Genomic DNA, 57,671 nt, shown 5'->3' on the forward strand with positions numbered 1-57,671 from the left:
TCCCAACTTACTTCCTTGCAAACGTTGTTGATGATCACCACATGCAAATTAGCCATATTTTCCGTGGTGAAGAATGGATCAACTCAGCGCCTAAGCTATTAAAATTATATGAAGATTTTGGTTGGGAAGCGCCTGTATTAGGTCACTTACCGTTACTTCGTAACCCAGATAAATCAAAGCTATCTAAGCGTAAAAACCCAACTTCAATCAATTACTACAAAGAAATGGGTTACCTACCAGAGGCACTATTAAACTATTTAGGCCGTATGGGTTGGTCAATGCCAGACGAGCGTGAAAAGTTCACGTTAGCAGAGATGATTGAACACTTTGATATGAAACGAGTGTCGCTTGGTGGTCCTATCTTTGATATTGATAAGTTAAGCTGGTTAAACGGTATGTGGATCCGTGAAAACTTATCTGATGCAGAATTAATGCAACGTTTTGTTGATTGGAAATTTAATTCAGAGCTATTCGCGAAAGTATTGCCAGAAGCAAAAACGCGTATTAATACGCTTTCTGACATGGTTGATCTTGCCGGTCACTTTGTGGGGGGGATTCCAAGCTATGATCCTGCGCTATTAACGGCAGGTAAAGCAGATGAAGATGTAATCCGTCAAGCATTGCAGTTCTTCATCTGGCAATTAGAAGGTTTACGCAGTTGGGAAAAGCCAGCGATTTTTGCTATCGCAAAAGAAGTGGCGACTTTCCATGAATTGAAGATCAAAGACTTTCTTGAGCCAATCTTTGTGGCTATCACAGGTAAGACTTCATCAACATCAGTACTTGATGCAATGGAAATTTTAGGCTCAGATCTTTCGCGTGCTCGTTTACGTGTTGCATTAGCACACCTTGGTGTGTCTAAAAAGCAGGCGAAAAAAATTGAGCGTGCATATCGCGATTATCCACAAGCTTAATTGTGATATTAGTTGCAAAAACCGAGCTTATGCTCGGTTTTTTGTTTTAGAAATTAAGCTAATTCACACTTTTAACAACATGCTTAATTAAGAGGTCTATTTTAATGCAAGAACCCCTTGTCAGTAACAAGGAAATAGTTGTTGGTTACTCAACCCTCCTTCGTTTTTTATAAAACTATTCGCGTGCAGCTTTCCTATAACATTCAATAGGAATGGGGATTTTAAAAAGATTTGCCCTTTTCAAAGTAATTTCCATGTTAACAATGCGTACAAAGCGCTACACGAATTTGCAACAGTTTTAAAACACCCTGTGGTTATATTGTAATTGTAAGCCGGAGATGGATATTCATGGTGCTTCAATAATTATTCAAATTAACTATCCAGGGGATACTTTATGCAAGTGAAAACACTCTCGATTGCTGTTGCCGCAGCTCTCTATAGTGCTAGCGCTGCTCACGCAGTAGGTGTTGATAACAATCTAGTCAAACACCAATTAAAAGCACCTAATATTACATTTGAAGAAGTAAAAGCGTTTAGCAAAGAGCTTAGTCAAGGTAACTCTTCAAGCATGTTGCAAAACGATGGTCTTAATGTTCAGCTAAACAGCAAAGCTAATAAATTTAAAGAAGAAGGCATTGATGGCGAACATATTTACATCATTCGTTTACGTGATAATGCTGTTGCCCTAGAAGCAAGCGATTTAACCTCGTCATTATCACAATCACTTCAAGCACAAGGCGTTTCAAAAGTATTCGAAAAAGGTCAAGCGGCAGTCTCTGCCGTAACTGATTATCAAAATAAATTGCTTTCAAAACAACGCACTGTAATGCAAAGCGTCACAGCTGTGACTGGTCGTACAGAGATGCGTCGTCAATTCACTAAAGCATTAAATGGTTTCTCTGTAAAAATGACAGAGCAAGAAGCAATGCGCGTTGCTGAGCTTGGTGCGGTTGTTTCTGTGATGCGCTCTAAGAACTATGACTTGCTTTCAGATGAAGGTCCTAAGCACATTGGCGCAGATCAAGTTTGGGATGGTTCAAGCGTTCCAAGTGGCATCAAGGGCAAAGGTGAAGGTCAAATCGTTGGTATCATCGATACAGGTATTAACTCAGATCACCCATCATTTGCGGCCGTTGGCGGTGATGGTTACGAACATGAAAACCCATTTGGTGCGGGCGTTTATGTAGGTGACTGTGTTGAAGAACCTGAAGAAATTCAATGTAATAATAAATTAATCGGTGTGCGTTCTTATGATGTGATCACTGATTCGTTTGATGCCATGATCCCTGGTTGGCCAGCAATTGGTGAAGATTATCAAGGTCACGGTTCGCATGTTGCATCAACTGCTGCTGGTAACGTGGTTAAGAACGTACCATTTATGCTTCCAAGCTACGGTGAAAATACCGATGGTAATATTTTAAAAGAAGACCTTTTCCCTGAAATCTCAGGTGTGGCACCGCACGCAAATATTATTGCTTATCAAGTATGTTACCCATCAAGTGATGAATACGTTGGCTGTCCCGGCGAGGCACTTGTTGCAGGTATTGAAGATGCAATATCGGATGGTGTTGATGTAATCAACTTCTCAATCGGCGGTGCAGACTCAAATGTTTGGGCAGATCCAGTGCAACTAGCATTCTTAGCAGCACGAGAAGCGGGTATCAACGTTGCAGCTGCGGCTGGTAACAGTGGTCAAGCTTGTGGTTCATCAGAATGTTTTGGTTACCTTGATAACTCATCACCTTGGCTTGCACAAGTTGCTGCAACAACTCATGGTCGTACTGTCGCTGTTGAAACTGCGGTAGAGTTTGCAGGCTTTGCGGACGAAACTTTGGGTTCAGAAGTACCAAGCTGGTCAGAAATGGGGCTTGTTGGGGGGGCAATCAACAGTGAAGAAATTACTGGTGTGGTTGTTTGGGCTAAAGATTACGAAGACGTAAATGGCTATAAAGATTACAACGGTTACTGTACTGCAGATTACCCAGAAAATACTTTTAACTTCTACAAAGATGGTACTGAAATCGCAGGTGCGGCCGATGGTAGCACGAATGTTATTGTTATCTGTCAGCGCCATGATGCCAATGACCCAGAAGCTAACGCGCGAACCGCAAAAGTAGATCATGTTAAAGCAGGCGGTGCAGATGGTTTCATCCTGTTTAACCGTGACCGTGATCAAGGTACTGTTCCTCAAAGCTATTCATTACCAGGTGTTCACTTTACATATGAGCAATGGAATGGAGTATACCCAGAAGATGGTTTAGAAGACTGGGTAGATAGTAATTCAGAGAAAGGCCACATGGTTACTATTAAACCAACCGTAATTGAGCGTCGTGTGGATGCTGAAGATGCGGATTGGCTAGCTACTTTCTCATCACGTGGTCCGTCATACTCAAACGTTGAAGTTTTAGCGCCGACTCTAGCTGCACCAGGTGTAGATATTTACGCAGCTTACTCTGATGAGCATCCGTTCGTGACGCCGCATGGTCAAGATTATGCGGCAATCAGCGGCACGTCGATGGCATCACCACATGTTGCCGGTTCAATGGCATTACTTCGTCAGGTTCACCCTGATTGGACTGCTGCTGAAGTACAATCAGCATTATCAATGACAGCTGAGAATGTTGTTAAATATCACCGTTTAAACGACCAAAATGATGTGGTTGCAGATGCGAAAACTTATCGCTCTGGTGCTGGTCGAATTAATGTAGCATTAGCAGCAAAGGCTGGCTTTGTTATGGATGAAACTGCTGATAACTTTTTAGCAGCAGATCCATACAATGGTGGTACGCCGCATAAATTAAACTTACCAAACCTTGTTAACTTCTCATGTGCGCCAGAGTGTCAGTGGGTTCGTACCATTAAGGCAACTGAAGATGGCACGTGGACTGTAAGTCATGAAGATGTTGAAAACTGGGCGTTTGATGTTAATTCACAATCAGCTCAAAACGGTGTGAACATTGATATCTTCCCGAAAACCTTCACTCTGAAAAAAGGTGAAACACAAACAATCATTGTTAAAGCATCAATCATGGATACCCAAGATTGGTTCAGTAACTCTGAAGTTGAGCTTCATACAAACCTTGTTTTCCAAGCCGAAGAAGCGGATATCCCAGATGCGCATTGGCCTGTGGCGTTCAAATATGACCGTGGTAACTTACCATCATCATTAGAGACGACAGCTCACTCTAATGAGGGAACATATGTTGCTAAGGGCATTGTATTGCCAAATGTAGAAGCGCCAGTAGCACGTGCATATCAGCCAGTAAAAGCAGATATCACAACGGTGACTTTACCAAAAGATGATGAACGTACCTTCCCTTGGACGATGAACCGCACAGGTGATGTGGATACAGCTGATATTTTAGATGAAGCAACATTTACTAAGTTTGTGACAGTACCAGCTAACTCAAAACGTTTTATTGCAGAAACTGTTGCTGTTGAATCTGAACTAGAAGGCACCTTGAACGTATTAAACCCTATTATTTATGTAGGTAAAGACTACAATGGTGATGGGATTGTTCAGCCACAAGATGAAATTTTGTGTGCATCTAACCACAAGATTTATAAAAACTTCTGTAATATTAATAACCCAGAAGAAGGCGAGTATTGGGTTGTTGCTTATAGTCCGAATAAAGCGTCAGTGGGTGCAGTTGAAGAAACCTTTGAACTTGCAACAGCGATTGTCTCAGACCAAGTTGCTTCAGGTATGACTGCGAGCCTTCCAGGAAGTGATGGTCAAAATACTGTTGAAATGACTGTTGACTGGGATATGGACCTTGATGCTGACAGTGTGTACTACTCACTTCTTGATGTAGGCACGTCGGCAGTAAACCATGGCAACCTAGGTTCTATTCCATTTAAACTTAATCGTGGTAATGACGTTGCTCATCTTGATGCGCCATATACAGGTGCAAAAGTAGGCGATATGGTACCTTACACGTTTGAAGTGTTAGCGAATAACTCAGGTGTAGACCGTGAGTTCTCATTGGAACTTGATATCCCTGCAGGTCTTGATATCAAAGCAGAAAACGTAATGGTTTCAACAGCATCTGAAATCAATGTTGAAATTGCTGACGGCAAAGTAATTGTAACTGGCACACAAGCGGATACTCGCGATGTTGAGCCTGACTATATCGTAACCGATAACATCACTGATGAAATGTGCCGTACGCCTGATTTTGGTAACTCAAACCCAGGTGGCTATGTTGACTTGGCAGAGTTCGGTATTATGCCTATGCTATCTGGTTTTGATGAGGATAACCTGTACAACTCTCGCATGGGTTATTCACTCCCAATTGCTAGTTTTTATAATGGCGCATACGACACATTCAGCCTTTATAATAATGCTGAAAATACTAATATCCAAAACTCGATAATTCAAATTCGTGGTATGGGTACAGTAAACACCAATGGCAGCCGTTACTTCTACCCTGTGCATAATCCGTTCCCTTATAACTCATTCCCATATGAGAACATGGGTCCATTATGGCGTGGTTGGGAATTTAGTGACCACGGTTTATTACGCTCTGTAATGTCGGTTGGCTTATCGTCTGACGAAGGTATTTCACTTGCAAGCACAACAACAGGTTGGGGTATCGTTGAGTGGGATAACGCATCAGACTACGACAACCCTGTTTATGATCGCTCTACGGGTAAATACACTTATACAAAACGTGATAACTCATTTGACTTCCAAGTGTTATTCAATGCTAATACTCGTTTTGGTAAAGGTGAACATGAAATTTACTACGCATACGATAATTTAGATTTTGGCAGCACTCGTCCTGCAGGTAGTATCGGCTTACAAGGTTTCCGTGGTGCGCAGTATGAGTATGGTCCACTTGAAAATTACCGTGGTATCCAAATTGCTTATAACAACCTAGATGAAGTAATTAGCGATGATTATGTTGTTTGTATGGATTACATAGGTCCAGAATCATCACAGTTTGAAGTGACTGCATGGGCTGAAGTTATGCCTTCGGCAGCAGGTCAAACACTTGAAGTTGGTGCGAAAGCTGCTATCTCAGGTCTTAATGACATGATTTCAACAGCGACACTGGCAATTCCGGGTAATATCACTGTTGTTGCACTTGATGACATGGTAACTACTGAGGAAACACCAATTAGCTTTGAAGTTCATCACATTGATGAGAAGAACTCGAAGAATGAAATCTCAGTAATTTCTGATGATGTTACCTATGAAGTTGATGGCGATACAGTAACGATTACACCAAACGAGAACTTCTCTGGTGAAACAGAAGTAACTGTAATGGTGTCTGATATCGAATATCCATCAGATGCTGCAAGTACAACCTTCATGTTAACGGTTGAAGCTGTTAATGACGCACCAGTTGTAGTTGTTGAAGCAAGTGCTCAGCAAGTTACTGAGGGCAGCGTTATTACTTTAGATGCATCTGCATCACATGATTTAGACAACGATGAGTTAACTTTCTCATGGGAAGGCCCAGGTGCAATAGCAAGCCCAGCATCAGCAATCACTGAAGTATCAGGTTTAACGGCTGGTGAGCATCAGTTTACTGTAACGGTAAGTGATGGTATTGAAGCGATGGAGCTTGGTGTAACTGTGACGGTAACCGCACAAGAAACAACTGTGGTTCCTGAAGAAAAAGCGAAATCATCAAGTGGCTCACTTGCTTGGTTAACTATGTTATTAGCAGGTTTTGCAGGTGTTCGTCGCCGTGTAAAACGAAACTAATAAATCCCTAAGTATGTTATGTGACAAAGGGCCCTAGGGCCCTTTTTTGCGTCTAGTAAAACCTAATGGGCATTTATTAATAACCAAAAAGAATATCTAAAATTGAAAACCTATGTAGCAAAATGTACAGGCAGTTTTATATTTTTTTCAGTGTGTTAATTTAAAGATAAGGTATAAAAGGGATGCCTTGTGCACTTTGTATGGTAAAAAAATTATACAAAGATGCGTGCAAACGATATGATCGTTCCCGATTGGGTAAAGACTAAAAAGTTTTTAGTAGTATTAAGTTGTCATAATAATTATTTGTTATGACATAAAGGTGAATTGGGTTAATGAAGAAATTGTTTGGCTTAGTGTGTTGTTTATCTGCATCAACTGCATTTGCGCAGGTTGAAGGTATACAGCCGCAATTAATTAAAAAGTCGACAATACATGCCAGCATCACAGTTGGCTATGGGGGTATTGAAAACCCAGTACTTGATGCTGATGACGTCACTTCGCCAATTCTGCCAAGCTTTGCTTATTACAGTGATAATTGGTATTTCGATGACTTTTCTGTTGGCTACAGTTTATATGAAACAGAAAAGTTTTATGTCGATTTACTTGGTCGCTTTAATGACGATGGCTTTTTCTTTGAGCTTGATGGAGTAGATAAACTTTATGCGGTAGGTGTTGTAAGATCGAGTTCAGGAAGACCAACTTTACCAACAGCTTCACCCATTGAGCTAACGCCCATAGAGCGTGACCTTTCTTATATGGCTGGGCTATCGTCTGCTGTAAACGTTTATGATGACATCTGGTTAAGTGCAGCTTATGTGAACGATGTGACCAATGTTCATAATGGTTATGAAATCTTGTTTAACGGCTACCAAATATTTGAGCTGTTTTCTGGTACTGCTGGTATTGAGGCGGGCATTAATTACAAAAATGAAGAGTTGATTGACTATTATTACACAGTTTACCCAACTGAAAGTAAAACCCGCTTACTAAGCTACAATTTAGAAAGTGCCACCAACTACTATTTGAAAGTGAGCTATGAATATCCGATCAGCGATAGTTTCAGTCTTGATTTCAAACTCAAACATACATGGCTAGACAGCAACTTAGCCAATTCAAACATGATCAATAAAAACGGATACTTCTCAGGCTTTACAGGTATTACCTACCACTTTTAGGCCAGTGTATTGTGATTTGTGCTCCGCCCGTTTGTGGGCAATTGGCTAAGCTTATTTTACCGCCATGCCAACTGGCAATACGATGAACTATATAAAGCCCTAATCCATAACCACTAGCCAACTTATCTCCTTCACCTTGTTTAAAAGGCTCAATCAGCGCATCTGCATTAATTGGTAAGCCAGGTCCATCATCTGCAATACTTATAAGGTAATAGCCCGCTTGTTCTTTACTGCTTATATGGATAGTGTTTTTTGCGTATTTAGTGGCATTGATCAGTAAATTTTGCACTGCAATAGCCATAAAGCTTGCTTCACAATAGGCAGTATCTACTTCAAGCGCTGAAATGAATTCGAGTTCTTTGTATAAATCGAATTTAGCTACTTCCGTATTGATAAGTTTAGTTAAGTTAACTTTCTCCTGATTAAACACGCTTTGCTGGTGCTCTAAGCGAGCAAACGATAAGTATTGCTCTAAACGTAATTCAATTTCATCGATATCGCGTTCTATTTGCCTACTTTCTTGTGATTCTAACTCAGCAATCGATAAAGCAAATCGCATACGGGTAAGAGGCGTACGAATTTCATGAGAAATAATGCGTGATAAATCGTTATGTAATTGCACAAATTTATTAATGCGCTCAGACATATGGGTAAACGTGCTAGCCAATGGCGCGATAGATGAATTAGGTTTTATATCTAGCTCTATCCGCTGTGGCTTTTTGCTAAAGTGGTAGGCTGCGCGTTGTAATAAACTCAAATCACGAAATACAGGGCGAATGAACAACAAGATCATGGCACCAAGTAAAAAGTAAAAGGAAAAAAATGCAAACCAGTCAGTCTTTGCTTGTGAAATCAAGGAAATAGGGCCTATTTTTTGAATGCTGCCGAAACTTCCTTTCAGGTATATATACTGCTGATTATTCTCGGTGACGCTGATAATGCCATCTTTATTGAAACTAGCTTGCAATGAATCGGGTAACACAAGTTCGTTTTGGTTAAAGGTACTGATCCTCGATGCTTTTTGCTCTGCGATTTGCGCAAGTTCTGCGACGCTGATTTGCACACTCGGTATCTGCTCAGAGAAAAATTGATTATAAAGCTGACCAAAAGCCAAAACTAAGGCAATTAAGCTGACAGTGATAATTAAATACAGCTTAAAAAATTGCTGTTTCATATTTTTGAAATATCCAGGCTGTATCCTTTACCCCGAACAGACTTAATATCCAACGACTCCTTATGTTTGCTAATGGTTTCTTTAAGCTTTTTACGTAAACGGCTAATTTTTAAATCAATAGCTCGGTCAAGTCCATCATACTCACGACCAATAACATGCTTAAATAATACTTCTCGAGAAACCGGTTGGGGTGTGCTTTTAGCTAGATAGGCAATGATCTCAAACTCACTTTCATTGAGGTTCAATGCAGTATTATGAAAGTAGATATCACGTTTTTTAGTGTCGATACGCAAAATATCACTTTGATGTGAAAAGTTATCTTGGCCAACAGTATGGGCGATAATTGTTTTAACCTTAGCTAATAACAGTTCAGGCTTAATGGGTTTTACAAGGTAGTCATAGGCGCCTAAGTTCAAACCTTTAATTTGTGATTGTACTGAGTCCAGCGCTGTTAAAAAAATGACAGGGCAACTGTATTTTTCTTTCAACTGGGAAATTAACTCAAAGCCATTGCCATCCGGTAGCATAACATCACAAATAATCAGTGAAGGCATGAAGGTGATTTCACTGCTACGGTAAGCCTCCGTAGTATTAAACACATCAATTGTATAGCCATGCTTTAACAAAAATGTTTGAATTAAGCTTGCTAATTTCACATCATCTTCAATTATAAAAATATGCTGCATTATAAACTCCAGCCAAAGCGCCGCTTTATTCGGTAATCTTTAGCTTCATAGCTTGCTATTGAGAGTAGTTGTTGTTTAACAACCTGATTACTCAATGGATTTATTAATTTCACAGTAAGTGGGTGCTCAGTTTTAATCTTAAACTTTTCGCTAATTAAACCTCCTTGTTTATAACACTGCGTATACTGTGGACGCTGAGTTATTTCTAAACAAAGCTCTTTAAAGGGAGCAATTCGAAAATGAATTTGTATATTAAATTCACAGACCTTTTGTTTCGTATCTGTCACACACACGGTGGGAGAGACTTTAAAAAAAGGTTGCTCAGGAATGTCATCACTTAAGCAAAGCGACGAAAAACAAAGACAAAAAAACAGCAATAGCCAACTTAATCGGTATATCATCTAACCAAGTCTCTGTTTTTTTAATAGTCTTTTCTTCAAAGTAACAATAACCATCGAAAATTGATGTAACCTGCTCAACTCACTTTGAGTACTCATTTTTTTGCCGCTTATTATAATTGTTATTTATGCAGCCTATGAGCGGCGATTACACGATAAAAAAGCGGTTCTATCATACCTTACTTATCGTTGTAGCTACAAATAGGTGCTATGCAAAGCCTGTATTTTCAGTTTGTTGGCATATTTCTTAATGTTTAAAAAGTTAGTTTGTTGTTTTAAAAAGAAAACTGAATTTATATTTAGTTTTAGCTAATAGTTTTTCATTATGTTTAGCTGAGTCTAAGTGTTTACTAATCTGCTTTATTTGTTAATCCTTTCGTACAAATTGATACAATTTAGATTTAGCCTATCGAAACCAATATTTTAGCTGATGTCATTAAACATCTCCTAAGTTCGTGATTTATAATTAACAGATTCGACCTCTATTTTCTATTTTTCTGGTAGTATAGTCAGGTTATAAGTAGTTTAAGCAGTGAACAATTATGTTAAGTCCTTATTATCAGCAGCATGCTGATTACGTTTCTATCTCACGTGAGCAAGGCTGTCGTTTCGCCAAATTAGTGGCTGATGATTTCAATCCGTTACACGATAAAGACGCTAAAAAGTTTTGTGTACCGGGCGATTTACTTTTTTCGCTGGTTTTAAACCGTTACGGCATAAGTGAAAAAATGGAGTTTACTTTCGCTGGTATGGTTGATGAAAATTCAAAGCTAACTTTCCCTGAGGGTGCTGATGAGTTTGCGATTACCGATGGCGAAAAAGTAATGCTAAAAGTTAAACGAGAAGGTGCTGTTAGCCAGTGTCCAGAATTAACGAATAGCTTAATTAAAAATTATGTTGAGTTTTCTGGCACTACGTTTCCGCATGTCATTATCCCATTAATGGGTAAGCAAGACGTGATGATCAACCCTTCGCGCCCTATGGTGATTTACGAGTCAATGCTGATTAACCTAGATCGCCTTGATATTAGCGCACCTGAATTACAATTTGCGGAACCTGATTTTGAATTTACTGGCAAGCGCGGAAAAATTACGCTTCGCTTTAACCTTTTAGAAAACGGCAAGAAAGTAGGCTCAGGTGAAAAGCACATGCTTGTATCTGGTATTCGTGATTATTGTCAAGCAACGGTTGATGACTTAATTAGTTTTTATAATCACCGTAAAGAATCACTTAAACCAGAGTAATCTCTACATTTGCTATAAAGGGCGCTCATTGCGCCTTTTTTGTTGCTGATGTTCAGCGTACAATAGCGCTTTTATAGCCAAATGTACTTCAGAATATGTCAGTAGCGACCTTTTCAGAGTTAAATCTTGCACCTGCATTGCTAAGTGCTTTGCAAGAAGAGAATTATCACACCCCCACAGCAATTCAAGCGCAAACCATCCCACTCATTTTAGCGGGAGCTGATGTAATGGGCAGTGCACAAACCGGAACGGGCAAAACAGCCGCCTTTGTTTTACCACTACTGCACAACTTGATGTCTGCTGAAGTACTCCCTGATGCTGTTAAGGTACTTATTTTAACGCCCACCCGAGAGCTCGCTCAGCAAGTATTTGCAAGTGTAGAGCGCTATGCTGCGCACACAGATATAAAAGCGGCGCTTGCTTATGGCGGCGCCAGTATTGGCCCACAAATTAAAGCCATAAAAGCTGCACAGGTTGTCATCGCAACACCTGGGCGCTTACTTGATCATGTGATCAAGGGCAGTATTAAGCTCTCTAGTATTAATGCTTTGGTATTCGATGAAGCTGATCGCATGCTTGATATGGGCTTTATTGACGAGATCAATCGTATCTTGCGTCACGTGCCAAAAGATCGTCAAACCTTATTGTTTTCAGCAACATTTGACGACAGCATCTTTAAGCTAAGTAAGCAGTTATTGAATGATCCTAAATTAGTTGAAGTAAATAAACGCAACTCAGCAGCGGTTGAAGTTGAGCAGCTAGTTTATGCGGTTGATGAAGATCGTAAGCGTGAACTGGTATCACATATGATTGGTATGAAGAATTGGCAGCAAGTACTAATATTCACTCGTACTAAACAAACCGCTGATGTGCTTGCAAAAGAAATGTGTAAAGACGGTTTAAAAACTGAATCTATTCATGGCGATAAAAGCCAAGGAGCACGAGATAAGGCGCTACATAACTTTAAATCCGGTGCAACAAGAGTACTGGTTGCGACAGATGTTGCTGCTCGTGGCCTTGATATTGCTTCGTTAAAGTATGTAATCAATTACGAACTGCCTTATGTGGCCGAAGATTATGTACACCGTATTGGTCGTACAGGTCGTGCTGGCGAGAAAGGGATGGCGATGTCGCTGGTTAGTATTGATGAGCAATGGTTACTGGATGAAATAGATATCTTACTCGACACGAGACTTACTCCACAGTGGTTACCAGGATATGAGCCTGATTTAACCAAAGAGCCAAAACAGGTTCGTAAAAATACAAATAAAGCACGGCGCTCGCGTGATAAAAAACGTATCTTAGGGCAAAAAAGTAGGAGACGTTCCTAAATTTGGCATATATTTATACTATCCTCAGGCTAAAGTTGAGAGTTTAGTATGTTAGAAGAAAATAAGTGGGTTTTTCGCCGCGCTGATAAACAATTTTCCTTAGAAAAGTGGCAGAAAACAATTAATCTCATGACTGAGTTGTTTTCTGCTCCTGCGGGTTTTATCGTCCATAAAACTGACAATGTTTATCGTATTATTGTATCCAGTGAGCAGCAAGAAAACCCCTATGAAGCAGGGGCTGAATTAAATGCTGACGATAATATCTTCTGTAAAAAAGTTGTGCGAGATATGGCACCACTTTATGTTGATCATGCAAGTAAAGACTCTCAGTGGGATGATAGCCCACTAGTGAAAGATGGTTTTGAATCTTACCTTGGCGTACCTATTAGTTGGCCTAATGGTGAACCGTTTGGCACATTTTGTGTAATGGATTTTAAGCAGACTCACTATCAACAGAGCTTTTTAGAATTAATAGAGCAACTTCGCGATATGGTTGAGGACGACCTTGCGTTGTTAGATAATTTTACGCAGATGCGTGAAATTGCCATGCTCGATTCACTTACCAATATTTATAATCGCCGCGCAATAGACCTACTTTGCCAACATAAACTGAATATATCGAAACGTCTTGGCTTTGACATTAGCTGTTTGTTTATTGATATAAACAGTTTTAAACCGCTCAACGATACTTACGGCCATGAAGTTGGCGATCTCGCGCTTATTTGTTTAGCTGACACTATGAAAGAGTGTCTTCGTGAAACCGATATTATTGGCCGCTTAGGGGGCGATGAGTTTATTGCTTTATTGCAAGTTCAGCCAGGTGATTGCATAGAAAGCATAGCCGATAAGCTCAACACCACCTATCAATCTAATTTAGCAAAGCGGGGCATTCCAGTTACGAGTTTAAGTATTGGTTCTGGGGTGATAGCTCAGCCAAAAGAAAACTTTGCTGAGCTATTAAAACGAGCAGATGAAGATATGTATGAGAAAAAGCAAGCCTCGAAGGCAGCACGTTAAGCTATTTGTTTCTCAGCTAGGTTCAGCTCCATGGTCGCTTTAAGTAAACGATAAAGGTTAATTGACGCATCAATTTCTTCTTTACGATTAGTTAAGCTTTCGATATTTAAACCGAGCGGTACATCTAAATGCGCACAGCTTTGTAAAATTAAGTCAAGATTCTCACGGCAAATACGCACCGATTCACTCAATGTATTTGCCGAATCTAACATACGGTACTTAGTCGCCTCTGGTACCGAAATTCCTAACCACTCCATAAATTCTAAGGTTTTTTCACCGCCACATGGAGTAAACGTTAGAATAATACGCTTTGGGGTTGTGCCTTGTGCTTTACAGCTGCGGGCATAGCTGGTGATCAAATCAATAGTCGCTTGGGCATTGTAAACGGCTTGTGAGATGAAAAACTTACAGCCTTGCGCTGTTTTTTCGACTAAACGTTCATGTTCATTACGTTTGCTAGCGTGACGCTCTGCAATAGTAACGCCACCTAAAAATACATCGCTATTCTGTTTTACTAGCGTTTTATAAGCATCAGAAAGGCTTAATTTGATGTCACCATGAGATGATGGACTACCTACTAGCACTAAGTTCTTTAATTCAAAATCATTTCGAGTTTCATTTAACCACTCGGTAAACTCAGCTTCACCACGTTGGGCAACACTTTTATAAGTGATTACATCCAGTTGTGAGAGGCTGCGAAGTAGTTGACTATATTCACGTGGATCAACCGTTTCTTTAAACGGAAAAGGGCGCGGTTTAGCAATTCGGCTGCTTTCATCTTGAATGTCGTAAATGATCACACCATCGTATTCAATTTCGTGCAAGCGACCTAGTAGCTTTTGGGCAATAGTTTCAAGCATGGCTTTATCAGTACCTGATTTTGGTGGTGTGGTACCGATAAGGTAGACGCCTTGATTGGTGTCTTCAATTTTCTCTTGTAATGATAAAGCCATAATCCTCATTCCAGCTTGTGCTAAAGTCTATGTAAATAATATAGCAGCCATTTAGACGTCTAGATAGATTTTTCTGATGAAAGTTTTTCAATGACTATGAATTTTACTCAAGTTGAATGTAAGGTGTTCTACGAAATTGACACACCTGTTTACATAAATTATTGCCCTGACCCTCATATTTTCTGGCGCTTTGATGCATAATCAAGCTGCAATCATTATGAGAAAAATAACTAACAAGGGAACATTATGAAATTTAGATTATTAGCAACCAGTTTTGCTGTAACACTTGCGCTGAGTGGCTGCGCAAGTAACTCACAGTCAAATATGGTTAAAGAAGTCGAAATTGAGCAGCAAGTAAGCCAAGATGATAACCGTGTATTTAGCCAAGATTACCTATTAGAAGAGCTTGAGAACGGCCTTCGCGTAATGGTAGTGAAAACCGACTACCCAGACGTCGTATCACTGCAAATTCCGGTATCGGTTGGTTCACGTAATGAAGTTGAAGCAGGTAAAACTGGTTTTGCACACTTCTTTGAGCATATGATGTTTAAAGGCTCTGAAAAATTCCCGCAAGATGTCTATTCAGATATTTTAAAGAACTCAGGTGTTGATAATCGCGCGTATACGACCAACGATTACACTAACTATCACTTAAATTTCTCAAAAGAGCACTTAGATAAAGTACTCGAAATCGAAGCTGATATTTTCCAAAACCTGACTTACAGCGAAGAGCAGTTCCGTACTGAAGCACTGACTGTAAAAGGTGAATATTTAAAGAATAATGCTAGCCCAATTCGTAAGTTACTTTCTGCCGTTCGTAACGAAGCATTCGAGAAGCACACATATAAACACACCACGATGGGCTTTTTTGAAGACATCGAAGCCATGCCTGATCAAATGGCATATGGTAAAGAGTTTTTCGCTAAGTTTTATAAGCCTGAGTACGTCTCTTTAGTCATTGTTGGTGATGTTGATCCACAAGAAACTATGGCAATGGTGAAAAAGCATTGGGGTAACTGGAAAAAAGGTGATTACCAAGCCGACATTCCAACTGAACCGAAACAACAAGCACCTAAGTACGTTCATGAAAAATATGATGGTTTACCGGGTCATTGGTTACTAGTGTCTTACAAAGGCACAGCATGGGATCCAACTCAAAAAGACCGTGCTGCGCTTGATTTGATTTCGCAGCTTTATTTCTCAAATAACTCGGCACTTTATCAAGAACTTGTTGTTGATAAACAAATTGCCAGTCAAATGTTTACCTATAACCCAGATACTAAAGACCCCGGTTTATTACATGTTTTTGTAAAAGTAGAAAACGAAGCTGATCTTGCTAAAGCCCGTGATGCGATTAACCGTACTTATGCACAAGCACGTACTGAGTTAGTTGATGCGCAAAAGTTAGCTGATTTAAAATCTAACTTAAAATACAGCTTTATCAATGGTCTTGATTCATCGCAATCAATAGCCTCAACGCTTGCAAGCTACATGCACTTTGAGCGCGACCCTGAAGTTATTAACCAACTTTACGCCACTGCTGATAGCATCACTCCAGAAGATATCAAAGCAGTAGCAAACAAGTATTTTGTTGATTCAAGCCGTACCACTGTGACAATGTCGGCGCTTGATAAAGTAACTGGTTTTGAGCAGGAAGTTGATTTAAATGCAGCGGTGGCAAGTATCGAGCAAGCACCAACAGAACGTCATTTTAAAGTACTTGATAAAACAAATAGTTCACCACTGGTTGATGTAAACTGGTTATTCAATACCGGTGCGGCAGCTGATCCACAAGGCAAAAAAGGTTTAGCGGCGCTAACAGCCGCGATGCTAGCGCAAGGTGGTTCAGAATCAATGAGCTATAAAGATATTAAGAAAGCCTTATATCCTTTGGCGGGAAGCTTTGGTTATCAACTTGATAAAGAGATGATTTCACTTCGTGGTCGAGTACACAAAGATAATGCTGCGAAATGGTATGCGCTTGTTAGCGATCAATTGTTAAACCCTGGCTTTAGAGAAGATGATTTCAAGCGTCTGAAAAAAGAGCTGATAGATAGCATTAAAGCGGGCCTTAAAGCGTCAAATGATGAGGAACTAGGTAAAGAAGTGCTTTATCATCAGCTTTATAAAGGTCATCCTTACGAAAGTTATAACTACGGTGACATATCAGATCTTGAAGCATTGACACTTGATGACGTCAAAGCGTTTTATAATAGCCAGTTTACACAATCTAAACTAACAGTGGGTCTAATTGGTGCTATCCCAAGTGATGTTAAATCGACAATGATGAAAGATTTAACCCAACTTCCACAAGGTAAAGAAAGCCGTTTAATGATCCCTGATGCGCCAGTACTTAAAGGTCATCATGCGACTATTGTTGAGAAATCAGCGCAATCTACCGCAGTGTCCTTTGGTTTCCCAATTGATACAATTCGTAGCAGCGATGATTGGACAGCCCTTTGGTTAGTTCGCTCTTATTTTGGTGAACACCGCAGTTCAAACAGCTTCTTATATCAACGCATTCGTCAAACCCGTGGTATGAACTACGGCGACTATGCATACATCGAATACTTCCCACGTGGTATGTTCCAAACAAAACCAGATGCTAACTTAGGTCGCTCAGAGCAAATTTTCCAAGTATGGTTACGCCCGCTGCGTTCTAATAACGATGCTCACTTTGCAACACGTACGGCATTATTTGAGCTTGATAAGCTAATTAAAAATGGCATTAGTAAGGAAGATTTTGAAGCGACTCGTAATTTCTTAATTAACTTTGTGCCGCAAATGGTTGCAAGCCAAGATCGTCAATTAGGCTATGCACTTGATAGTGAGTTCTATAACACAGAGAGCTTTGTAGACTATGTGCGCGGCAAGCTTGAAAAGCTAACCCTTGATGATGTTAACCGCGTTATTCGCGATAACCTGCAAACCGAGAATATTCACTATGTATTTATTACCGGTGACGGCAAAGATATGCAAAAACGTTTAGCATCAGAGCAAACATCACCTATGGTGTATAACGCTGAAAAACCGGCAGAACTTGTTGCTGAAGATAAAGTGATTGCAGACTATAAACTTGCAATACCAGCGAAAAATATTAAAGTACTTGATGTCGAAAAAGTATTTCAATAATTACTAATTAACTAATCAATGCCCCTATTTAGGGGCATTTTTCTATGCTTAATGGCTCGATGTTATCAGCAACTACAAGTTGATTTCGGCCAGCTTCTTTTGCTTGATAAAGCGCGCTATCAGCCATTTCAATGAGTAACATGGCATCATCACAACTACTAGGATATAGCGTGGCTAACCCGACACTTACTGTTAATGGGTAGCCAGCCAGTTCAGCCAACTTTAGCGTAGCAAGTTTTGTCATAAAACGTGTTACGAGTAATTGAGCATTATGGCTTTGCGTATTACCAAGTACTAGAACAAATTCTTCACCGCCGTATCTTGCGCACAAGTCACTGGGCCTGCGAGTAAATTCAGACAATAGTTTTGCCACTTCTTTTAAGCAATTATCACCAACTAGATGACCAAGGTTATCGTTAAGAGACTTAAAGTTATCAAGATCGACCATCGCTATGGATAAGGGATGTTTTAAGCGTGCACAGCGACTCCATTCTTGCGAATAAAAATCATCAAAATGACGTCGGTTAGCAACTTGCGTTAGACCATCGATACGAGCAAGCTCTCGAACTTGCTGCTCGGCAAGTTTACGTTCAGTAATATTTAAGTGGCTGATCACAACATAATCTGTTTTGCCAAGTTTTAAAGGTACTGCGCGCATCATAAACCAGCGGCTTTCAGTATCACTATGACAAGGATATTCCAAGTAAAACTCTGCGAGCTGCTGATTGATAACTTGGTTTATTCCGGTGTAGGCCTTTTCACCAAACTCATCGCCATGGGCCGCAGCTGATCTACAAATAGCTAGATAGTTTTGACTTTCCCACTGAGTGTTACACTCGCATCCATTCTCATCGCCGAATGATAGCCAGCTGCGATTTACAAATGTGATATCCCCCGAGTCATTAATCACCACAATATGCTCAGAGATAGTATCGAGTATTAACTTTAGAAACTCTTTTGATTCAACCACTTTATAACCTAGCCAGTGCTTAGTTATTTAAGGTTAGCAATAAATGGCGAATTTTCCTCTAAGCTACGCTTAAAGCTTTCATAAAAGTGTTTTGCTAGAGTCCTGAAGGGGTAGTGTAAAGCTCCTATTTAGCTCATGTAGTTAACAGCTGTCAGTACTGCATTTTAAGTTCAGTTCTGACAGTTGGCCTAAGTCTCTAAGTAAAGCATCAGGAAATGCTAAAGTATAGAACCAATTTTAACACCTAGCGCAAATAGCATGGTTACTATTACAAAGCCGATAAGTGTGGCATAGCCGCGTTGTTCTTTGGTCATATTTCACTCCTAAAAAATAACAAATACTGTTGCCATACCAAGGGCGAAACTAATAAACGAAGAAGTCGCTACGATTACAGCTAGGTTTTGCTTACTCACTGCGTGTGCTTTGCTGTCATTAGTTGATTCGTCATCGAGCTTGATGAGTTCACCTTGGCGTACTTCAAACACTGCGCATAAGCTCATGGTAGTTTCTTTTGACGCAGCGCCTTCTTTTTCAACTCGTTGAATGGTTCGTAGGCTTACATCACAGGCATCGGCCAGTTGTTGCTGCGTCCACTCGAATTTAAGCCTCAGTGCTTTAATTGTATTAGGGTTCAGTTGCATCACTTACTTCCCAATGAACGGTTCAATTAACGTGATTAGGGCAAAACCAAAAATTGCTCCACCAATAAAACACCCTAAGGTAACCATAGCCACTTGCTTTGGGTTATCTGTAAGTGAAGTCTGTGTGCTCTGTTGAACTAATTTACCTGCTTTGTAAAACGAACATTCAAGCTTACCTGTTAGTATATTTTGCATCTCAAATTCGACTGCATAAGCATTCTCTTGGTAATTAAAGTCGTGGTGACTTTTAAAACCGAAGCTGCGCTTTTCACTAACCAATTCATCGTTTACATATATTTTTTCTTTACCGCTCATGATGTGACCAAAGCATGCGATTTGATTATCACCATCTTGAAAGTAGAACTTATAACCTAATTTGTGTGAGTTTAGTACGTCGTTTTTCATCATCGTTTCCTTGTTAAGTTGATGATGTAAATTTAATGATTATTTTTGTTTTTTACGCCGTCAGTAATACGCCAGTTCCTATTTTGGCATATGACAGACAAGATGTCATATCTGTTTTGTTGTTGAAAAATAAGTACTTTAATTAAACCGCGTGCCTGTCATTAGAGTTTGCAGTTGTCATATGAGATTGATTTAAAAACACCTGCAAATGATCAAAAATAAGGTTTGATACTCTGGTTATTACATATAACCAGAACAAATAAATAACGGGTTAGTACATCTTGCTACAAATCCGTTAAACTAAAGGCTTAGCAGTTAGGTACAACCAGAAAGGCAATATTATGCGTCATGAAATTTGGCAAAAGCTTCGAGATGAAGCAAACGAAGTCGTTTCCCGTGAACCGCTTTTAGCAAGTCACGTTTATTCGTGTGTGTTAAATCATGAATGCTTAGGTTCGGCGCTTAGCTTTATTGTCGCGAATAAACTCTCAGATGCGGTGGTATCAGCATTTACTATCCGTGAATTATTCGATCAAGCCTTTGTTAAATGTGACCTCATGCTGACACATGTGGCTCATGACATAAAAGCAGTTAAAGATCGCGACCCTGCGGCCGATAGTTACTTAACTGTTATTTTGAACCTTAAAGGCTTCCATGCAATACAAGCACATCGACTCGCAAATTGCTTATGGCAACAAAACCGAAAAGAGCTTGCTCGTTTCATTCAGAGCAGAACCTCAGAAGTATTTGGCGTTGACATCCATCCTGCTTGTAAAGTTGGTCATGGTATTATGTTTGACCATGCAACTGGGATTGTAATTGGTGAAACTGCAGTTATCGAAGATAACGTTTCGATTCTACAATCTGTAACCTTAGGTGGTACAGGTAATGAACAAGGTGATCGCCACCCTAAAATACGTGCCGGTGTATTGATTGGCGCAGGTGCTAAAGTACTAGGTAACATAGAAGTCGGTGAGGGGGCGCGTATTGGTGCTAATTCAGTGGTGTTAAGTCCGGTTCCTGCACACACAACTGTGGTTGGGGTACCTGCTAAAGTGGTCGGAAAACCGAGCTGTCCCTGTCCAGCCGAAAGCATGAACCAAAACTTTTTAGATGATGGCACAACTACCGCTAGTAATGCCTCACACACCAGTGCTATGTTGTAGTTTTACATCAATAAAGAGCAATGGAATTGTCTAAATTTTCCTTCGGATTAGCTGTTATAGCGTCATTTTTTTGTGGCGCTCTTGCTATGTCACTCTTTCAGTCTAATCCACTAGAACAGACTCAAACTCACCAGCAAGAATTTATTGAAGCGCAAACTGTTGAGGCGCCACAGCAAACCAAGTCGGTAGTCCCTGTGAATGCTAAAAAAATCGCTGCACCTAAAGCTGACGTACCAGAAACTCTTAGCAAAAGTGAGCTTGAACAACAAATTGCTGAGCTAAAGCTACAAGTTGAAAGCCAACAAGCTGTGATTGCTAACTACCGTTCAAGTGCAATTCCCCCGCAGCAAATTGATTCACATCTTGAAGAACTTTATACCTTGTTAGAAGAGCAATCTCGTGATGAAGCGTGGGCTTACCAAGTTGAAACTGCGATGAGCGATTTTTTAATCATGGCAGATTTACCTGTACAACCAGAGCTAAAAATCGCAACGTGCAAAAGCTCCGTTTGTCAGTTTAAGCTACTGCAACCAGAGGGTGTAGATGACTTACCAAGCCGTTATTGGCGTGATTTAGGCGATAAAATGATGGAACAAAGCTGGTGGAAGCAGTTTAAGTTTACTTCCAGCACTTCGAGTGATGGCAGTCTAACCGTTATCGCTAGTACCGAGTAAAGTTAAACGACCTTCGAGTGCAGCTGACCATCGGTAAGTTCGGTGGTTATAAACTCTCCTGAACTTACATCGTTAACTGATTTCACCACTTTGCCTTGCTGGTTCTTGGTAATGCTATAACCACGAGCTAATACACTGAGTGGGCTTACAGAATCTAAGCGGCTCGCTTGCAAAGAAAGCTGATTGCGTGAACTTGAAAGTTGCTGTTGCATCGTTTGTCTCAGTCGGGCGTGTAGTTGCGCGAGCTGATGCTCGCTTTTTGCGAGCTGATTTTCAGGTGAACGTTGCATCAAGCGTGGTGTTAAGTTAGCAAGTACTCGCTCATATCGCTGAATTTTGTTATTCATTGCACCATGCAAGGCTAAACTAAGCTCATCTAATTTTTGCGCTTGCTGATTTAGTTGATTACGTGGATGGCAAAGTTGTAAGCGATGCTCAAATTGTGTTGCAGTACTGCGCTTTACTGCCAAGGAATGTTTAAAAGCATGATTTAAGTGCCTAACTAACTGCGTAACTTTATTATGTAGCTCTTCCGTGTTTGGGCTAACTAGCTCAGCAGCAGCCGAAGGGGTTGCGGCACGAATATCGGCTACATAGTCACTTATTGTGGTATCGACTTCGTGACCAACGGCACTAACGATTGGTAAGTGACTTGCGAAGATGGCGCGAGCCAATTGCTCATGGTTAAAGCACCACAAATCTTCGAGTGAACCACCACCGCGACCTAATATAAGTATATCCACTTCATTACGCTGATTGGCGATGTTTATTTTTTCTATTAATTGGCTGTGGGCATCTGCGCCTTGTACCATCGCTGGATAAATCACGACTTCAAGCTGCGGAGCACGGCGTTTTAGTACGGTAAGAATATCGCGAATAGCTGCCCCAGTGGCTGAGGTAATCACCCCAATACGATTGATATTGGTTGGTAATGGTTTTTTGTGAGCTGAGCTAAATAGGCCTTCGGCAGCTAAGCGCATTTTAAGCGCATCAAACTCTTGTTTTAATAAACCTTCACCAGCAGGGGCCATGTGCTCAACAATCAGCTGATAATCACCACGGGGTTCATACAAGGATACGCGGGCGCGCACAGTTACTTGTGCACCATTGCTTGGGCGAAAAGTTTGGCCGCGATTATTGCCGCGCCACATCGCCGCTTTTACCTGTGCTCGGTCGTCTTTTAGAGTGAAGTACCAGTGTCCAGATGCAGGGGCTATAAAGTTAGAAATTTCACCATTTAAGATAAGCGATGAGAAGCCTTGTTCTAAAACATGGCGAATTTCCTTATTTAGGCGCGAGACCGTGTAAACAGGCTGTGTTGAGTGCGTAAAAGCCATTAATAACCCCAGTAAAAAATTCTGTGTGTACTTTAACACAAATAAATGAATAATTTTATTTACTCGTGCCCACAACGCTGATAAAATTTGGCCGCAATTCCTTATACTCAGATCCACATGTGAGAAGTTGCACTATGCTAAGAATCGCTAAAGAAGCTCTTACCTTTGACGACGTACTTTTAGTACCAGGTCATTCTACTGTTTTGCCACACACGGCAAATATTTCAACTCGCTTAACGCGTGGTATCAATCTTAACTTGCCGTTAGTTTCAGCATCTATGGATACTGTAACAGAAGCACGCTTAGCGATTGCTTTAGCGCAAGAGGGCGGTTTAGGTTTCATCCACAAGAACATGACAATCGAAGAGCAAGCTAAAAACGTTCGTAAAGTAAAAACTTACGAAGCGGGCATTGTTTCTTTCCCTGTTACTGTGACTGCGGATCTTACAATTGCTGATGCTATCGCGCTTTCAGAAGACAAAGGTTTTTCAGGTTTCCCTGTAACTGACGCTGACAATAACCTTGTTGGTATTGTTACAAGCCGTGATATGCGTTTTGAAACGAAACTTGAGCAACCTGTTTCTACAGTAATGACGAAAAAAGAATCGTTAGTGACTGTTAAAGAAGGTGCAGACCGTGATGAAATCTTAGGTCTAATGCACGAGCACCGTATCGAAAAAATTCTCGTAGTTGATGATGCATTTAAACTTAAAGGCATGATCACTGTAAAAGATTATCAAAAAGCACAAGACAAGCCGCATGCATGTAAAGACGAGCAAGGTCGTCTACGTGTAGGTGCAGCTGTTGGTGTTGGCGCGGGTACCGATGAGCGTATCGCAGCGCTTGTTGAAGCAGGTGTTGATGTACTACTTATCGATACATCACATGGTCACTCTCAAGGTGTTATCGACCGTGTTGCACAAACACGTCAAGCATACCCTGATTTACAAATCGTAGCGGGTAACGTTGCAACAGCTGAAGGCGCGATTGCCCTTGCTGATGCAGGTGTTGATGCTGTTAAAGTAGGTATCGGTCCTGGTTCTATTTGTACTACTCGTATCGTAACAGGTTGTGGTGTTCCACAAATTACTGCTATTTCTGACGCAGTTGAAGGCTTAAAAGGCCGTGATATTCCTGTTATTGCTGACGGTGGTATTCGTTTCTCTGGTGACATCGTAAAAGCACTTGTTGCGGGTGCATCATGTGTAATGGTTGGTTCAATGTTAGCGGGTACTGAAGAAGCACCGGGTGAAGTCGAGCTATATCAAGGCCGTTACTACAAATCATACCGTGGTATGGGTAGCCTTGGTGCTATGGACCAAAAAGAAGGTTCATCAGACCGTTACTTCCAAAAATCGAACGAAGCAGACAAGCTTGTTCCTGAAGGTATCGAAGGCCGTGTTGCTTATAAAGGTCCTATCGCGACAATCATTCACCAACAAGTGGGTGGTCTTCGCAGTGCAATGGGCTTAACAGGCTGTGCAACAATTGAAGAGTTAAACACTAAACCTCAATTTGTTCGCGTTACTTCAGCTGGTATGGGTGAGTCACACGTTCACGACGTGCAAATCACCAAAGAAGCGCCAAACTACCGCTTAGGTTAATTACCTTAAGGTATTGAAATTACATGGGCTAGCATTTGCTAGCCCTAATTTATTGATCATCTCCCTTTGGGAGAGCAGTTCCTGACTAACGAGATACTCCATGAGCAAAGACATTCACGATTCACGAATTCTCATTTTAGATTTTGGTTCGCAATACACACAGTTAATCGCACGTCGTATACGTGAGATTGGTGTTTACTGTGAGCTATGGGCATGGGATGTAACTGAAGAGCAAATCCGCGAATTTAATCCACAAGGTATTATTTTGTCGGGTGGCCCTGAGTCTACAACACTTGAAAACAGCCCACGTGCTCCTGAGTATGTATTTAACGCAGGCGTTCCAGTACTTGGTATCTGTTACGGCATGCAAACAATGGCAACGCAACTAGGTGGTAGCGTACACAGCTCTGATAAGAAAGAGTTTGGTTATGCGCAAGTTGAAAAAGTAGGTAACTGTGCGTTATTCGATGCTATCGAAGACCACATTACTGACGGCGGTGCAGGCGTACTAGACGTTTGGATGAGCCACGGCGATAAAGTGATGGAAGTACCAGAGACTTTCAAAACAACTGCTAAAACATCAACGTGTCCGCATGCTGCAATGTCTTGGGAAGAAAAACGTTTTTACGGCGTACAGTTCCACCCAGAAGTAACTCATACTCACCAAGGTTTACGCTTACTTGAGCGCTTCGCGATTGATATCTGTGGCTGTGAAAAGCTATGGACACCCGCTAAAATCATCGACGATGCTATTGAGCGTATTAAAGAAACGGTAGGTGATGACGAAGTTATCTTAGGTTTATCAGGTGGTGTTGATTCATCTGTTGTAGCTATGCTTATTCACCGTGCAATTGGCGACAAGCTAACATGTGTATTCGTTGATAACGGTCTTCTTCGTTTAAACGAAGGTCAGCAAGTTATGGACATGTTTGGCAACAAGTTTGGCCTAAACATTGTTAAAGTGGATGCTGAAGATCAATTCTTAGCAGACTTAGCAGGTAAGTCTGACCCTGAAGATAAGCGTAAAGCGATTGGTCATACGTTCATTAAAGTATTCGACGAGCAAGCTAAAAAGCTGAAAAACGCTAAATGGTTAGGTCAAGGTACTATCTACCCAGACGTAATCGAATCTGCTGCATCAGCAACAGGTAAAGCACATGTAATCAAGTCTCACCACAACGTAGGTGGTTTACCAGACGATATGGAAATGGGTCTTGTTGAGCCGTTACGTGAGCTATTCAAAGATGAAGTACGCAAAATTGGTCTTGAGCTTGGCCTACCTTACGACATGCTTTACCGTCACCCATTCCCGGGTCCTGGTTTAGGTGTTCGTGTACTTGGTGAAATCAAGAAAGAATACTGTGACTTACTACGTCGCGCAGATGCTATTTTCATCGAAGAGCTGCACAAAGCAGAGCTTTACCACAAAGTAAGTCAAGCCTTCACTGTATTCTTACCAGTTAAATCGGTAGGTGTAATGGGTGATGCACGTAAATACGACTGGGTTGTATCACTACGTTGTGTAGAGACAATCGACTTTATGACGGCACGTTGGTCACACTTACCTTATGAATTCTTAGGTGTGGTTTCAAACCGTATCATCAACGAAATCGATGGTATCTCACGTGTTGTTTACGATATTTCAGGTAAGCCACCGGCAACAATTGAGTGGGAATAATTTTATTATTCTGACCTGAATGGGTTCAAAAACGGCGAATTAGCTTGCTAATTCGCCGTTTTGTTTATTTAAAAAGCAGTTAAACTAAAAACTGTGTTTTTTTACTTTACCTTTGAAAAAAGCTCTATATAATTCGTCGTCATTGCAGGGGCGTAGTTCCAATTGGTAGAACAGCGGTCTCCAAAACCGACGGTTGGGAGTTCGAATCTCTCCGCCCCTGCCATTTCTTCCTTCTTTACTTTAATCGCAAATCTCCCTATATTACTTGCTCTTAATCATGATTGAGTCGTTATGAATCCAAGTTACGCTGCGATATTCTCTGTACAATCTTTAGAGTTGAATCAACACTATCGAACTGTGCCTGACGTTTCTAGCGAAGAGATGTCAAATACTCAACAAGAAACACTTACGCTACCGTTACAGTTTCACCAAGACCTCGAAAAAGCATTTGCGCCGTTAGTTATTACTGAAATCGTTAAAACAACAAGTATTAGCTGGCAAGAGGGGTGCTTGGGTTTACCGAGCGATAAGCTTAATAGTAAACAGAAAAAACAACTTTGGTCTTTAATCGGTGAACAACTTGATAAGCTTTAAATCTGTAGATGCAACTTATATCAGCCAGTTAATGGCTATTGAAAATGCGTGCCATAGTCACCCGTGGACAGAGAAAACCATGCTGTCGTGTTTAGCGGGCCGTTACTTTAACCTGGCTGCTTTTCATGGCGATGATATGCTAGGTTTTTATATCGGTGAGCAAGCGGGCCCAGATTACACCCTGATGGATATTTGTGTTGCGCCAAAGCACCAAGGGCAGGGCATTGCTAAGCAGTTGTTAAATGCTTTTATTGAGCATGGTGAACAGCACCAAGCTGAAAACCTCTTCTTAGAAGTGCGTGAGTCTAATGCACCTGCTATTGGCTTGTACGAAAGTGCTGGCTTTTCACATATGTCAGTGCGCAAGAACTACTACCCAACCGCAACAGGGAATGAAGACGCTATTTTAATGGGCATGAGCTTTAGCCTTTAAGATGCCTCTTCAAGGGCGCTTATAAGCGCGTTGTAGCATTGCTCGATTTGTTCAGTTTGATTACTACGTAAGGCATTTTCAAGTTGTCCAGCGGTCTTATGAATTGCTTCAAAACTAAAACACCCAGCACTGCCTTTTAGGCTATGCGCTACTGAGCGCAGCGCTTCCCACTCTTTAGTGCGATACAACTGCACGACCTGGCTTAAGTAATCAGGCAGCTTTGAACGATAGTTGTCGTTAATTTGTTGGAATTTTTCACTTTTCAGTAAATTTTCCCATTTGTTTTGGCTATCTTTTTCAATGTGTAAGTAGCTTACGAGAACTTGCTCTAATGCGTCTTTATCTATTGGTTTTGCAAGGGCTTCATCACAGCCCGCTTCTATGTAAGTATCGACATCGGTTTTCATCACATTGGCTGTAAGCGCGATAATAGGTCCATCGTAGGCTGCATGACGTAACATTTGCGTCGCTTCTAAGCCGCCCATTACAGGCATCTGCATATCCATGATGATCAACTGATAATCATTAACCAATGCCATTTCTACCGCTTCAGCACCATTTTTTGCGATGTCAGGCTCAAGTCCCCAAGTTTGTAACAGTAGTTTGATCAGCAACTGGTTATCTGGGTTATCTTCGGCCACCAGAATATTGGCATCAAAGCTATTAGCAGCGAATGAAAGCTGTACGTCTTTACTCGGCGAGAGCTGCTCATAGTTATGAATAAAGGCCTCATACTTAAGCTGCTCGGCATTTAAGTGAGCTGCAACTTGCACGGTAAAACAACTGCCGTTTCCAGGTTCACTGATAAGTTGCACATCACCACCCAATAACTGGGCTAAGTTCTTCGAAATACACAAGCCAAGACCGGTACCACCAAAGCGGCGAGTTGTCGTCGCATCAGCTTGTTCAAACGGTTTAAATACCCGTTCAACTTCGCGCTCTGACATACCAATACCTGTGTCTTGAATCGCAAATTGTAAATTTTGTTTTTCGCTGTTGTAGCTAATATCAATCGAGATACTGCCTTTCTCAGTAAATTTAACCGCATTACTGGCAATATTGATCAAGATTTGTTTTAAACGTGTGGTATCGCTATTAATGGTTTTGGGGATTGGTAGCTTGTAGTTGATATTAAACGCCAGTTGCTTCTCATTAGCCAGTGGGCGAATAATCGAATCAATATCATGAATAAGCTGCACTACATTACATGGCCCACGCTCAACAGCGAGTTTTTCAGCTTCAATTTTTGATAAATCAAGAATGTTATTGATGAGCTCAAGCAAGTGCTTAGAGTTACGTAAAATGGTGCTTAAATGTTGTTCATCATTCACCGCATCTTTGTTGTGCAGAAGTTGCTCTGTAAAACCCATAATTGCGGTAAGTGGGGTGCGAATTTCATGACTCATATTCGCTAAAAAGCGGCTTTTTAGTTGGTTTGCTTGCTCAGCTTGGGCAATTGCCACTTCTAGCTTGCTATTCATTGCTTCGAGCGCTTTAGTACGGCTTTCAACTTTTTCTTCTAGGTGATGTTTATATTCTTCGAGTTCGTCTTGGTAATGACGAATTTGGTTCACCATGTGGTTAAAGTCGTTAAAAAGTACGCCTACTTCATCGTTTGTATGGGCAGGCAAATATACAGATAAATCACCATCACCAACGCGATGGCTTGCAGCGCCTAATAACTCGACTGGGGTGAGTAGTAAATTACGCACCACAATGTAAATCAGAATAGGTAGTGAAATCACAGAGATAATTACAATTAACGCAGTAATTAAACTGATGGCTTTACCTGACTGATACAGTAAATCTTTGGGGGTGGTCGAGATGAAGTAATCGCCGTCGGTCATTTGCACCGCATAGATGATACGCTCTTCTTTATCGATACTCGAAAGCTCAATGCTGGCTAGTTTTCCGTAATCGGCCAAATGCTTAATTTGTTCAAGCTCGTATTCACTTAAGTAGCTGCCCCGTAAGTCATAGTCTGAGCTAAATAAAATTTGTCCTTTAGTTGTCAAAAACAAATTTAGGGTGTTATTAAAAGGCGCTTCTAAAATGCTGGCATTTAATATCGATGGTTCTACATGTACAACAATAAATCCTAACTGTTGCGGCTGTTTTAAGTAGTAATCGATATTGTAAATAGGGTGCACAAAGTACAAACTGGTGGAGCCATCTTCTTTGGGGATCATAAATTGCTGCTGGCGCAAATTTGATTGCAGTACTTGATCAAAAAACGGGTAGCTTTTAGGCGCAGGGGTTAATTGGCTTGAATAAAATGCATCACTTTTGCCGTCTGGGGCAACATAGTTAATGCTGACTATATCAGGGTAAGCTTCTGAATAACTTGCAAATACATTCATTAACTCGCCAAGGCGTTCAATGTATTGGTTTTTTGATTCGGGTTCACGGGCTAAAAAGTCTGCCAATACAGGGGAGGTCGAAAGCAACCGGGTAATCGAATGAAATGAGTCAATGTAATTGAAGATTTTTTGTTGCTGTTGCTCAACAAAGCGACTGACAATAAGCTCTGCTTGTTTTTTTGTTGAATTGGTCACATTGGTTAACGTAAAGCCACCTAAAAACAACAAAGGTAAGATCACTAAAGGTGTGATATACCATAATAATCGAATACTGAGCTTACTGGTTTTCATGACCTAAATTGATATCCCTCCGTGCAATTTATCAATAGTATGCGTTACAACTTGATTACACAAGCTTAGCAAAAAAGTGAACAACCCATATACCCAGCCTATGGTGAATAATTACTTACAATCGTTGCTTTTTTGGCTAAGACAAACAAGGTATAATAGTCGGCAATTCTATTTTATTTTTACAGTGCGCACCGAGCTTTATAATTTATAGGGCAGCCAAGTGCGCTTTGTTATGACTAAAAGCAGCTTACATGTCTAATTTAACTACCGAAATTAATAAACGACGCACCTTTGCGATCATCTCGCACCCGGATGCGGGTAAAACCACCATTACAGAAAAAGTTCTGTTATTCGGACAAGCTATTCAAAAAGCGGGTACCGTAAAGGGTCGTGGCTCAAACCAGCACGCAAAATCAGACTGGATGGAAATGGAAAAAGAACGTGGTATCTCGGTAACCACGTCTGTTATGCAATTTCCTTACAATGAGCGTCTAGTTAACTTACTTGATACTCCAGGACACGAAGACTTCTCTGAAGATACCTATCGTACATTGACTGCGGTTGACTCGTGTCTAATGGTAATCGACGCGGCGAAAGGTGTTGAGGATCGTACTCGTAAATTAATGGAAGTAACACGCTTACGTACTACACCTATCGTAACTTTCATGAATAAGTGTGACCGTGATATTCGTGACCCAATGGAGTTATTAGACGAAGTTGAGACTGAGCTTAACATCGCCTGTGCGCCTGTTACTTGGCCGATTGGGTGTGGTAAAGAATTCAAAGGTGTGTATCACATTCACCGTGAAGAAACGATTTTGTATAGCACAGGCCAAGGTCACACGATTCAAGAAGTACGTGTTATTAAAGGTTTAGATAACCCAGAACTTGATGATGCAATTGGTAGCGAACTTGCAGAGCAGCTTCGTGAAGAGCTAGAGCTTGTGATTGGTGCATCACACGAATTTGATTTAGATCTGTTCTTAGCGGGTGAGCTATCGCCTGTGTATTTTGGTACGGCACTTGGTAACTTTGGTGTTGACCATGTTCTTGATGGCTTAACTGAATGGGCTCCGGCGCCACTACCTCGTGAAACAGAAGACCGCCAAGTAGCTGCAACTGAAGATAACTTCTCTGGCTTCGTATTTAAAATTCAAGCAAACATGGACCCTAAACACCGTGACCGTATTGCCTTTATGCGAATTGTATCGGGCAAATACAGCCAAGGTATGAAGATGAACCATGTGCGTATTGGTAAGCAAGTGAGTATTTCTGATGCGGTAACCTTCATGGCAGGTGACCGTGAACGAGCGCAAGATGCTTATGCGGGTGACATCATTGGTTTACACAACCACGGTACAATTCAAATAGGTGATACTTTTACGCAAGGTGAAAAAATGAAGTTTGGTGGTATTCCTAACTTCGCACCAGAATTATTCCGCCGTATTCGCTTAAAAGATCCATTAAAACAAAAGCAATTGCTAAAAGGCTTAGTTCAGTTATCTGAAGAAGGTGCTGTGCAAGTATTTAGACCGCTTATAAATAACGACCTTATCGTTGGTGCGGTAGGTGTACTACAGTTTGATGTGGTTGTTGCTCGCTTAAAAGCTGAATACAACGTTGATGCGATTTACGAAGGTGTCAGTGTTAATACTGCACGTTGGGTAAGCTCAGACGATAACAAAAAGCTTGAAGAGTTTAAGCGTAAGTGCGAAAGCAACTTAGCGCTTGATGGTGGCGATAACCTTACTTATATCGCGCCAAGCCGTGTAAACCTAAACTTGTCGATGGAACGCTATCCAGATATCAAGTTTAACCACACGCGCGAAAACTAATACGCTAAGACTGCTTCAAATTTAAGGGCCCGTACTACGGGCCATAAAGGTAAAAATTACAATGAATATTCGTACTCTTTTAATCGAAAAAGCAATTGCTGCGATGGTTGCAGCAGGGTTACCAGAAGACACAAACCCAGCGGTAACGCAAAGCACACGCCCGCAATTTGGTGATTACCAAATCAATGGCGCGATGGGGGCTGCAAAAAAACTAAAATCGAACCCGCGTGAGCTAGCACAAAAAATTATCGATAACCTAGATCTTGCTGATATCGCAGAAAAAACTGAAATTGCAGGCCCTGGTTTTATCAATATTCACTTAAAGCCTGCGTTTTTATCAGCTAGCTTAAAAGCGGCAAATGAAGATGAAAAGCTGGCTGTTGCACCGCATGCAACGGCGCAAAAAGTGGTTGTTGATTACTCATCACCTAACCTTGCTAAAGAAATGCATGTAGGTCATTTACGTTCGACTATCATTGGTGATGCGGTTGTTCGTGCCCTTGAGTTCCGTGGCGATGAAGTTATCCGTCAAAACCACATGGGTGACTGGGGTACTCAGTTTGGTATGCTAATCGCGCACTTAGAAGATCAAATCAACCAAGGTGTTGATCTAGACAAAGTTGCACTAGCTGATTTAGAGACCTTCTATCGTGATGCGAAAAAACGCTTTGATGATGAAGAAGGTTTTGCTGATAAAGCGCGTGATTACGTTGTTAAATTACAAGGTGGCGACGCACACTGTGAAAAACTATGGAAGCTATTCATTGCGACTTCTGTGAAGCATTCTGAAGAAGTTTATAAGCGTCTAAACGTAACGCTTACATCCGATGACATCATGGCTGAAAGTGCTTATAACAGTGAACTTGCAAACATTATTGCGCTATTAAAAGGCAAAGAAATTGCGGTTGAATCTAATGGTGCACAAGTGGTGTTCTTAGATGAGCTTGCTAATAAAGACGGTGAGCCTTCAGTATTTATCGTACAGAAATCAGGTGGTGGTTTCTTATATGCCACAACTGACCTAGCAGCCTGTGATTACCGTTCAAACAAACTGGGTGCGGATCGTATCCTAATCTTCGTTGATGCGCGTCAAAGCTTGCACTTCAATCAAGTTGAGCTAACAGCACGTAAAGCTGGTTTATTACGTGATGAAACAAGTTATGAATTCTGCCCATTTGGTACCATGATGGGGGCCGACGGTAAGCCATTCAAAACTCGTACTGGCGGTACAGTTAAACTTGCAGACTTGCTAGAAGAGTCAATCACTCGTGCTGCAGCTAAACTTGCTGAGCGTGAGTCAGACTTAAGCGACGAAGAGCGTAGCGAAATAGCCCGTAAAGTCGGTATTGGCGCAGTGAAATATGCGGATCTTTCTAAACACCGCACTAGCGACTATATCTTCAACTGGGATAGTATGCTGAGCTTTGAAGGTGCTACAGCGCCTTATCTTCAATACGCATACACCCGCGTTCGCAGTATCTTCCGTAAATCAGGTATTGATGCTGCGTCATTAACAGCAGACGTTGCAATCAACGAGCCACAAGAAAAAGCACTCGCACTTAAACTTCTACAATTAGAAGAAGTACTTGATCTAATGATCAGCGAAGCAACACCGCACGTATTATGTGGATACCTATATGAACTAGCAAGCCTATACATGACGTTCTATGAGGCGTGCCCAGTCCTAAAAGAAGGCGTAGAGCCAAATGTACGTGATAGCCGTTTAGTGTTATGTAATTTGGTTGCGAAGACCCTGAAATCAGGGTTGGATCTTTTAGGTATCGAAGTAATGGAGCAAATGTAATCTGCTTCGTGTAGTTCGCTTTAGCTGCGTTAATGAGTTTATTTAGCCTAAGTCACATACAAAACACGTATGCTCCTTGGCATAAATAAACTCATTGCCTTGCTAGCACTCCTTCACTTGCAGAAAGTTTAAGAACTCATAGGAATAAGTCGGTTTTCCGCCTTGTCTTAGGCTAAACTACTTAGGTGAACTCTGCTTGGTGTAGTTCGCTTTGAAAGCACTCCTACACTTGCAGAACGTTTAAGAACTCATAGCTTTGTAGGTTGGGTAGAGCGCAGCGAAACCCAACAAAATTGATAGCTCAATAATCTTGATTAATCTTTAGCTGATAGCTGATAGCTGATAGCTGATAGTAGCGATAGAGGGAATTTTATGAAACTTGAAGATATTCGCCGTGAATATTTACAGGATGGTTTATCTGAAGACATGCTTGATGCGTCTCCAATTAAGCAGTTTGAAAAATGGCTAGAACAAGCTGTTGCAACTAACTTACCTGATCCTACGGCGATGGTGGTTGCTACGGTTGATGAACATGGCCAGCCTTCACAGCGTATCGTGCTGTTAAAGCATCTTGATGAAAATGGCTTTGTGTTTTTTACTAATACTGGCTCGCGCAAGGCGCAAGAACTTAAAGGTAATAACAAAATTTCCTTGCACTTTCCTTGGCATCATATGGAGCGACAAGTCATTGTGTATGGTGAGGCAAAACCATTACCAACAACCGCTGTGGCTAAGTACTTTTTATCGCGTCCAAAAGAAAGCCAATTAGCAGCTTGGGCATCTCAGCAAAGCCGTCCAGTGTCATCACGTAAGGTATTAATGGAAACATTTGCGAAAATGAAGCAAAAGTTTTCTGATGGTGAAATTCCATTGCCTGATTTTTGGGGGGGCTATTGCGTTGAGCCTACTAAAATTGAGTTTTGGCAAGGTGGTGCACACCGCTTACATGACCGGTTTATGTATCAACGCCATGCCGATGGCAGTTGGCTGTTTGGTCGTTTAAATCCGTAAATGCACTTCATCGATTCTCACTGCCATCTTGATTTTAGTGAGTTTGATGAGACTCGTTCAGAGCTCATCAAAGAGTGCAAGCAAGTAGGGATCGAACATTTTATTGTGCCGGGTGTGAGCTTGGCACAATCTACAGCACTTTTTTCTTTTGCTAAATCAGAGCCTAGTATCTCAGTTGCTTTAGGTCTACACCCTTATTTTTTATCTGATCACCAAGCTCATCACCTTGCTGAGTTAGAGCAGTTAGCAAAAGCCCATTTAGGAAAATTTATTGCCATCGGCGAGTGCGGGCTTGATCGTAGTATCGACAACCTCGATAAACAAACATGGCTTTTTGAAGGGCAGATAGAGCTTGCCAACCAACTCGCTTTACCACTGATTGTGCATCACAGACAAAGCCATGATTTGATTACTCGCTCATTTAAACGCTGTAAACCAAAGTATGGTGGTGTTATCCATGCCTTTTCAGGCTCTGAACAACAAGCTCAAAGTTATATAAAACAAAATTTTAAGCTCGGAGTGGGGGGCGTTATCAGTTACCCGCGTGCTGCTAAAACTCGTAAAGTTATAAGCTCAATTGAGCCACAGCATTTAGTGTTAGAAACCGACTCGCCGTCAATGCCGCTGGCAGGCTTTCAGGGGCAGGTTAATACGCCACTTAAAGTGCGCAACGTATTCGCTCATTTATGTGAGCTCAAAGGCGTGACAGGTGATGCACAGCAGCAACTTGCTGCTGAACTTTACGATTCTTGCTCTGCGCTTTTTTTGATGTAACGGTTGATTTGCCAGAGTTTTAACCCGCGACCTAGCTGCCAAGTAAAAATACAGGTGATAACTAACATTAATAACACTTGGCGACCTAAATCATGAAAACTACTGTGGCTGGTCGCAATGGAAGCCTGTGTTAAATAGGTAATTGATACAAAACCAATAGGTCTTTCATCATCACTTATCACCGGCTCAACAAATGGCGTTTTGAGTTTACTGATACCAGGTGTTGAGTCTGGTAATAAACCAAATGTGTGATGACTTTGCCAATTATCGCTGGCAGCAAGTTGAATTCCTTGTTGATCGTAAATAGTTGCAGCTAACACATACTCATCTTCAGCAATATGATTACATAGTTCATTTAACTCTGGTTTGTTTTTCTCTTGCAGTGGGGTCTTTGCATTTAGTGCCATAAACTTGGTTAAGCTTATTGCTGTGCTATCAGCACTATCGTAAAGTAATTGGTGACTTTGGAAGCTACTATTCATGGCAACCCAACTTAACAGCACAAAGCAGGCTGTAGCCAAACTCAAGCGCACAAAGCGCTGGCGATAAGTGGCTGAAAAGGGAATTTTAAGTTGGTTATTTTTCATAGTCACCGTATACGTTACTGACAGCTTTTAATTTTGATGGTACAACATGATAACTTTAACAGCCCCTTGTGTGCGAGTGCCAAATGCACGACCAAGGACAGACATAAGTCTAATGTGGAGCCACTATGTCACAGCTTAGCTTAGCTGCTACACCTTCAGCAAATTTAGCAGAACAAATCAGTCTAAATTGTTGGTATAAAATTGAAAACAAACACCTTATTACAACAGACTTTACGCCAAAAGCAAACCAAGGCGTGTTTAGTGTTGCCTTTGGTAATGAGCTTAATGCAGAGAAACTGGTTACTATTAGTGATTTTTTAGCGTCACATGGGTTAAGTAATTTATCGCTTTGTTGTTATCAACCAATTACAAATATACCTGTGGCATGGAGCTTTCATAGCGATGCTACAATTTTACTGAGCCCACTCGTATTAGTTGAGTTTGCCAAACAGTTAGGTATTCAACTGGTGCAACTAACTAATCCACCGACAGTGAATGAGCCAGGCTTATTACTAATGGATATGGACTCAACAGCCATTACTATTGAGTGTATCGACGAAATTGCGCGCCTTGCCGATGTGTATGACGAAGTTGCCGCTGTAACCGCGCAAGCTATGGCCGGGCAGCTCGACTTTGCACAAAGCTTAAAGCAGCGTGTCGCGAAGCTTGAGGGCATCGATGTAGATTTAATTGACGGCTTAAAAGCGCGTTTACCGCTTATGCCGGGCGTGAGTGAATTATGCCAATACCTAAAAGCGCATAACTGGCATTTAGCAATCGCATCAGGTGGCTTTGTGCCTTTTGCAGAGCAAGTGCAGTCACTGCTTGGTTTAGATGAGGTGCATGCCAATACTCTTGAATTCAAAGATAATCGCTTAACGGGTAAAGTCATTGGCACTATTGTTGATGCTGAAGAAAAGGCTCGTGTACTTAAACAAATCGAGAAACAGCTTGTTTTAAATAATCGTCAAACAGTTGCCATGGGTGATGGTGCTAACGATTTGAAAATGATGGCTGCGGCAGGGCTTGGCGTTGCTGTGCATGGTAAACCTAAAGTAGTTGAGCAAGCACAAACTGCAATTAATGAAGGCTCATTACTGCAAGTTGCTTACTTACTCTCTCTACCGTTAGATTACTCGCTTTAACCAAGTCGCTTTGCGTTTACTCATTTCCGTGATCAGCTTTTGGTCAATATCAAAATGGGTAAGCGCTTCTTCGGTTATATCAATTAAATCACCTACACCGGCTACTGCCCACAGCGCTTCTTCTAAATCTTTTGCTTTGTGCAATGCGTACTGACTAATATATTTAAGCTCATTCGCTAAGTAATCAATATCAGGTCGACCAGTACGTGAAACATATAAACGAAACACAAACACTAAATCGTTTTTCAGCGCTTTTTTCACAAATAAAGTTTGTGGTTTGTAGTCATCTTCACTGATACAGCGACTAGTAATTGCATCGCTAATTTCGGCTTGGCGCGGATCAAAGCGTAAAAATAAAGTAAATGGTAATGGCGGATCTTGGCGACTACGATCTTTTATTAACGGGGTGATCACCTCTGTAATTTGATCCGTCGATAAGAAACCATCGATGCTGGTCGTCTCATTTAATAACGCAAAGTTTTGCAGTAACACATGTAGTGGGCTTGGATATAAACCTTGACCAATTGCGCCAGCTTTAAAGTGAGCTGCTTCTTTATGTAAATAAAACGGAAATTGGCATACACTTTTGGTCACCATGTTTCTGAGTGCGGTCGATAACCCCGGAATCTTAGGCGTTTCTTCGCAGACACGTAATTTGTCTTTGTTGTTATCGATTAAAACAGTGAAAAACTTAATTGCCATATGTGGTAGGTCACCAATCCGATGGACTTTTAAGTTTACTGTTGTCAGTGATTTACTCACAGCCATCACTTCATAGGCAAGATTCGTCAAATCATGCTTTTTGGTAATTTTTTGCAAATCAGGCAAGTTTAACTTAATGATATCGCCTTTTTTGAACTCAACTGGTTGGTCGCATTCAATTTGCAATCCCATCACTGATAAGTCTCGGGTATGCCCTGTAATAGTTTGCTCATGGTGTTCAATGCTGACAGCTGTTTTGTATAAGTAGCGTTTATGAGCTCTAAGGTTTACATATTCGAGCGCCACAGGCTCTAAATGAGGGGGCGTTTTGTGCTTACTGTGACCGAAAAGCTTGAGCTGGTTTACTGCATCTTTACTGTAATCAAGTTGTTGATATGTTCGTTGTTCAAACTTTGTACCAACCGAAGTTAAAATTAGTAGATATTTAACATCTTTGATCAACCCCTGCACTCGTGGTGTAGGTGGTTTATTTAGTTTTTCGATATTTTTGCCAGCACTGCTTGGCAGTGACAATGGAATGTAAGAGTCTTCCGGATGGCTTGGCATCAACTGTAGCTTAAAGCACTGCCAGCTGTCTTTTTGGCTGCCAAACCCGAGGAATAAATCTCTTAGGTGTGGTTGGCTTTCAAGCTCAGTTTTTGTAGCGGAATAATAATAAATTTTGCCCGCAGCCGTATGCGTGAAAGTATAAAGGTATTCTTCTTTTACTGCATCAGGTGAGCTAAGTAAGTGACCCAAACGCTGCTGATTAATAATACTGTATAAACATGACAACTTACGTTCATCACAAAAATAGCGCTGAATAAAAATATTATTCTCAGTGGTTAATGCAAGGCTAGGGTAAAGTTTGTCGCCTTGTAAGCTTAAAAAAGCATAAAACGAGGTAACGCGTGGAATATAGTATTGCTCGTAGCCTTTTGAGACAACAGCATCTAGCGTATTGTCTAAATTAACTTTATAGCGGCGTTTGTTGCCGTGGATAAAGCTTTCTAAAAACTCATCAAATTTTTCATTATTCTCAATAAAGGTGCGTTTTAAGCGTACATGATTGTATTCACGAGAGACCTTTTCTACCGCAACCACTTCGTATTGAATACCGTTTTTTAGGCCCAGTTCGAAGTCTTGCTCTAGGCCAACCAGGCGTAAACCAATTAATTGACCTTTTTTAACTGAGTAACGAGGCCCCAGCTTAATTTTGGCACCGCTTAAAGAAATATCTGAGGTTGATGCAGCAACTTTGCGGTCTTTATCAAGCTCAACGGTGATTTTAATTGAATAGTTCATCCGCTCTTCGCGGCGACTCTCGTAAGATGCAAATTTAATGACCTTGGCTGGCTGCTCTGCAGCTGTGCTATCGTCGGTTAAAGCTTGTTCTGCAGCCTTTTTTTGCATTACTCGGTGATTATTTTCAGTGTTCATCACCGCTTCGTAAACGGCAAGCGTGTAACCACCGTGGCGTTTTATGGCATCTTCAAACACTTCAATGGCGGTATCGTCCATAAAGTGTTGCTTGCCGTCATATTCGTAAGGTTTCACTTGGCCGGTTACTTGACCACGTAAATCAATAAAGCGAGCTACAGGCTGAGATAAGCGCGACATTTCCATTTTGATCAAAAACTGCTCTGGCTTTGTTAAGCTAGCTGTCTTTGATTTAAACAGTTTATCGAACTGGGGAGTGCCTAAATGTGCCTTTAGTTCATCAACTAGGCTTTCATATTTAAGCAGAATGTCTTCAGCCATTTATAAAACCATCACCGTCTATCTAAAAAAGTAGGTATACTAGCGGGCTATTTAAAGCCAAAACAGTGTGACTACTTCTTTATTTTATTAGTTATTGTTATATGTATTCGCCAATTAAATGGCAAGCACTGTAAAGTTTTATTTGTAAGCAAAAACTGTGCCCTTAACTATTTCTTAATTAAGTGCTTAGCTAAATTAAGTACTTTTTAGGGGCAGGTTACAGCATGTTATCATTTGTGACTATAAATTGGCTCTAATTAAATCGCCTGAGTCGTATGTTTTACTTTAGCTATTATATGCTTGAAAATACAGAAATAGTCACAAATCAGCTACCAAAATAGGTAAGGCCGAATGGCAAAATCAGCAAAAATCGAATTTGTCTGCACTGAGTGCGGCATGAACTATCAGCGCTGGCAAGGACAGTGTAAGTGTGGAGCGTGGAATACGCTCGCAGAGTTTAAACCCTCAGCAGGGCAATCAAAACAAGCAGCAAGCCGCGCCGCTGTGGCAGGTTATGCCGGTGTCGTAAGCGGTGGTTCAAAGAAAATAAATGAAGTAGCCACAGCTGAGGCTGAAAAACGTCTCACTGAAATTGGTGAGCTAGATAGAGTATTAAGTGGTGGCGTAACCACAGGTTCAGTCAATATTATTTCTGGTGACCCAGGTGCAGGTAAAACCACCTTGTTGTCAGACTTGGTTGCACGTATGTCAAAGCTCATGCCGTCTTTGTACTGTACAGCCGAAGAGTCTTTATCGCAGTTTAAAAACCGTGTGAATCGCCTACGTTTAGATTACAACGAAGAAGAGTTGTATTTGCTTTCTGAAACCAGCGTCGAAGCTATTATTGAAGAGCTTGATAAAAATAAAATTAAGTTTGCGGTGATAGACTCAATTCAGGCTGTAGTAACAGAAACGGCAAATGGTAGTCCTGGTTCACCTTCACAGGTAAAAAGTGCAGCCCAAGCATTAACGCAATACTGTAAGCAAAATGATGTAACTATGTTCATCATTGCCCATGTAAACAAAAATAATGAAATTGCCGGGCCGCAAACGTTAGTACATATCGTCGATGCTTTATTACATATCGATACTAACGATGGGCAAATCAGAACGCTACGAGCTAATAAAAACCGTTTTGGTGATATCGACACTGTGGGTATTTTCAGAATGTGTGAGCGCGGAATGCTGAGTGTTGATAACCCGAGTGAAATCTTTTTATCTGGTTCTAGTACCGAGTCTCCGGGATCTGCTATTACTTGTATTCGTAAAGGTAACCGTAATTTACTTCTCGAAATCCAGTGCTTAACTACAGAAACAGAAGCTGAGTTTCCGCAGCGGGTGTGTGTTGGTTTAAACATGAACCGTATCAAGATGCTTACGGGAATTTTACGCAAACATACAAAAACAAAAATCTTTCATGACACCTTTTTTAACATTGTTGGTGGTTTAAAAATCGATGAATCAGAAACCTGTATCGATTTAGCATTAGTAACAGCGTTATTAAGCAGTTTGAACGAGTTTATTGTGCCTCGCACAACTTGTATTATGGGCGAGCTAAGTCTTAATGGCGATGTTAGACCAATAGACAGCGGAGTACCCAGAGTTAAAGAAGCTGCCCAACACGGCTTTACTGAAATTTTTATTCCGCATCGCAATTACCATAAATCAATGGAAGGACTTGGAGCTAAGATCACGCCAGTGAAAACAGTGCATGAATTACTGTCGTTAATAAACTAAATACAATTTGATACACTGATAAAAAATTTACACCAATTAAAGGAAATATAATGAAGAAGTTAATTATTGCAGCGGTTGTTGCTGCGGCTGTCGGTGGCGTAGCTTACGCAAATTACGCAGCTACACAGGAAGTGAAAAAGGTGGTTGATAAGCAAATCAGTGCATTATCAACACAAAGCGGTGTAGATATTAAATACAGCGATATCTCAGCCAGTATTTTTGATAGTAGTATGCAGTTAACAGAAATCACTGTTTCGAACAGCCTGAGTAATGAGCAAGTTGCGACAATTGATAGTATTGATGTGTCGGGTTACGAAGTTGATGCTGTACCGCCGCACACAGGTTTTGTGATGAAAAACTTTCGTTTTAGCGATGAGTTTTTGGCACAGCTTCCTGAAAATTCAAATAACAAGCTAGCATCAACAAGTTATAACGTTGACTCATCTCTTGATTACAATAAAGATTCAGGCGATAGTGATTTTGCACTTAAAGTCACTGCGAATGAGGTGGCTGATGTTAATTTTAATCTAGGCTTGGCTAAAACCACAGCACTGATGGAAGCATCTTTGGCTGTTAGCCAGATGCAAAATGAAGCAGCTGACGGTCAATTAACATTAGAGCAGCAGTTACAACAGCAATCGAAAATGATGGCAGCATTAACTCAGTTAGAACCGCGTAGCATAAATATGTCGATTGCTGACGAAGGTGAGCTTAAAGCGGTATTTGAAAGCTTTTTAACTGCACAAGGAATGACTCATGAGCAATTTAAGCAAGTCGTTACCATGCAGTTACAACAAGTGCCTGTGAGTGAAGAACTTGCAACAGCGATTAGCAATTTTGTGAGTGGTTTATCGTCTTTTTCTGTGTCTGCTAAATTACCTGAAGGTAAAACCATGATGGAGATTAATCAGCAAATTCAAATGCTGATGGGTCAACCAGAAGAGCTTGCTAAATTTATTAACTTACAAGCAAGCGGCGAATAATCTCACACCACTTGTAAACTTAGCCTTAAAGTGATGAGTGATTAAGCTTGCTCACTTTAAGGTTGTTTTTTATCTGCATCACACCTTGGCTGTGCTCTAAAAACTTTTGTGCCAAAGCTCGCTGAAACCCTGTTTCTGTAATGCCTTTTAGTTCAACAGTATCACCATCAACAATTACTTGTAGGTTTTCAATTTGAAAATTTGGATTGCTCGTTAATTTTTGCAATGCCATTTGCTGTAGACGTGGTTGTGCCGATGTGCTGGTTGTTAGTACGCTGGTATTGGCGCTTACAGTAGTTGCGCAAGCAAGTAAAAACAAACAACTTAATAAAGTAAGTGCTATGGTTAATTTGAAGCGGCTCATACAATTCCCTCGTTAATCTAGTCTGCTGTGAACTATTGCTGAACCTGTTACAATTATTATTCCAAAATTTAACTCATTGATTTTTATGTTTTTATTTTTGTGTTGAGTATGTGAGGGTAAGAAAGTGTGAACTAATTACACACTTAATAAGTAAAAAAGGTAGGGCATAAAAATGCCGAGACAAACTCGGCATTTTTATAACAGTGTCAGTAAAACTATTTTTTCTTCTTAGTTTTAGACTTGGCTTTTTTCTTTGCCTTCATTTTTTCTGGATCTTTCTTCTTTTTGGATGGGAGCTTAGCTTCTTTATGCTGTGGCTCGAGCCCTTTGATAACTCGGCGTTTGAGTTTTTGTTCGATATAACGTTCAACTTTACCAACAATTGCTACGTCATGGGCTTCAACAAATGAAATCGCGATGCCTTTTTTGCCAGCGCGAGCGGTACGACCAATACGGTGAACATATACATCTGCGGTGCGTGGCATATCAAAGTTGATAACGTGACTGATATCAGCAACATCAATACCACGTGCGGCAACATCCGTTGCAACTAATATATTATTTCGCCCAGAGTGGAAGTTCTCCATTGTCTTCATTCGTTTGTCTTGCGGCATTTCACCGCGTAACCAAGCAACACGAATACCTTCGTTGTTTAATTCACCAATCAGTGTTTCTAGGCGCTCACGAGTTTTAACAAACACAATAGCTTTCTGAATGTCATCACCATTTAACGTTTCAACTAGCATTTTCAGCTTGTGGTTGTAGTCATCTGCAAGGTGAACCCACTGGTGAATTTTGCCTTTCTCTTTTCGTGATGATTCAGCTTCAAGTAGTGCAGGATCATTTAAGATACGCTCTGCAAATAACTCAACGCTGTCACCTTCAAGGGTGGCTGAAAATAAGAAACATTGGCGGCGGTTTCGCGCCTCATCACAAATGCGAAGCATTTCTTTACGAAAGCCCATGTCTAACATGCGGTCTGCTTCATCAAGGATCAGCACTTCAACGTTTTCGGCATGAAAGTTCTCTGTCTCGAGATACTCCATTAAGCGTCCCGGCGTCGCAATTAGAATGTCGTTATTGCTTTCGAAAATTTCTTTGTGGGTCCCGTAGTTTATACCTCCAGTCACAACGCCAATTTTAAGATGAGTTTGTGCTGCAAGTAATTCACATTGCTCATGAATTTGATACGCAAGCTCACGGGTTGGTGTCATGATCAAGACACGTGCAAAACCAGGTTCACGACGCGGGAAATCGAGCAAGTATTGAATTGCAGGGATCAAAAACGCGGCTGTTTTACCCGTACCAGTAGGGGCAGATGCCAAAATATCACGACCTTGAAGTGCTTCAGGGATCGCTTGTTGTTGAATACTGGTTGGCGTATCAAAACCCATTTTATTAATGGCATTTAACAGCTTGTTATCAATATCAAATTCAGAAAATTGCATAGAGTGACATAAATAGAGGACAATTAAGCCTAATTATACGCGTTAACGCGGCTGTGGTGAATGAAAAGGTGAAAAAATGTCAGGCTTTGTGTTTAAACAATTTACAGTAACGCAAACACGCACTGCGATGAAAGTCTCAACCGACGGTATTTTATTAGGTGCGTGGGCTAATCTGAAAAGGGCTGAACGCATCTTAGATATAGGCACTGGCACAGGACTACTGGCTTTGATGGCAAAGCAAAGATCACCTGAAGCAAATATCAGTGCCATCGAAATTGATTCTGGTGCTTGCAGTGATGCTCGAGAAAATTTCGCCAATAGCCCTTGGCCTGATATTAGTCTTTTTCAAGGTGCGGTGCAGTCGTTCAGTGCAGTAAAGCCTTTTGATGCAATCATTAGCAACCCGCCGTATTTTAATGCGAGCTTAAAAGGTGATAACGATGCTCGCAATACTGCTCGCCACACAGATGGTCTTAGCTTTAGTGATTTAATTGCGGCTTGTACTCGGCTTAGCCACGGCAAAACTGTATTGAATGTAATTTTGCCTTGCGTCGAAGCGCAACAATTTATTACTGTGGCAGAGCAAGCAGACTGGTACTTAACACGTCATTGCTTGGTACGCACTACCGAGAAAAAACAACCAAGTCGTAGCCTTTTGTTATTCAGCCAAAGCAAGTGTGAATGTGAAACAACGTCGTTAACGATACACGCAGCTGATGGTAGCTACAGCCAAGATTACAAAGAGCTATGTAAAGCTTATTACCTAAAAATGTAATTATACCTGTGGTTTTTGCATGGAAGGTGGCTGTAATTGCATAACCTCATCAAGTTGAATTTGCTGAACATACTCAAGCTTTAATAAGGCATCTAACACCGACTTACTGTGTGATTTTTCTATTTCAGCGCTGCAAAAATCAATAATATTAAAGCGGCGTTTGATCAACAGGCCTTTAATTTCAGGTAAAGGTTTTGTGGTTTCGATAAGAACGCGGGTAGTTGGGCAGGGATCGGCATAGCCTGAGCGCATTAACTTATTTAAATTGAATAAGTTATCGTCAAGCCGACCCAGTTCAAGAGCGGCTTTAGCGCTTTCAGGGATAAACAATGGCTCAGCAAAGCGATTTATTATTATATCTCCTGCTGCGTTAATTTTGGTAACCTGATTACTGTCATAACTGACAATATCACCGGTAAGTAATGTAAATTGACTCATTGTGTTCCCTCGCAATGTGTTGTCTATTTCTGAAAATAGCAAAATGGTGTGTTTTACTAAGTCCTGATATAGTGCCAAAGTCTTAAGTTTTATACGAGTTTTTTATGATCCGTTTATCAATTGTTTTATTTGCCTTATTATTTTCTAAGCTGTGCTTTGCTGCTTTGACACCCGTGGGTCTTTGGAAAACCATTGACGAAGAAACCAATGAAGCGAAATCTTTAGTGCGTATTAGTGAGCAAGATGGCGTGCTGATTGGCAGTGTAGAAAAAATACTTAACCCAGCCAAGCAAGATGCAATATGCGAAAAGTGTAAAGGTGATAAGAAAAATCAGCCTATTCTTGGGTTACAAATTATTGAAGGTGCTAAAGATGCTGGGGATGGTAGCTGGCAAGATGGTGAAATTCTGGACCCTAACAATGGTAAAACTTATACCCTAAAATTGACTCCAAAAGAACAGGGTAAGGTACTTGAAGTGCGCGGCTATATTGCTTTTTTCTACCGTAATCAATATTGGCAACGTGTTGAATAAAATTAAAAAGCCAAGCAATGCTTGGCTTTTTATAAATAACAGGATGTTACAAGCTTTTGCTGTATTCAGTCATTACTTGCTCAACCCAGGTTGCAATACGGTCATCGCTCAGCTCGTATTGGCTGTCTTCATCAAGGGCTAAGCCTACAAACTGTTTACCATCTTCTGTGAGCGCTTTTGAGGCTTCGAATTCATAACTTGTATCGTTAGGCCATTTACCGAGCAAGGTAATACTCTGATCACAAATCTCATCGTGTAACATGCCAAGTGCATCTTGGAACCATTGACCATAACCTTGTTGATCACCCATTCCAAACAGAGCCACGGTTTTGCCGTTTAAGTTAACATCTTTAATGTCGTCCCAGATTGATTCCCAATCTTCTTGCAGCTCACCAAAGTCCCAAGTTGAGATGCCGAAGATAACGAAATCAAATTGCTCTGCATTTTTTAATGGCTCATCTTTGATATTGTGAAGGCTCACTATGTCGTGGCCAATAATATCGCGAATTTTCTCTGCCGCTATTTCTGTGTAGCAGGTTGTAGAACCATAAAATAAACCAATCTGCATCGTATTTATCACTGTGTATTTGCCTGATATGATAGGCCTAAGTTTACCGTAAGGTATAATCAATTGATACCTTGATAAGGATGAGAGTACGCGTGGCTGATAATAATTCACAAGCACAAAAAGGTGTAATGACAGCAAATAACGCCGAACATTTAGAGTTATTTTTAGATACTCTGTATCTTGAGCAAGGCGTCAGCGAAAATACATTGGCGGCCTATCGCAGTGACCTTGAAAAGTTTTGCCAATTTATAAAAGATAAAGACCTTCTTGCCGTTAGCTTAGATGATATCGAAGCTTATTTAGCTTACCGCGTCGATCTAGGGCTGAAGTCGCGTAGTACCGCACGTAGCATTAGTGCACTGAAACGTTTCTATCAGTATTTTGTGCGCGAAAAAGTGATTGCAGATTCACCCATGGTAAACATTGCTCAACCAAAAGCTGGGCAATCATTACCGAAAACCCTATCTGAAGTCGAAGTAGAAGCATTGCTTGCAGCCCCAGACATAGAAGACCCAATGGGACTTCGCGATAAAGCCATGCTTGAGCTTTTATATGCTACAGGGCTTCGTGTTACTGAGCTGGTGGGGCTCAGAATGGAGCAAATTAATTTGCGCCAAGCTGTGGTTTTTGTAAAAGGTAAGGGTAATAAGGAGCGCTTAGTTCCCTTGGGTGAAGAAGCAATGTATTGGCTTGAGCAATTCTTAAAAGTGGGCCGTTCGCAAATGATAAAGCATGCCACTGACTTTGTGTTCCCATCTAAGCGTGGGATTGGTATGACGCGACAAACTTTTTGGCATCGCATCAAACACTATGCTATTTTGGCATCAGTTGAATCGCCGTTATCACCGCATACGCTCAGACACGCGTTTGCAACGCATTTGCTTAATCATGGGGCGGACCTTAGAGTCGTGCAAATGATGTTAGGTCACAGTGACTTATCAACAACACAAATTTATACCCATGTAGCGAATGAAAGATTGAAGTCGGTACACGAGCAACATCATCCACGAGCTTAGTGCAAGATTTTTAAAGATGTACCGGTCTATATAAAAAATGATCAGGATATAGGATATTTATGAAAAAGTTAGTTTTAGCCACAGCACTACTAGGCACAAGCTTAAATGTGTTTGCCAATGGCGTATCAACAACAGACGCTGCTGATGCTCCAATTATTGCTAAGTTTGCCGAATTAGGCGTAACCGTTAAGCAAATCAATCCAAGCCCAGTGGCAGGCCTTAAAGAACTAATTACTGACAAAGGCGTGCTGTATGCAAGCCCTGACGGTCAATTTCTTATGCAAGGAACACTGATTGACCTTAATAACCGAGTTAACCTAACAGAGCATGCACTGAGCGATGTACGTAAAGAAGGTATAGCTGAATACGAAGATTCGATGATCGTATACAAAGCGAAAAACGAAAAGCATTCAATCACGGTGTTTACTGACATTAGCTGTGGTTATTGCCGTAAGTTACACCGTGAACTTGATGATTTCTTAGAAGCGGGTATCACAGTTAAATACCTTGCTTTCCCACGTGGTGGTTTACGTGGTAAAGGGTATCAAGATTTAATGAATGTATGGTGTGCTAAAGATCCAGCTGAAGCGTTAACAGAAGCAAAAGCGGGTGCAGAAGTAGCAGCGGTGCCTGGTTGTAACGCACCAATTGCAGAGCATTACCAACTTGGTCAAAGTTTTGGTATGTCGGGGACACCAGCAATTATTTTAGAAGATGGCACGATGATCCCAGGTTATCAATCAGCTGCGCAAATCAGCCAAGCACTTGATGCTTTACCAAAAACATCTTCATAACCGTTTTTTAAACGAAAAGGCCTATTTGTTGTAGGCCTTTTTACTTGCCTTTGCTTAAGAAGTACCGTTTCCGACATGGAAAAAATAATTCAAGCTCGTCCACGTGTTGATGATTCACACTTACCGCACCATTTACACCCTGTTATCAAGCAGATTTACGCGACTCGACAGGTGCAAAATGCTACTGAACTCGATAATAGCGCTGCGACATTACATGACTTTAAGCTGTTTAAAGACATCGACAAAGCTGTTGCGTTATTGCAAGAAGCAATTGCCGCACAAAGCCGCGTTTTAATTGTAGGAGACTTTGATGCTGACGGTGCAACCAGCACTGCAACTTTGATGCAAGGTCTTGCTATGTTTGGCTTAAAGAATCTTGATTATTTAGTACCAGACAGATTCAGCCTAGGTTATGGTCTAAGCCCTGCACTTGCAGAGCAAATCGTTTCCATGCAGCCTGAGCTTGTGATCACCGTTGATAACGGTATTTCATGTATTGATGGTATTGCTATAGTAAAGAAAGCTGGTATTAAAGTGCTGGTGACTGATCATCACTTGCAAGGTGAATCCCTGCCAGATGCTGATGCCATTGTGAATCCGAATCGTCATGACTGTCAGTTTCCATCGAAGTCGATAGCAGGCGTTGGGGTCGCTTTTTATTTGCTTATTGCTTTACGAAGCCACTTACGTGAGCAAGGGTATTTTCAGCATCAGCCAATGCCAAATTTGGCTGAGTTACTTGATATTGTAGCCCTTGGTACCGTTGCCGATGTGGTCGCTCTTGATGCCAATAACCGTACCTTAGTTCATCAAGGTTTAGCACGCATTCGCAGTGGTAAAACACGGCCCGGAATTAGTGCACTTATTGAAGTGGCAAATCGCAATGCAGGGCGTTTAAGTGCCAGTGACTTTGGTTTTTCATTAGCGCCACGCTTAAATGCAGCAGGGCGTTTAGATGATATGAGTTTAGGTATAGCCTGTTTGTTATCTAGCGATATAAATCAAGCACGCCGTATTGCCAGTGAGCTCGACAGCCTTAATCACGAGCGCCGTGAAATAGAGCAGGGCATGCAAACTGAAGCACAAGCCGTGCTTGATCGTTTAGCATTCAAAACCGAGTCCGTGCCTGATGCCATTTGTCTATACCAAGCTGATTGGCATCAAGGTGTGATTGGTATTTTGGCTGGTCGTTTAAAAGAAAAGTATCACCGTCCTACGATTATTTTTGCAGCTGGCGATAACGGCGAAATAAAAGGTTCTTGTCGTTCCATTGAAGGGCTGCATATGCGTGATTTGCTAGAGCGAGTAAATACTCTCTATCCGCATTTGATCAGTAAATTTGGTGGTCATGCTATGGCGGCGGGGCTGAGTATCAATGAACACTGTTTTAATGAGTTTAAAACAGTGTTTGAGCAAATGGTGACAGATACTCTTACTGAAGAGCATAAGCAAAGTATCTTACTTACCGATGGTGAGCTGCCAAATGATTGCTTTTCGATGGAGTTTGCCAATCAACTAAAAAATGCAGGTCCTTGGGGGCAGCAATTTCCTGAGCCAGTGTTCGAACATGTATTCGAAGTAATACAGCAGCGAATTGTTGGCGAAAAACACCTAAAACTGGTTTTAAAACATCAGTCTGGGCGGTTAGTTGATGGGATTGCATTTGGCGTGGATGTGCGTGCATGGCCAGATACCGAAGTGCGTTATGTAAAAGCAGCTTACCAACTCGATATAAATGAATTCCGTGGTAAATTTACCTTACAGTTGATTATTCGAGAGCTACAAAAAGCGACATAAAAATATCGTTATAATCGACATAAAAGGCTAATAAAACGCTCGGTTTTTTGTTAAAATCGGGCGTTTTTAATATTTGTAGATAATTTACCGTAATTATCGTCGATATCGGTGCACGGTAAATCAGCCATTTTGGAGTAATGTACATGTTTGAAGTGAATCCTGTGATTAATCAAATCAAGGAAATTCGCGAACGTACTGAACTGCTTCGGGGGTACCTTTGACTACCCTCTTAAGAAAGAGCGGTTAGAAGAAGTTAACGCAGAACTTGAAGATTCAGCCGTGTGGAATGAGCCAGAACGAGCTCAAGCCCTTGGCCGTGAAAAGTCGGCACTCGAAGCTATCGTAGAGACCATTGATAATCTAGTGGCAGGTACCGAAGATGTTGAAGGTTTAGTAGAGCTTGCAGTTGAAGCTGAAGATGAAGAAACCTTTGCTGAAGCAGAAGCTGAATTGGGCGATTTAAACGCACAACTTGAAAAGCTAGAGTTCCGTCGAATGTTCTCAGGCGATCATGACCAAAACGATGCTTACCTTGATTTGCAATCAGGTTCTGGCGGTACTGAAGCTCAAGACTGGTGTAACATGCTGTTGCGTATGTACTTACGCTGGGGTGAAGCAAAAGGCTTTAAAGTTGAGCTAGTTGAAGCAACTGACGGTGATGTGGCTGGTATTAAGGGGGCAACAGTGCGCTTTGTTGGCGAATATGCATACGGTTGGCTGCGAACAGAAACAGGTGTTCACCGTCTAGTACGTAAGAGCCCATTTGACTCGAGTGGTCGTCGCCATACATCGTTTGCATCAGCATTCGTATATCCAGAAATCGACGATAATATCGAAATTGATATTAATCCGGCTGACTTACGTATTGACGTTTACCGCGCATCAGGTGCCGGTGGTCAGCACGTAAATACGACAGAATCTGCGGTTCGTATTACTCACATACCAACCAATACTGTTGTACAGTGCCAAAATGAGCGTTCACAGCATAAGAATAAAGACCAAGCAATGAAACAGCTAAAAGCGAAGTTGTTTGAACTTGAAATTCAAAAGCAGAATGCAGAGAAGCAAAGTCAAGAAGATGCCAAATCTGACATTGGCTGGGGTAGTCAAATACGTTCATACGTACTTGATGACTCTCGCATTAAAGATTTGCGTACAGGTGTTGAAAACCGTAACACTCAAGCGGTTCTTGACGGCGACTTAGATAAATTTATTGAAGCCAGCCTTAAATCTGGCCTATAACCACCAAGCTAAAAAAGAGCTAAAAAATGACTGATCAAATCCAAGACGAAAATAAGTTAATCGCTGAGCGTCGTGGCAAATTAGACGCAATCCGCGAAAATTGCCCAGCCAACGGTCATCCAAACCAATTCCGTCGTGAACATTACACGGCTGATTTGCAAGCTGAGTTTGGTGATAAATCGAAAGAAGAATTAGTTGCTGAACAACACGTTGTATCAGTTGCTGGTCGTATCCTTGCTAAACGTGGTCCTTTCCTAGCATTACAAGATATGAAAGGCCAAATTCAAGCGTACGCATCAAAAGATGTACAAAAAGAATTAAAAGCTAAATACGGTCAACTAGATATTGGTGACATCATCGGTGTTAAAGGCGCACTAAATAAGTCTGGTAAAGGTGACCTATACGTAGAAATGACTGAGTACGAGTTACTGACTAAGTCATTACGTCCGTTACCTGAAAAGTTCCACGGTTTATCTGACCAAGAAACAAAGTACCGTCAACGTTATGTTGACTTAATTACTAATGAAGCGACACGTGAAACGTTCCGTATTCGTTCAAAAGTTGTTGAAGGTATTCGTCGTTTCTTAGCTGAGCGTGATTTCATGGAAGTTGAAACGCCGATGCTACAAGTGATCCCAGGTGGTGCGTCTGCACGTCCATTCGTAACACACCATAATGCACTTGATATCGATATGTATTTACGAATCGCACCAGAGCTTTACCTAAAACGTTTAGTCGTTGGTGGTTTTGAGCGTGTATTCGAAATTAACCGTAACTTCCGTAACGAAGGTTTATCTACACGTCATAACCCAGAATTCACGATGATCGAATTCTACCAGGCTTACGCTGATTACATTGACCTGATGAACATTACTGAAGACATGTTACGTACTGTTGCTACAGACGTACTTGGTTCACCAATTGTTGTAAACACAACTAAAGATGAAAACGGTGAAGTGGTTGATTCGGTAGAGTACGATTTTGGTCAGCCTTTTGCTCGTCTAACTATGAGCGAAGCTATTCTTAAGTACAACCCTGACTTCGATGCAGCGGTATTTAATGACCCAGAAAATCATTTTGAAGAACTTAAAGCATATGCGAAGCAAGTACACGTTAAGATCCCTGAAAACTGTGTATGGGGCCCTGGTAAGTTCTTATGTGAAATCTTCGAAGAGACTGCTGAGCATAAGTTAATTCAACCTACTTTCATTACCGCTTACCCGTGGGAAGTGTCACCACTTGCACGTCGTAACGATGAAAACCCATTTGTGACTGACCGTTTCGAATTCTTCGTTGGTGGCCGCGAGTTAGCGAATGGTTTCTCTGAGCTTAATGATGCACAAGACCAAGCTGAGCGCTTTACGCGTCAAGTTGAAGAGAAAGATGCGGGTGATGATGAAGCAATGCACTTCGATGAAGACTACATCCGCGCATTAGAGTATGGTTTACCTCCAACAGCGGGTGAGGGTATTGGTATCGACCGTCTGGTGATGTTATTTACAGACTCACCAACGATTAAAGACGTGATCCTATTCCCACACATGCGTCCTCAAGCTGACTAATCAGCTAAAAGTCTTTAAAAACGCCGCTTTTTAGCGGCGTTTTTTTATCAGAAATTTCTGATTTTTATTACTCACAAATTTACTACTAAATTGTAATTAGCTGATCTAAAAAGAAATACCGAATTAGCCTTCAAATAAAGTTACTAGATTGTAAATTTTTTATACAAACCTAAAGTTGGATAGTGTTTTTTTTAGCCAAGATATGACATCATTGCGCCATATTCGTTCAACGCATAAATGGACTTAATTCTAATGACAAAAAAGCCTTCGCAGTTGCCAACAGATACAAATAAAAACGAGCATCAACGTGAAGATTTTTATCGTGCTTGTATAGCTGAATTTCAACAATTAGGTTACCAAGATCAATACCTCGCTGAATTAACCGATGAGCTGATCCCATTGACGGGTCTTGAGCCGTTGAGTGATAAAGAAAAAGTGGCGAAAGGATAAACAAAAATAAGTTGTTTTAGCTCGTTATGGACAATCTATAACCATCTATACGATTTTCCTTGAAAAGTGTTTGACATATTTCCTGAAATCTTTATTATACGCCCCACAAGACGGAGAGGTGGCCGAGTGGCCGAAGGCGCTCCCCTGCTAAGGGAGTATAGGGTTTGTAGCTCTATCGAGGGTTCGAATCCCTCCTTCTCCACCATTTTTTAAATGGTTTTCTTGTAAAGTAAAGAATGGGCGCATAGCTCAGCTGGATAGAGTACCTGGCTACGAACCAGGCGGTCGGAGGTTCGAATCCTCCTGCGCCCACCATCCTTTACTAAAATCAAAATGTGGGCGCATAGCTCAGCTGGATAGAGTACCTGGCTACGAACCAGGCGGTCGGAGGTTCGAATCCTCCTGCGCCCACCACTTTTGAAAAGTCTTAGTGAGACTTAAACTAACTAAAATAGAATGTGGGCGCATAGCTCAGCTGGATAGAGTACCTGGCTACGAACCAGGCGGTCGGAGGTTCGAATCCTCCTGCGCCCACCACTTTCTATACATTCATACTGCAATGTTCGAAAGTGCAAACCGACTAAATGTCGGTTTTTTTGTGTTTTAATAACACCGTCATTGCAAGACGTAAATAAGCAGAACCATTGCGGACGCGTAGCTCAGCTGGATAGAGTACCTGGCTACGAACCAGGCGGTCGGAGGTTCGAATCCTCCCGCGTCCGCCACTTTCTTCTGGAAAGTGACATAAACCGACGAAAGTCGGTTTTTTTGTGCCTGCAATTCGCGTAGGAGCTTGAAAACTCGATATAAACCTGTAGCAGCGATTTTATATCGCGTTTATTATCGTAATATTCGTAGCAGCGACTTCAGTCGTGAACATCACGCTTCCACTCCACAAATTAAACCCCAACTCAAAATACAAAAAATACACCCAGTAGGCGTGAAACTTGTTTCGCGCGCATCGCGCATTAAGATAATGTCGCTCCAGACGATGAACAATACCCCTTCGAGACGATAGACTTTAATCGTTAAATTATTTTTTAAGCCAGCGTCTTATAGGCAATAAAACCGAGTTAATTTGCTTCATGAAGAAATTGTGTTAGATTTAATAAAATATTCCAAAAAAAATAACAAGTGGGAATTTTATTTTATGTATGCGAAAGGTGCATATCAAAAACGGCTGGCTATAAGTTGCGGCTTGATGCTTTTGACTGGTTGTGAAGCGAACACAGAAAAAACCCCATTAACCGACCAACAATACTTTGAGCAGGTAATGTTAGCTCCCGCTATTTTGCCAAAAGATTTAAAAAATACTGGTTGCTTATCACTGGAAGGTGAAAGTCAGCAGCCAGGCTATAAATCAGCAACTGAGGTTAATTATCAACAGGCAGGTTGGCAAAACAGAGTGGCGGCCGATTGGCAGTATTTCTTAGCCTCTGAGCAGCCAGGTAAATTTCTATTAATAGATTATCAAGTACAGGCAGGGCAGCTAGCCTATCGCTATTTAAGTGATGGCAGCCATAATAAATTGTATGAGCCTTGGAGCTCATCAAAAATTCAAGCATTTAGCGGTGCGCTATCTAAAGTAAGACAAACCCACCCAGAGCTTGGTGCAACGCTCTATGCAGGTGATACAGCGCTGGCAGATTTGATCAGCAGTATTAATAGCTATGAAGCATTTGGTAAAGCCGATGGCAACTCAAATGCTATTGCCAGTTATTTTGTGAATGTGGCAGGGCGAGAGTACTTACGTGGACTTTTTAATGATGGCTGGCTCAAACTACAGGATGAGCGTTTGTTATTTAACGGCGCATATGGCTCAGAGCAGTTTATGCCATCAGACGAGTATTGGCATAACCCTGCAAATAATGAGCTTGATGCAAAAGTCGTTCATTATATAACAAGCAGTGATGATCCCGGCTATTTAGGATATCGTTGCGACAGTTGTGGCTTAACGGGCAACAAAGCAATGACTACACTTGCTCAAGCTGAATGGTTAAAGCGCTTGGTTAGTCACCAGCGTGAGCCAAGTACACAAATGCCTTATTTACAAGCAAGTGATGTTGATGTGCTACTTAACGGCACAGGTCATACCTACGAACAGGCTCAAGTAGGCGGCATGATGGTAGGTATCAGTCATATTGTTACAAATGCGTTGGCAGATGTTATTGCTCCAAATGATAGTCGCTCTGCAAAAGAGGTGCTCGATAGCGCAACCAATGGGCAGTGGCGTGTATGGCAAAAAATTGGTTGGGGACCAAGTGAAACGCGCTCCACCACAGAAGCCGTGATGCTGGCACATGTGTGTCTAGGAAATTATCAAGGTGGGCGTGAGTTTACATTTAGTGTACAGCAGTCAACTCAGGGGGCTGACGAAGCCAATTTGCCGACAGTCGGTAAGCAAATGCAGCAAAAATTGCAGCATGCTTTTACAAAATTATTAGATTCACGCTTTCAATAAGAATTAAGGTACAGCTATGCGTCGTTCAATTATCGCTTTATCAATTACTTTAGGTGTTGCCTTTAGTGCACCCATGCATGCCGAAGATTGGCAATCAGATGTTATCGGGGTCACGCAGTCACAGCTTTCTCCTAGCTACTGGTTAGCGCAAGGGGCATCGGCAAAAATGATTATGACGGAGGCTCAAATTGCTGCCTTCAACGAAAAACTTATTAAAGATAATAAATACATTGTTGATCCACTGTCTTTCCAAAAATCGCTCAGTAAAGACGAGCTAACAAGTGCCATTCACTCGGCAAGTGCAATTCCAAAAAGCCCGCGTTTTTTTACCGATGGCCGACAACTCACTGCGAAAGATTTTGCTAAATATCAGGCTAACTTAAATCTTAATAAAGTCGCAGATACTAATAAGGTGCGTTTTGCAGTGGTAGTTAAACGTACTGCATTACGTACATTTCCAACTTGGGATCGGGTTTTAAATAGTGGCCTTGATCAAGACTTAGATCGCTTCCAAGAAAGTGGCATGTTCCCGGGTGAGGCTGTGGCTGTATTACATCAAAGTGCAGATAAAAAATGGTTGTTAGTACGTGCTTACAACTACTTAGCATGGGCACCTGCCGAAGATCTTGCCTTTGCTGATGCGGATAAAATAAAAGCTTATCGTGAACAAGATAACTTCTTGGTTGTGACAGGTGCAAAAGTAAATACTGCTTATGTGCCAAACGATGAAAGCCGCTCAGAAGTGCAACTAGATATGGGGGTACGCTTACCCTTAGTTGATAGTGAGAAAGTACCTTATTTGCTAAACGGCCAAAATAGCTATGCCAGCCATGTTGTACAGTTACCTACTCGTGATGAGCAAGGTCAACTTGTAATTAAACCAGCGATGATCAGCAAAACTGCCGATGTAAATTTAGGTTACTTAGACTACAACGAGCAAAATCTAATTAAACAAGGCTTTAAGTTTTTAGGTGAGCGTTATGGTTGGGGGCATGATTACAATGGCCGCGACTGCACCGGGTTTGTTGGTGAAATTTATAAAAGCTTTGGCCTATTAATGCCGCGTAATTCAGGGCAGCAAGGCAGTAGTGAATACGGGCAAAATAATCGTTTTGATAAGAATACCGCTGCGGATGCCAAGATACCAACGGTTAAAAATATGGCGATTGGCGATCTGATCTATATTCCTGGTCACGTGATGATGTACTTAGGGGAGCATCACGGCGAGCCGTATGTTATTCATGATGTCAAAGGATTAGGTTACAACAAAGGCGATGGCAGCTTTTATAGTAGTGCCTTGAATGGGGTGTCTGTGACACCTTTATTGCCACTAAGATTATCTCAAGAAACCAGTTATTTAGACCGTGTTTATAACATTAAGCGTATTCGCTAGAGGCCGATATGAAAATTAAAGCTGTTCGCTTTGCAAAGCTCAAAGTGCCGTTAGTTACCCCATTTAAAACAGCACTGAGAGAAGTGAGTTTTATCGAAGACTTAGTGGTTTTAATCGACACTGAATGTGGTCAAACTGGCTATGGCTCAGCGGCCTCAACACCGGTTATCACTGGTGATACCCATCAAGGGATGATAGCGGTCATTAAGCAGTTTATTGCGCCTAAGTTGGTGGGGCAAGAAATTGAAAACATCAACCAGCTCACTCAAATTATTCAATCAACCGTGGTTGGCAACAGTAGCGCAAAAGCCGCCCTAGAACTGGCTGTGTACGACTTGTGGGGTAAGCTCTATCAAGCACCTTTATATAAGTTACTTGGCGGCGGTAAGTCAGAACTTAAAACGGATATTACCATTAGCGTCGATAACATAGATAAAATGCTCAGTGACTGTCAGCTAGCCGTTGAGCAGGGCTTTGACGTATTAAAAATAAAAATTGGCAATAACCTTAATCAAGATATTGAACGTGTCAAAGCAATCCACGCGGGCTTTGCTGCTAAGGCGCAATTACGTTTAGATGTAAACCAAGGTTGGAATGC

The 57,671-nt window shown here is 41.2% G+C and carries 45 protein-coding genes and 6 tRNA genes (2 of these 51 cut by a window edge); 37 read left to right on the top strand and 14 right to left on the bottom strand.

Annotation, left to right across the window (positions count from 1 at the left end; all coding sequences use genetic code 11):
- The 3 genes from gltX to L1D46_RS00550 form a co-directional block, all read left to right on the top strand.
- Positions 1-914, top strand: the 3' portion of a protein-coding gene (gltX, locus tag L1D46_RS00535; protein ID WP_130050755.1) for a glutamate--tRNA ligase. The gene continues 571 nt to the left of window position 1, outside the view; only the last 914 of its 1,485 coding nucleotides appear in the window; its start codon lies off the left edge, out of view; it ends in the stop codon at positions 912-914.
- A 394-nt stretch (positions 915-1,308) separates the two neighbouring features.
- Positions 1,309-6,630 carry a S8 family serine peptidase gene (locus tag L1D46_RS20875; protein WP_275668379.1) on the top strand — a complete coding sequence of 1,774 codons (5,322 nt, stop codon included), beginning with the start codon at positions 1,309-1,311 and terminating at the stop codon, positions 6,628-6,630.
- Between the two features lie 332 nt (positions 6,631-6,962).
- Positions 6,963-7,805, top strand: a complete 843-nt coding sequence (locus L1D46_RS00550; protein ID WP_167658762.1) for a MipA/OmpV family protein — start codon at positions 6,963-6,965, stop codon at positions 7,803-7,805.
- Here the strand turns inward: L1D46_RS00550 and L1D46_RS00555 are convergent.
- Both L1D46_RS00555 and L1D46_RS00560 read right to left on the bottom strand, forming a co-directional pair.
- Complete coding sequence (locus tag L1D46_RS00555) at positions 7,789-8,979, bottom strand: ATP-binding protein (protein ID WP_239976537.1); 1,191 nt, start codon at positions 8,977-8,979, stop codon at positions 7,789-7,791. The genes L1D46_RS00550 and L1D46_RS00555 overlap by 17 nt on opposite strands.
- On the bottom strand, positions 8,976-9,665 hold the full coding sequence (locus L1D46_RS00560) for a response regulator transcription factor (protein ID WP_130050759.1): 690 nt from the start codon (positions 9,663-9,665) through the stop codon (positions 8,976-8,978). Before L1D46_RS00560 ends, L1D46_RS00555 begins: the two co-directional genes overlap by 4 nt.
- 940 nt (positions 9,666-10,605) lie before the next feature.
- Here L1D46_RS00560 and L1D46_RS00565 point away from each other — a divergent pair.
- The 3 genes from L1D46_RS00565 (at position 10,606) to L1D46_RS00575 (ending at position 13,655) form a co-directional block, all read left to right on the top strand.
- Positions 10,606-11,307: a DUF3581 domain-containing protein gene (locus tag L1D46_RS00565; RefSeq protein WP_239976538.1), complete on the top strand. Its 702-nt coding sequence runs from the start codon at positions 10,606-10,608 to the stop codon at positions 11,305-11,307.
- A gap of 95 nt (positions 11,308-11,402) precedes the next feature.
- Entirely contained in the window at positions 11,403-12,638 is a 1,236-nt protein-coding gene (locus L1D46_RS00570; RefSeq protein ID WP_167658765.1) for a DEAD/DEAH box helicase, read from the top strand.
- 48 nt (positions 12,639-12,686) lie between these two features.
- Positions 12,687-13,655 (top strand): sensor domain-containing diguanylate cyclase, encoded by a 969-nt coding sequence (locus tag L1D46_RS00575; RefSeq protein ID WP_167658766.1) that lies wholly within the window; start codon positions 12,687-12,689, stop codon positions 13,653-13,655.
- Here the strand turns inward: L1D46_RS00575 and L1D46_RS00580 are convergent.
- Positions 13,652-14,608: a hypothetical protein gene (locus L1D46_RS00580; RefSeq protein ID WP_130050764.1), complete on the bottom strand. Its 957-nt coding sequence runs from the start codon at positions 14,606-14,608 to the stop codon at positions 13,652-13,654. The two genes, L1D46_RS00575 and L1D46_RS00580, sit on opposite strands and share 4 nt — an antisense overlap.
- A gap of 246 nt (positions 14,609-14,854) precedes the next feature.
- Here L1D46_RS00580 and L1D46_RS00585 point away from each other — a divergent pair, with 246 nt between their 5' ends.
- Positions 14,855-17,740 (top strand): M16 family metallopeptidase, encoded by a 2,886-nt coding sequence (locus L1D46_RS00585; RefSeq protein ID WP_130050765.1) that lies wholly within the window; start codon positions 14,855-14,857, stop codon positions 17,738-17,740.
- Between the two features lie 28 nt (positions 17,741-17,768).
- On the opposite strand, the gene L1D46_RS00590 is transcribed toward L1D46_RS00585, so the two are convergent.
- The 3 genes from L1D46_RS00590 to L1D46_RS00600 form a co-directional block, all read right to left on the bottom strand.
- Positions 17,769-18,710 (bottom strand): sensor domain-containing diguanylate cyclase, encoded by a 942-nt coding sequence (locus L1D46_RS00590; RefSeq protein ID WP_130050766.1) that lies wholly within the window; start codon positions 18,708-18,710, stop codon positions 17,769-17,771.
- 323 nt (positions 18,711-19,033) lie between these two features.
- Positions 19,034-19,351: a helix-turn-helix transcriptional regulator gene (locus tag L1D46_RS00595; RefSeq protein WP_130050767.1), complete on the bottom strand. Its 318-nt coding sequence runs from the start codon at positions 19,349-19,351 to the stop codon at positions 19,034-19,036.
- Positions 19,352-19,354: 3 nt separating this feature from the next.
- A complete protein-coding gene (locus L1D46_RS00600) occupies positions 19,355-19,759 on the bottom strand; it encodes a hypothetical protein (protein ID WP_130050768.1) in 405 nt (134 codons plus the stop codon).
- A gap of 338 nt (positions 19,760-20,097) precedes the next feature.
- On the opposite strand from L1D46_RS00600, the gene cysE reads away from it, so the two are divergent.
- The gene (gene cysE / locus L1D46_RS00605) at positions 20,098-20,922 is read left to right on the top strand and encodes a serine O-acetyltransferase (RefSeq protein WP_167658768.1); all 825 of its coding nucleotides are present in this window, start codon (positions 20,098-20,100) and stop codon (positions 20,920-20,922) included.
- An 86-nt stretch (positions 20,923-21,008) separates the two neighbouring features.
- The gene (locus L1D46_RS00610) at positions 21,009-21,596 is read left to right on the top strand and encodes a hypothetical protein (RefSeq protein ID WP_239976539.1); all 588 of its coding nucleotides are present in this window, start codon (positions 21,009-21,011) and stop codon (positions 21,594-21,596) included.
- Positions 21,597-21,598: 2 nt separating this feature from the next.
- Here the strand turns inward: L1D46_RS00610 and xseA are convergent, their stop codons facing one another.
- A complete protein-coding gene (gene xseA, locus L1D46_RS00615) occupies positions 21,599-22,933 on the bottom strand; it encodes an exodeoxyribonuclease VII large subunit (protein ID WP_239976540.1) in 1,335 nt (444 codons plus the stop codon).
- A gap of 134 nt (positions 22,934-23,067) precedes the next feature.
- Here xseA and guaB point away from each other — a divergent pair, with 134 nt between their 5' ends.
- The 5 genes from guaB (at position 23,068) to rimI (ending at position 27,242) form a co-directional block, all read left to right on the top strand.
- Positions 23,068-24,537 carry an IMP dehydrogenase gene (gene guaB / locus L1D46_RS00620; protein ID WP_054551225.1) on the top strand — a complete coding sequence of 490 codons (1,470 nt, stop codon included), beginning with the start codon at positions 23,068-23,070 and terminating at the stop codon, positions 24,535-24,537.
- A 100-nt stretch (positions 24,538-24,637) separates the two neighbouring features.
- Positions 24,638-26,215, top strand: a complete 1,578-nt coding sequence (guaA, locus tag L1D46_RS00625) for a glutamine-hydrolyzing GMP synthase (protein WP_239976541.1) — start codon at positions 24,638-24,640, stop codon at positions 26,213-26,215.
- Between the two features lie 146 nt (positions 26,216-26,361).
- A tRNA-Trp gene (locus L1D46_RS00630) sits at positions 26,362-26,438 on the top strand.
- 68 nt (positions 26,439-26,506) lie between these two features.
- The gene (locus L1D46_RS00635) at positions 26,507-26,809 is read left to right on the top strand and encodes a hypothetical protein (protein ID WP_130050773.1); all 303 of its coding nucleotides are present in this window, start codon (positions 26,507-26,509) and stop codon (positions 26,807-26,809) included.
- Positions 26,796-27,242, top strand: a complete 447-nt coding sequence (rimI, locus tag L1D46_RS00640) for a ribosomal protein S18-alanine N-acetyltransferase (protein ID WP_175580473.1) — start codon at positions 26,796-26,798, stop codon at positions 27,240-27,242. The genes L1D46_RS00635 and rimI overlap by 14 nt, the downstream gene beginning before the upstream one ends.
- Here the strand turns inward: rimI and L1D46_RS00645 are convergent.
- Entirely contained in the window at positions 27,239-29,893 is a 2,655-nt protein-coding gene (locus tag L1D46_RS00645; RefSeq protein WP_130050774.1) for an ATP-binding protein, read from the bottom strand. The genes rimI and L1D46_RS00645 overlap by 4 nt on opposite strands.
- A gap of 251 nt (positions 29,894-30,144) precedes the next feature.
- Between L1D46_RS00645 and prfC the strand changes: the two genes are divergently transcribed.
- The 4 genes from prfC (at position 30,145) to L1D46_RS00665 (ending at position 35,317) form a co-directional block, all read left to right on the top strand.
- Positions 30,145-31,728 (top strand): peptide chain release factor 3, encoded by a 1,584-nt coding sequence (gene prfC, locus L1D46_RS00650; RefSeq protein ID WP_178927336.1) that lies wholly within the window; start codon positions 30,145-30,147, stop codon positions 31,726-31,728.
- A 61-nt stretch (positions 31,729-31,789) separates the two neighbouring features.
- Positions 31,790-33,532, top strand: a complete 1,743-nt coding sequence (argS, locus tag L1D46_RS00655; RefSeq protein ID WP_130050776.1) for an arginine--tRNA ligase — start codon at positions 31,790-31,792, stop codon at positions 33,530-33,532.
- 372 nt (positions 33,533-33,904) lie between these two features.
- Positions 33,905-34,543, top strand: coding sequence for a pyridoxamine 5'-phosphate oxidase (gene pdxH, locus L1D46_RS00660; protein ID WP_130050777.1), 639 nt, complete (start codon positions 33,905-33,907; stop codon positions 34,541-34,543).
- Positions 34,544-35,317: a TatD family hydrolase gene (locus tag L1D46_RS00665; protein ID WP_167658773.1), complete on the top strand. Its 774-nt coding sequence runs from the start codon at positions 34,544-34,546 to the stop codon at positions 35,315-35,317.
- Here the strand turns inward: L1D46_RS00665 and L1D46_RS00670 are convergent.
- Positions 35,284-35,904, bottom strand: coding sequence for an AhpA/YtjB family protein (locus L1D46_RS00670; RefSeq protein WP_239976542.1), 621 nt, complete (start codon positions 35,902-35,904; stop codon positions 35,284-35,286). The two genes, L1D46_RS00665 and L1D46_RS00670, sit on opposite strands and share 34 nt — an antisense overlap.
- Positions 35,905-36,029: 125 nt before the next feature.
- Here L1D46_RS00670 and serB point away from each other — a divergent pair, with 125 nt between their 5' ends.
- On the top strand, positions 36,030-37,049 hold the full coding sequence (gene serB / locus L1D46_RS00675; protein ID WP_239976543.1) for a phosphoserine phosphatase SerB: 1,020 nt from the start codon (positions 36,030-36,032) through the stop codon (positions 37,047-37,049).
- Here serB and L1D46_RS00680 read toward each other — a convergent pair.
- Positions 37,032-39,512 carry a PilZ domain-containing protein gene (locus L1D46_RS00680; RefSeq protein ID WP_178927333.1) on the bottom strand — a complete coding sequence of 827 codons (2,481 nt, stop codon included), beginning with the start codon at positions 39,510-39,512 and terminating at the stop codon, positions 37,032-37,034. The genes serB and L1D46_RS00680 overlap by 18 nt on opposite strands.
- A gap of 351 nt (positions 39,513-39,863) precedes the next feature.
- Here L1D46_RS00680 and radA point away from each other — a divergent pair, with 351 nt between their 5' ends.
- Entirely contained in the window at positions 39,864-41,249 is a 1,386-nt protein-coding gene (gene radA, locus L1D46_RS00685; protein WP_239976544.1) for a DNA repair protein RadA, read from the top strand.
- A 50-nt stretch (positions 41,250-41,299) separates the two neighbouring features.
- A complete protein-coding gene (locus L1D46_RS00690) occupies positions 41,300-42,232 on the top strand; it encodes a hypothetical protein (protein WP_130050783.1) in 933 nt (310 codons plus the stop codon).
- A gap of 25 nt (positions 42,233-42,257) precedes the next feature.
- Here L1D46_RS00690 and L1D46_RS00695 read toward each other — a convergent pair whose 3' ends face one another.
- Both L1D46_RS00695 and srmB read right to left on the bottom strand, forming a co-directional pair.
- Positions 42,258-42,596, bottom strand: a complete 339-nt coding sequence (locus L1D46_RS00695; protein WP_130050784.1) for a BON domain-containing protein — start codon at positions 42,594-42,596, stop codon at positions 42,258-42,260.
- A gap of 215 nt (positions 42,597-42,811) precedes the next feature.
- On the bottom strand, positions 42,812-44,044 hold the full coding sequence (gene srmB / locus L1D46_RS00700) for an ATP-dependent RNA helicase SrmB (RefSeq protein WP_130050785.1): 1,233 nt from the start codon (positions 44,042-44,044) through the stop codon (positions 42,812-42,814).
- 76 nt (positions 44,045-44,120) lie between these two features.
- Between srmB and L1D46_RS00705 the strand changes: the two genes are divergently transcribed.
- Entirely contained in the window at positions 44,121-44,819 is a 699-nt protein-coding gene (locus tag L1D46_RS00705) for a methyltransferase (protein ID WP_239976546.1), read from the top strand.
- Here the strand turns inward: L1D46_RS00705 and L1D46_RS00710 are convergent, their stop codons facing one another.
- The gene (locus tag L1D46_RS00710) at positions 44,820-45,257 is read right to left on the bottom strand and encodes a hypothetical protein (protein ID WP_178927331.1); all 438 of its coding nucleotides are present in this window, start codon (positions 45,255-45,257) and stop codon (positions 44,820-44,822) included.
- 104 nt (positions 45,258-45,361) lie between these two features.
- Between L1D46_RS00710 and L1D46_RS00715 the strand changes: the two genes are divergently transcribed.
- Complete coding sequence (locus L1D46_RS00715; RefSeq protein ID WP_130050788.1) at positions 45,362-45,790, top strand: DUF2147 domain-containing protein; 429 nt, start codon at positions 45,362-45,364, stop codon at positions 45,788-45,790.
- A gap of 46 nt (positions 45,791-45,836) precedes the next feature.
- On the opposite strand, the gene fldB is transcribed toward L1D46_RS00715, so the two are convergent.
- The gene (fldB, locus tag L1D46_RS00720; protein WP_239976548.1) at positions 45,837-46,358 is read right to left on the bottom strand and encodes a flavodoxin FldB; all 522 of its coding nucleotides are present in this window, start codon (positions 46,356-46,358) and stop codon (positions 45,837-45,839) included.
- Positions 46,359-46,438: 80 nt separating this feature from the next.
- Between fldB and xerD the strand changes: the two genes are divergently transcribed.
- The 14 genes from xerD to L1D46_RS00790 all read left to right on the top strand — a co-directional run.
- Positions 46,439-47,374, top strand: coding sequence for a site-specific tyrosine recombinase XerD (gene xerD, locus L1D46_RS00725; protein WP_239976550.1), 936 nt, complete (start codon positions 46,439-46,441; stop codon positions 47,372-47,374).
- 59 nt (positions 47,375-47,433) lie between these two features.
- The gene (gene dsbC, locus L1D46_RS00730) at positions 47,434-48,168 is read left to right on the top strand and encodes a bifunctional protein-disulfide isomerase/oxidoreductase DsbC (RefSeq protein ID WP_063703393.1); all 735 of its coding nucleotides are present in this window, start codon (positions 47,434-47,436) and stop codon (positions 48,166-48,168) included.
- Between the two features lie 75 nt (positions 48,169-48,243).
- Entirely contained in the window at positions 48,244-49,965 is a 1,722-nt protein-coding gene (gene recJ / locus L1D46_RS00735) for a single-stranded-DNA-specific exonuclease RecJ (RefSeq protein ID WP_130050792.1), read from the top strand.
- A 143-nt stretch (positions 49,966-50,108) separates the two neighbouring features.
- Positions 50,109-51,207 (top strand): peptide chain release factor 2 gene (gene prfB, locus L1D46_RS00740; protein ID WP_130050793.1). Its coding sequence is split into 2 segments (ribosomal slippage): positions 50,109-50,183 and positions 50,185-51,207, totalling 1,098 coding nucleotides; the frame shifts between segments, so codons are not numbered across the junction.
- 26 nt (positions 51,208-51,233) lie between these two features.
- The gene (gene lysS, locus L1D46_RS00745) at positions 51,234-52,769 is read left to right on the top strand and encodes a lysine--tRNA ligase (RefSeq protein WP_239976552.1); all 1,536 of its coding nucleotides are present in this window, start codon (positions 51,234-51,236) and stop codon (positions 52,767-52,769) included.
- 252 nt (positions 52,770-53,021) lie between these two features.
- Positions 53,022-53,219, top strand: a complete 198-nt coding sequence (locus tag L1D46_RS00750) for a hypothetical protein (protein WP_130050795.1) — start codon at positions 53,022-53,024, stop codon at positions 53,217-53,219.
- A gap of 112 nt (positions 53,220-53,331) precedes the next feature.
- Positions 53,332-53,424: transfer RNA gene (locus tag L1D46_RS00755), tRNA-Ser, on the top strand.
- A 33-nt stretch (positions 53,425-53,457) separates the two neighbouring features.
- Positions 53,458-53,534, top strand: a tRNA-Arg gene (locus tag L1D46_RS00760).
- A 22-nt stretch (positions 53,535-53,556) separates the two neighbouring features.
- Positions 53,557-53,633: transfer RNA gene (locus L1D46_RS00765), tRNA-Arg, on the top strand.
- 46 nt (positions 53,634-53,679) lie between these two features.
- Positions 53,680-53,756: transfer RNA gene (locus L1D46_RS00770), tRNA-Arg, on the top strand.
- Positions 53,757-53,867: 111 nt separating this feature from the next.
- Positions 53,868-53,944, top strand: a tRNA-Arg gene (locus tag L1D46_RS00775).
- 473 nt (positions 53,945-54,417) lie between these two features.
- A complete protein-coding gene (locus L1D46_RS00780) occupies positions 54,418-55,680 on the top strand; it encodes a hypothetical protein (protein ID WP_239976554.1) in 1,263 nt (420 codons plus the stop codon).
- 16 nt (positions 55,681-55,696) lie between these two features.
- Positions 55,697-57,073: an SH3 domain-containing protein gene (locus L1D46_RS00785; RefSeq protein ID WP_130050797.1), complete on the top strand. Its 1,377-nt coding sequence runs from the start codon at positions 55,697-55,699 to the stop codon at positions 57,071-57,073.
- Between the two features lie 8 nt (positions 57,074-57,081).
- On the top strand, positions 57,082-57,671 hold the 5' portion of the coding sequence (locus L1D46_RS00790) for a dipeptide epimerase (RefSeq protein ID WP_239976556.1). It continues 523 nt past the right edge of the window; only the first 590 of its 1,113 coding nucleotides appear in the window; the start codon lies at positions 57,082-57,084; its stop codon lies beyond the right edge, outside the window.

This window comes from Pseudoalteromonas sp. Isolate3, from assembly GCF_022398505.1.
Classification (GTDB): domain Bacteria; phylum Pseudomonadota; class Gammaproteobacteria; order Enterobacterales; family Alteromonadaceae; genus Pseudoalteromonas; species Pseudoalteromonas apostichopi.

Excerpts from the sequence above, each read along its gene's own strand:
- L1D46_RS20875 (WP_275668379.1), top strand. The coding sequence starts at position 1,309 with ATGCAAGTGAAAACACTCTCGATTGCTGTTGCCGCAGCTCTCTATAGT.
- L1D46_RS00550 (WP_167658762.1), top strand. The coding sequence starts at position 6,963 with ATGAAGAAATTGTTTGGCTTAGTGTGTTGTTTATCTGCATCAACTGCA.
- L1D46_RS00555 (WP_239976537.1), bottom strand. The coding sequence starts at position 8,979 with ATGAAACAGCAATTTTTTAAGCTGTATTTAATTATCACTGTCAGCTTA.
- L1D46_RS00560 (WP_130050759.1), bottom strand. The coding sequence starts at position 9,665 with ATGCAGCATATTTTTATAATTGAAGATGATGTGAAATTAGCAAGCTTA.
- L1D46_RS00565 (WP_239976538.1), top strand. The coding sequence starts at position 10,606 with ATGTTAAGTCCTTATTATCAGCAGCATGCTGATTACGTTTCTATCTCA.
- L1D46_RS00570 (WP_167658765.1), top strand. The coding sequence starts at position 11,403 with ATGTCAGTAGCGACCTTTTCAGAGTTAAATCTTGCACCTGCATTGCTA.
- L1D46_RS00575 (WP_167658766.1), top strand. The coding sequence starts at position 12,687 with ATGTTAGAAGAAAATAAGTGGGTTTTTCGCCGCGCTGATAAACAATTT.
- L1D46_RS00580 (WP_130050764.1), bottom strand. The coding sequence starts at position 14,608 with ATGGCTTTATCATTACAAGAGAAAATTGAAGACACCAATCAAGGCGTC.
- L1D46_RS00585 (WP_130050765.1), top strand. The coding sequence starts at position 14,855 with ATGAAATTTAGATTATTAGCAACCAGTTTTGCTGTAACACTTGCGCTG.
- L1D46_RS00595 (WP_130050767.1), bottom strand. The coding sequence starts at position 19,351 with ATGCAACTGAACCCTAATACAATTAAAGCACTGAGGCTTAAATTCGAG.
- L1D46_RS00600 (WP_130050768.1), bottom strand. The coding sequence starts at position 19,759 with ATGATGAAAAACGACGTACTAAACTCACACAAATTAGGTTATAAGTTC.
- cysE (WP_167658768.1), top strand. The coding sequence starts at position 20,098 with ATGCGTCATGAAATTTGGCAAAAGCTTCGAGATGAAGCAAACGAAGTC.
- L1D46_RS00610 (WP_239976539.1), top strand. The coding sequence starts at position 21,009 with ATGTCACTCTTTCAGTCTAATCCACTAGAACAGACTCAAACTCACCAG.
- xseA (WP_239976540.1), bottom strand. The coding sequence starts at position 22,933 with ATGGCTTTTACGCACTCAACACAGCCTGTTTACACGGTCTCGCGCCTA.
- guaB (WP_054551225.1), top strand. The coding sequence starts at position 23,068 with ATGCTAAGAATCGCTAAAGAAGCTCTTACCTTTGACGACGTACTTTTA.
- guaA (WP_239976541.1), top strand. The coding sequence starts at position 24,638 with ATGAGCAAAGACATTCACGATTCACGAATTCTCATTTTAGATTTTGGT.
- L1D46_RS00635 (WP_130050773.1), top strand. The coding sequence starts at position 26,507 with ATGAATCCAAGTTACGCTGCGATATTCTCTGTACAATCTTTAGAGTTG.
- L1D46_RS00645 (WP_130050774.1), bottom strand. The coding sequence starts at position 29,893 with ATGAAAACCAGTAAGCTCAGTATTCGATTATTATGGTATATCACACCT.
- prfC (WP_178927336.1), top strand. The coding sequence starts at position 30,145 with ATGTCTAATTTAACTACCGAAATTAATAAACGACGCACCTTTGCGATC.
- argS (WP_130050776.1), top strand. The coding sequence starts at position 31,790 with ATGAATATTCGTACTCTTTTAATCGAAAAAGCAATTGCTGCGATGGTT.
- pdxH (WP_130050777.1), top strand. The coding sequence starts at position 33,905 with ATGAAACTTGAAGATATTCGCCGTGAATATTTACAGGATGGTTTATCT.
- L1D46_RS00665 (WP_167658773.1), top strand. The coding sequence starts at position 34,544 with ATGCACTTCATCGATTCTCACTGCCATCTTGATTTTAGTGAGTTTGAT.
- L1D46_RS00670 (WP_239976542.1), bottom strand. The coding sequence starts at position 35,904 with ATGAAAAATAACCAACTTAAAATTCCCTTTTCAGCCACTTATCGCCAG.
- serB (WP_239976543.1), top strand. The coding sequence starts at position 36,030 with ATGTCACAGCTTAGCTTAGCTGCTACACCTTCAGCAAATTTAGCAGAA.
- L1D46_RS00680 (WP_178927333.1), bottom strand. The coding sequence starts at position 39,512 with ATGGCTGAAGACATTCTGCTTAAATATGAAAGCCTAGTTGATGAACTA.
- radA (WP_239976544.1), top strand. The coding sequence starts at position 39,864 with ATGGCAAAATCAGCAAAAATCGAATTTGTCTGCACTGAGTGCGGCATG.
- L1D46_RS00690 (WP_130050783.1), top strand. The coding sequence starts at position 41,300 with ATGAAGAAGTTAATTATTGCAGCGGTTGTTGCTGCGGCTGTCGGTGGC.
- L1D46_RS00695 (WP_130050784.1), bottom strand. The coding sequence starts at position 42,596 with ATGAGCCGCTTCAAATTAACCATAGCACTTACTTTATTAAGTTGTTTG.
- srmB (WP_130050785.1), bottom strand. The coding sequence starts at position 44,044 with ATGCAATTTTCTGAATTTGATATTGATAACAAGCTGTTAAATGCCATT.
- L1D46_RS00705 (WP_239976546.1), top strand. The coding sequence starts at position 44,121 with ATGTCAGGCTTTGTGTTTAAACAATTTACAGTAACGCAAACACGCACT.
- L1D46_RS00710 (WP_178927331.1), bottom strand. The coding sequence starts at position 45,257 with ATGAGTCAATTTACATTACTTACCGGTGATATTGTCAGTTATGACAGT.
- L1D46_RS00715 (WP_130050788.1), top strand. The coding sequence starts at position 45,362 with ATGATCCGTTTATCAATTGTTTTATTTGCCTTATTATTTTCTAAGCTG.
- fldB (WP_239976548.1), bottom strand. The coding sequence starts at position 46,358 with ATGCAGATTGGTTTATTTTATGGTTCTACAACCTGCTACACAGAAATA.
- xerD (WP_239976550.1), top strand. The coding sequence starts at position 46,439 with ATGAGAGTACGCGTGGCTGATAATAATTCACAAGCACAAAAAGGTGTA.
- dsbC (WP_063703393.1), top strand. The coding sequence starts at position 47,434 with ATGAAAAAGTTAGTTTTAGCCACAGCACTACTAGGCACAAGCTTAAAT.
- recJ (WP_130050792.1), top strand. The coding sequence starts at position 48,244 with ATGGAAAAAATAATTCAAGCTCGTCCACGTGTTGATGATTCACACTTA.
- lysS (WP_239976552.1), top strand. The coding sequence starts at position 51,234 with ATGACTGATCAAATCCAAGACGAAAATAAGTTAATCGCTGAGCGTCGT.
- L1D46_RS00750 (WP_130050795.1), top strand. The coding sequence starts at position 53,022 with ATGACAAAAAAGCCTTCGCAGTTGCCAACAGATACAAATAAAAACGAG.
- L1D46_RS00785 (WP_130050797.1), top strand. The coding sequence starts at position 55,697 with ATGCGTCGTTCAATTATCGCTTTATCAATTACTTTAGGTGTTGCCTTT.